Source organism: Cognataquiflexum nitidum, assembly GCF_022538055.1.
GTDB classification, from domain to species: Bacteria; Bacteroidota; Bacteroidia; order Cytophagales; family Cyclobacteriaceae; genus Cognataquiflexum; species Cognataquiflexum nitidum.
The window spans coordinates 115343-173013 of sequence record NZ_JAKZAM010000004.1; the positions used below are offsets into that span (position 1 = coordinate 115343).

The following is a 57671-nucleotide window of genomic DNA, read 5'->3' on the forward strand; positions in this document are numbered from 1 at the left end:
CAAAATCGAAGAGCTAATTAGAAATTATGGAAAAGTCAAAACCAATCTCGATAAGCATGCTGCCGGATTTCCGACGATGGAATACCTGCTTGGTGTCACCTCTCAACACCTACCATTGTATAGCATGGATGGGGTGGGCGAGGGCAAGGATTCTCCGGGTTCGGAAATGCTGATCAAAGCTGTGGACAAAGCCGATGATAGGCCACTATGGGTTTCTGTATGGGGTGGGGCAAATTGTCTGGCACAGTCACTTTGGAAAGTTAAAAACACCAGGTCAGAAGCTGAGGTCGCAAAATTTGTTTCCAAACTCAGGGTTTATGCCATCTCCGATCAGGACTTTGCTGGTCCTTGGGTCCGACATAATTTTCCTGGAATCTTTTATATCGTGGATGCAAGTGCGGGAGACAATTGGAGGGAATATTACAAAGCAACATGGACAGGAATAGCAGGAGACCGTTGGTACAAAAATGCCCCGATGGTGGATTTTGAGTTGGTGGATAATCCATGGTTGAATGCCAATATCAAGGAAAACCATGGTCCATTGGGAGCCAATTACCTTGATGTGATTTATATCATGGAAGGGGATACGCCTTCTTTTTTTGGTTTGATCAATAACGGCTTGGGTTGGTACAAAAGCCCCACTTATGGCGGATGGGCCGGGCGATATGAATGGTGGCAGTCTTATGGAGAAAAGGATAAAATCTGGACATCATCGATTGACACCCAAGATGAAATCACCCTGGCCGATAGCCGAAAGGAAGCCTCCAATCAGGCGACAATCTGGAGATGGAGAAAAGCCTATCAGCATGATTTTGCGGCAAGGATGGACTGGAATATCGCTGATGATTTCAAAAAAGCCAACCACAATCCTGTCGTAGTAATGAATGGAAACAAAGGAAAAGCTTTGGCATTTGGCAAAGTTGAATCTGGAAAAACAGTCAAACTTTCCGCGAAAGGAACCACAGATCCCGACGGAGACCAAATCAGGTACAAGTGGTGGATCTACAAGGAAGCCGGCGCTTATGCCGGAGACCTGGAATTATTCGATCCGCATGCCATGGACATTGAATTTGTCATGCCTGAATTGGGTGAAAATCAAACATTGCATATTATCCTCGAAGTAGAGGATTCAGGAAGTCCGTCTTTGGTTTCTTATAGGAGAGTGGTGTTGGGGAATTGAAATATGATTATCCGCTGGGACGTATGTAGGTTAAATTTATATTTTCCCTAGCGGATAATCGTCCATAGCAATTGGTCCATAGACCATAGGAGCTTTTATTGTACTTCAAACCAATTGGGCTATAGTGACTTGCAATTAAAAAATAAATAAAAAACTATCGGTTACGCTTCCGTAATTCATCCAGAGAAATGTCCAAATCGACTTTCCCCTTGAAGGTAATTAGTGCTTTTCTTTTGTTCGATTTAACTAACTCCTTTAATGATTCAATGATGAGACCATTCAAATCCTCATTGACAGAGATTTTTTTTGCTTCTTCGATGAGGTCTTTAGGGAGGTTAACAGTGATTTTCATTTGTTTCAAAATTGAACAATAAAAATAAACTTAAATTTTCGGATTGAAAAATTTGGATTTCGATTGATCGAATTATTTCCCTTTGTAAAAATCCGCTTAGGGTATTTAAATTTTCAGAGTAAATTGTAAGTCTTCAAAATTATCCCAAATCATGAAATACCTTTTTCTTTTTTGCTTTTGTCTCATGTCACCTTTGCTTTTCTCCCAAACCGAAATGCCTTTATATGATGGACCGATTCCCAATTCCAAGGATGTGCCCAATGTAGAAACTTCTGAGGTGAGGGATGATGGGATTTTGATCATCAGCAAAGTCACCGTCCCCACACTGACTGCCTATCTTCCGTCCAAAGAAACGGCAACAGGCAAAGCCATCATCATTTGTCCCGGTGGCGGATATTGGTTGTTGGCGGCGGGGCATGAAGGCCATGATGTGGCAAAGGAATTTGCCAAAAGGGGAGTGGCTGCTTTTGTATTGAAATACAGGTTGCCAAATGGATTGGCGATGGAGGACAAAAGCATCGGGCCGCTTCAGGATGCACAGCGCGCTATCCAAATGGTCCGGGAAAATGCAGCCAAATGGAATGTCAAACCGGATAAGATCGGAATCATGGGCTTCTCGGCAGGTGGACATTTGGCTTCTACTGCTGGCACGCATTTCAAAAGGGAAGTCATCGAAAACCCGAAGAAAACCAGTCTGAGGCCGGATTTTATGGTATTGGTGTATCCTGTGATCACTTTTGACAAAGAAGTGGGTCACAGCGGTTCCTCCAAAAACCTGATCGGGGAAAGACCTCCTCAAGGTATGATTGACCTGTATTCCAATGACAAGCAAGTCACCGCCGATACGCCTCCCACCTACCTTGTCCATGCGAAAGATGATCCCGTCAGGATCGAGAACTCTTACCTTTTTGAAGCGGCGTTGAAGCAAAATAATGTTCCCGTCTCCCATACCTACTTCGAAAAAGGGGGACACGGTTATGGTATGATCAATCCCACTTCCGAAGTACGATGGATGGATGACGTAGAAAAATGGATGAAGGCTCTTTGAGAGCTTTGTTTTTTCTACTCCGGAATTCCCCTATTTCAAATCCCTCAAAACTATTCCTGGAATGATTCAGATATTGGTGATATTAAGGTATAACATTCTGATTGGTAAGGATTTTTGGATTATTGGCAAATAATCATTTAACCCTAATTTTTTTCCAATAAATTCAAATCAATAATCCAAAAATTGATTTTAATATGTTGTCAGAAGAAGAAAAAGAACTTATCAGATTAAGGGAAACTTGCCGGTTTGAAGTCAGGGAAAAACTTCAAAATGAAGCTGACAAAAAGATAGGATGGGTGAAAGTGATTTATTTTTTCAACAGCAAACTCGGCCTTTGGATATTGTCTGCTGTTTTTCTCTCCGGTGGGGTGGTGGCCTATGATGATTATAAAGAGAAAAAAGAAGACAAAAAATCCCGAACCGAATTGGTGGAAAAACTGGATTTGGAAATCAGCTACAAATTCAATCGGGTGATATATTTTATCGATGAACTTAGCGATAAAAAAGGTGAAAATTCCCAAATTCTAGTCACGGCGAGTATAGACAATGTACGTGAAATCGCTCTTGGTTTGGACAAATCTTATGGAAAGAGTGGCGATTACCTCAATGGGGATTTTCAGAATTGGAGCCTTTTGGCTCTGATGGTCGAGATCAGGAGGCAACTGATGAAATCGGGGATTAAGGATGCAGAATTGGATCAGGTGATTACCCACATGACTGATCTCCCCGCGTTTTTTGAAGGCAAGAACGTTGACTATGCCAATATTCCTGCAATCAAAAAACTGATCAGGGAAAATCTTATTTTATCGAGATGGGAAAATCAGGGTTTTGATTTATAGTGGTCTTAACTTTTCCAAAGTTTCGAACTTTGGAAAAGTTCTATAATACGGGTTTAAGTCCTGACATCGTCGTGTTGGATGATCCAAACTACGACTTGTGTGTAATTTGTAATTCCACCCTTTTTTCCTTTCCATTCACTACAATTACGGGATCAAAATTGAAATAAGGCGCAGTTTCAAACCTACTACGATTAGCATCAACACTAAACTCGCTCAAGTGAAGAAATAAAAACGATTAAATATTGGAAACGGATTCGGTCCACATATCACCCAAATGCCAATGTTAATCAGTGTATTTTTTCGTAAATTAGCTTGGTGAAATACAAGAAAAGTAAAGGACTCGGTTTTGAAATCGACAAATTGACCAACTCTATTGAGAATGTAATTACGGGAGACAGTTTTGCCACTGATATTTCGGTATTGACAAATTAAGACTTGAAAACTATCAGCAAGAAAAAAGGTTGGCTTTTCGACTGGAAAAAAGAATTTATAAATCCCAAACGAGAGACATACAAACTGACAATTGTCCACAATCCGGAAATTATCCAAGGACTTATCAGTGTGGAGGTAAAGAGCGACCACGTTTACATGCATTTGGTCGAAAATGCTCCATTCAACAAAGGAAAATCAAAAGTATATGCAGGTGTCGCAGGAAATTTGGTAGCCTTTGTTTGCAGACTGTCGTTCCAAAGAGGACATGAAGGCAACGTTTCGTTCATATCCAAGACCCAACTTATCGACCATTATGAAAAGACACTTGGCGCATTCCACTTTGGAGGAAGAGTGATGATTATCGAAACAAAATCCGCATTGAAACTTATCGACAAATACTTTAAAAACTGACCATTATGAAGACCCGAAAGGAAGCATTGGAAGTTGATTTTATTGGTGTGCAAGACGCTTCTCTGACAAATGAAGAAGAGGCAGCGCTTCATGATTTTTTTGCCAAAAAGAAACAGGCAGCCACCAATACGAGCGAAAAGAAAAGAAAAAGTGCAGAGAAGCGGACAAAATCATTGGCATAGCGATCAAGGCAAAAAAATCCGGCGGAAAATCTGATTTTGTCAAGATGGCAAAATCAGGGTTTTGATTTATAGTGGTCTTAACTTTTCCAAAGTTTCGAACTTTGGAAAAGTTCTATAATACGGGTTTAAGTCCTAACATCGTCGTGTAGGATGATCCAAACTACGGCTTTTGTGTAATTTGTAATTCCATCCTTTTATTTTTACCATCCACGATAGCCATCGGGATGTAATTGGAATCATTTACCATCCCTCAGTATTCAATTGAATAAAGAATTACAAATTCATGTTAATAGGAAGGCGTAGTTACAAACTACGCCTAGAGGTTACTTCTCCTTATAATGGTCAAACCAATTCAGAATCGCTGCCACACCTGGGAGTAGTCAAACGGTGAATAGTGGACTGGGAGGGATTTGTAATTCCACCCTTTTATCCTTCCAATTTGTAATTGGATTCAACCAAACACCCAAATGAAAAGTAATTTTTGGTAAAGAGAATTTCAAATTCATTTCATACAAAGGCGGAATTTGTAATTCCGCCTAGTGCCATCGCCTTTATACGCCCAGACGGGGCAAACAATATTTCCCCCATAATTTTAAAAAATTGACTTCGTATGCTATTGTTTTGAAAATTGAATGAAAAAAGAAAATTATTACTTTTAACCTTGCGTTAGTCAAAATAACTAGACAGACTATGAAAAAAGATAAAGCCGATAAAATCATGTTTCGACTTAAACTTAATTTTCCTTGGATAGAGATTGCCGTTTTGATATTCTTTACATTTATAATTTACATTTCAATTTACAAACTCAAGTCGACTGCCGACAACTCATACTATTACTCTTCAATTGCAGGGATAATTTCACTTATAGTCTTTGGACTTTTATATGATTTCACTAGAAAGACTGTACTGGTAAAGGACAATGATATAACCATTATACACTGGTTAACTAGGAGAAAGAGGATAATAAAGAAAGAAGAATTAAAAGGGTTTGAATTAAGGGAAACTTACGATAGAACTGGGGTTATTAAGCAAATACGACTATTGACCAAGTCGGACGAAAAAATTGAATTCGTCAAAGACAATTATATAAATTATAACCGTTTGCCTAACGGATTAAAGAAAGCTGGGATTTCTTATTTAGGGACAACAGAGCTAAATCCAAAGAATAAATATTTGATTGGACTAATTACTAAAATTTCGTTCTCCTTGATGATTATTCTATTCTTTTTACTTCAACTATTAAAGGCCTTCAAATAAATCTTAAGGCAGTAAATAGGAGTTTGGCAAAAAAGAGGGTTCAGTGATTATTTGAGCATTCTACTATCTTAATCCCCACCTGGGTGTAGTCAAACGCCTGATACTAGGACTTGGTGGGATTTGTAATCCCCCAGACTGGGTGTGGTTTATTTCCCAATTTGATATATGAGGGTTAATGTTTATGAGGTTATGATAATTACTTCCTGCAGTTCTGTAGCCAGATGATGCAGTGTTTTTTCTATTTTTTTAGCCTGCTCGATAGAAGGGCTTTTTACTCCTGAGACATATTGTCTTAGCAGACCAGGATTCATCCCGGCATGTTCAGCTACGGTAGATATTTTCAGAAAGTCAAACTTCTGGAACAAAGCATAGATATCATATTGGTGAGTGAATTCCACATGTTCAGGAGGAATTTCTTCAAAGTCCCACAAAAGTGATTTGATTTTAGCTTCCAGTTCTGGTATCGTTTCAGCAAAGTCAGTGATAAGATTATCATTGTACACGACTCGTCCCCAAAGTTCCTTGCCACCTTGTCTTTCGATAGTCAGCGGGATTTTTACAATTTCCATTTTTCCTGATTGTTGATAGTCCTGTTGTTGTATTGAGTTTTCCAAATCTAGAAGGGCTATTTAAGTCCTGCTTGTTTTAGAATAGAATTTAAAGTTCCAAGTGGTACATCCCCTCCATGGATAGGGACTGTTACTTTTCCCGGCTTAGTTGGGTGGACAAGCTGGAGATGGCTTCCCTTTTGTGTTTTTTCTAACCAGCCATCTTGTTTGAGTAACTTCAGCAAGTCTTTAATCTTCATACGTTTAAGGTAGCAAATAAGTTACTTATTTTCAAAATAAAAAGTAGCATTTTAGATACTTTTTTGATTAAATGAATTCAGCAGATAAGGAATTTTTCGTGTGGGGAAGCCAAACTCCATTCTAGTCCTCTGGTAAGGAAAATTCTTACCTTTTAAAAAGATCCAAAAATGAAGTATAAACCTGCCAAAAGAGACACAATTCCTGCATAGTAAATGTTGACATTTCCACTATTAAAATCGCCTTTTTTATATGCTTTGTCTTTAAATTGAATAATAAAAATAATTATTGAAATGAGAAAAAGTGAAACTCCTATAAGAAAGTTGAATACATTCATGAAATTATTTGTTTTCTTTTTTTTACTATTGTTTAACTCCCCACCTGGGTGTAATCAAACGCTTGATGCTAGGACTGGGTGGGATTTGTAATTCCACCCTTTTATCCTTCCAATTTGTAATTGGATTCAACCAAACACCCAAATGAAAAGTAATTTTTGGTAAAGTGAATTGCAAATTCATTTCATACAAAGGCGTAATTTCAAATTACGCCTAGCGTTCACGCCCATCTACACCCAGAAAACGAAAATCAAGGCTTCTCTTTATAATGGTCAAACCAACTCAGAATCGCTGCCACTTTGCTCATCAGCATACTTGGCTTGTCCACCAAACCATGCGATGCATTGGGGATTCTGACCAGGGCGGTTTCTACTTCTTCTAACTTCAATGCCGCATAATATTGCTCAGATTCACCGATGGGCGTTCTGAAATCTGATTCTCCTGTTAGCAACATGGTCGGGGTTCTGACATTGCCGACCAAGGAAATCGGAGAGCGCTTCATATAATTTTCAGTTTCTTCCCAAGGTTTTCCCGGGAACCAATACTTGGTAAAGAACGCCGGATTATCAGCATAGAGGGAATGGCTATACCAATTGATAACGGGCTTGGCAACAACTGCAGCTTTGAAGCGGTCTGTCTTCCCGATAATCCAAGCGGTCAAAACACCCCCACCGCTTCCTCCGGTGACGAACAGATTTTTGGTATCGATGTAGCCTTTGGCAATTAACGCATCTACGCCCGACATCAAGTCATCATAGTCGTTGCTTGGGTAATTGTGGTGGATGAGGTTTCCAAATTCTTCTCCATATCCGGTGCTTCCTCTTGGATTGGTATAGAGCACGACATAGCCTGCGGCAGCCATTGATTGCAATTCATAAGTGAATGATTTGCCATACATGGTGAATGGACCGCCGTGGATTTCGAGGATCATCGGGTATTTTTTGTTTGGGTCAAAATCCGGTGGCGAGATGATCCATCCTTGTACTTTCCTTTTGTCAAAAGACGATTCCCACCAGATTTCTTCAACATTTCCTATTTTTCTTGAATTGAATAAATCCTCATTTACCCTTGTAAGCCTGTTGGTATTTCCATCTCCCCAAGTACCCAAATCCGCCGGATGCTCTGTTCCGCCCAAGGTATAAGCAAATCTGTTGTTGGCAGATACTGTAAACTGTCCCACAACATATGGCCTTCCTAGATCCAAGCCCCCAAGTCCCTCCGTGATGGTCCGTACTTTTCCTGTCAAGGCAACATGGCCTATTTTGATATCTCCATGTTCGCCATATTGGAAATAGATTCCCCTACTGTTTCCTTCCCAAATGATATTTTCAATATCTCGGTCGAGATCCCCACCGAGCATTTTGGAATCTGTTCCGTCGGCGTTCATAACATAGAGTTTGGTCACTTGATATCCCTGAAACCTATCATCAAATCCCAAATAGGCGATTTTGCTCCCATCAGGAGACAATACTGGATTAGAATCCGGACCAAATCTTTTGGTCAAAGGAGTGATTTTTCCATCAGAAAGGGTGAGTTGGTAAACTTCGGAATTCAATGGTTCGAGCTCGTGCTTTTCGTGGAGGTTTGCAGAAAAGATGAGCGATTTTCCGTCTTTAGACCAAATTGGATTGCCATGGTTCAATTCAGAAAAAGTGAGTTGGGTAGGTTTTCCGCCGTCGATTCCCAAAATGAAAATCTGCGTATTGCCGCTTTTTAAATAACCCGCACCATCACTTTTGTAATTCATCTGATCGATGTAAATCGGCGTATCGTTCCATTTTGCTCCCTCAGGTTTGGTGGGGATTTTGAGTAATGATGCCTTGTTTTGTTTTGGGACAAACATGGAAAAGGCCAAATGTTTGTCATCTGCTGACCACGATACCTCTCCGGGCGCAATCGCCGAGTTTGTCAAAGCGACAGTTTCTTTGGTGTCCAGGTACATCATAAAAAGCTTCATTTTGTCATCCTGCATATTGGATTTGAATACAATCTTGCTGCCGTCATGTGACCATCTCGGCATAAAATCCCGCTGATTGCCTTGGGTCAGCGGCCTGTTTTGACTCCCATCAAAATTGACCATCCAGAGATTGGAGAGATCACTGTCAGTCATGATATCCTTGAAATTGCGGACATAAATGATCTTGCTGCCATCCGGTGATATCTGCGGATCGGAGACATATTCCAGATCAAATAGATCCAAAAGTGTCAGGTTAGATTTTGTCTGTCCAAAAGTCTCAAAGGAAAAAAGGAGTAATAAAATGGGTAAGTGGCTTATTATGCGTTTCATGAGGGGGAGTTTGGCTGGTGAATGATGATGTTTTATTGAAATTGAATATAAGGTAAGGCATTCCTTTTTAATAGCCTAAAATGAAATATCACAACAATTGTTGAAAAAAAGAATTATAAGGTTCCTTTCAAATTCTTTGAGATAATTAAAAGAAGTACAAAATAAGCTTAATTAGGGACCATAAATGTTAAAGAAAAAATTGAGAGCTAGAGCAATATCAAAAAATATCTCAATATCAATGAGTATCTAATTGCCTTATTATTGACAAAGGTTAAGAATTGCAAGCAACCATATTTCAAAGTATATTACTTCGACAAACCAAAATGACATGAATCAAAAATCAACTTTCAAACTAAACCTGCATTTCCAATTTGGAATGCTGCTTCTGCTTTGCTTTAGCATTTCTTTTGAATCTTTTTCCCAGATCCCAAGGCAGTTTCTCGAAATCTCTGTCGTCCCAGACAGGGAAGATTGGACTTATAAAACAGGTCAAAATGTGGAATTTTCTGTTTCTGTCACCCAATCAGGCCGACCGGTAGCTGTAGAAAATGTCCGCTATGTAGTCAAAGAAGAAAAAATGGATCCGATCAAAGAGGGCTCTTTGAAACTGAAAGATGGAAAGGCAACCATCGAAAAATTCACTATGAAAAATCCCGGATTTCTCAGATGTGAAGTATTTGCAACCATAGATGGAAAGGAATACAGAGGAATCGGAACCGCAGGATTTGAACCTGAAAAAATCAAACCAACCGTCAAAATGCCAAAGGATTTTGAGGATTTTTGGAATACAGGAAAAGCTGAACTTGCCAAAATCCCGATGGATGCCAAGATAATCCACCAACCTGAAAGAAGCACAGACCAAGTGGATGTCTATCATGTCAATTTTCAAAATGTGCGAAACAGCCGAATTTATGGCGTCTTGACAGTACCCAAAGGTGGCGCTAAGTATCCTGCTATTTTGTTGGTCCCCGGTGCAGGTATCAGGCCTTACTTCGGTGATGCCAACAAATCCGTCCGTGGCGCGATTACCTTGCAGATTGGAATCCATGGAATTCCGATTGACATGAATCAGGAAGTATACAACAACCTTGGTTCTGCGGCTCTGAACGGTTATCCGACTTTTAATATTTGGGACAAAGACCTTTACTATTACAAGAGGGTTTATTTGGGATGTATCCGTGCGGTTGACTTTTTGGTTTCTCTACCTGAATATGACGGCAAAAATCTAGGTATCCAAGGCGGAAGTCAGGGTGGCGCGTTGTCAATCATTACAGCGGCGTTGGATCCCCGGATCAAATACCTCACTGCCATGTATCCGGCGATGAGTGACATGACAGGTTATCTCGAAGGCAGGGCAGGAGGTTGGCCCCATGTTTTTGCCGGTAATAATTTACAGAAATTCAACAAGCCCGAAGTCATCGAAACCATAGGTTATTATGATGTGGTCAATTTTGCAAGGATTCTCAAAACCCCCGGATTTTACACTTGGGGATACAATGATGACACCTGTCCACCGACTTCTTACTATTCCGCTTTCAATGAAATCAAGGCTTCAAAGGTTGTGTTTGTCGTACCTGAGACAGGACATTGGACTTATCCAGAGCAAGGTAAAAAAGCAGACGACTGGATTTTTGGGAAATTCAAATAGGTCTTGTGGTTTTGGACTGTCATTTTGAGATTTAATTGTATTTTTAGTCTTTAATTTGAACAAAAATTTTGAATGGCCGATAACGATTACAGTAACCTTTCCAAAGAACAACTTCTTGAGATGATCCACCACTTGGACAGAAGCAGGAAGTATGGATTGGTATGGGAGGAAGAAAAGGAACCCGAAAAAGTGGTTGCTGAAATTCAGGATAAAATTCCGGTATTGCAGGAAATCCAAGACAGGGAGATTTTCAACAGTGTCGATCAGCCCACCCATATGCTGATAGAAGGCGACAATTTTCACTCACTCACAGTTTTAAATCAGACCCATCAAGGCAAGATTGACCTCATTTACATAGATCCACCATACAATACCGGGAAAGAAAACGAGTTTCTATACAATGACCGCTATGTGGACATCAATGACGGTTACCGCCACAGCAAGTGGTTGTCTTTTATGTGGAAGCGGCTGAATCTTGCTAAAAGCCTTTTGAAAAACACAGGTGCGATTTTTATTTCCATCGATGACAATGAGATTGCGCAACTGAAGTTGCTCTGTCAGGAGATTTTTGGGGAGGAAAATTTTGTAGCCCAATTTGTCAGAAAAAATAAAGCAGGTTCCGGACATGACAGCGGTCAGGTCGCAGTGGAGTTTGACTACATGCTTTGCTTCGCAAAAGACAAAGCCGAATTGAAGTTTGCGAAGGAGAAGCTCGATGTGGAAAGTGACAAGAAATACAGGCTTTCGGACGCACATGTGGAGTTTAGGGGGAAATATTACCTGCGTGATTTGGATTACCGTGGGTCGTATAGTGAAAGCATGGATTATGTCATCACAGCACCGGACGGCACAGTGATGTTTTCGGGAGGAAAATTTGGGAAGCCCAATACCTGGAGGTGGAATCAGGACAAATTGAAATGGGGAATTGAAAACGATTTTATCGTATTCAAAAAAACCAACAAGCAATGGAAAGTCTATATCAAACAGTACCAATTTGTCGACAACCTAAATAGGCGGCGAGAGCGGCAGCTTCCCTACCGTGCTTTGATCCAGTTTTTGAATTCGGAAGGAAGTCAGGAACTGAATGAAGTGGTGGCGCAGAGTATTTTCAAATTTCCAAAACCGATAGGCTTGATCAGGTTTTGTATCGATTTGTTTGAATCCAAAGAAATCACCGTGCTGGACTTTTTTGCCGGATCGGGTACGACCGGGCATGCCGTTTTAAAAGCCAATGAAGCGGATAATGGCAAGAGGCAATTTATCCTCTGTACCAACAACGAGAACAATATTTGCGAAGAAGTGACCTATACCCGCGTTTCCAAAGTCATCCAAGGCTATCAGGGACCCAAAAAACTTCATCCGCCGATTGCCCAAAATCTGAAATACTTCAAGGCGGCATTTGAGGAAAAGGACCCAAAGACCGAAAAGAAAGACAATCTCATTTTTTCATCAAAATGATAACCAATGGTCAGTATCGAGCATATCCTTCATCTTCCTCTGACCGAACCCGAAATCCTCGAATCGATCCAAAAAGCAATTGAAAATACCAGTATTTCCGAATTGGATAACCTCCGTTTCCGTCATCCAAACATCCAATTTGATTGCATGATCAGAGGGTATTTGGGGGAATTTGCGATCCGAAAATGGCTCAAAGAAAATGGGATAGAAGTTGAAAGGACGAATCTGATATTGGAGGACGATCAGGTAGACATAGACTTTGTATACAAAGGCCAAAATATTGAGCTCAAGACTTCCCTGGTTCCTGATGCAGACCTGACAATTCAAAATGCTGTTTTAAACCGAGATATCAAGCTGATCAAAAGGGAGGAAAAAATCGAAAATCTCAGAGGGGATATTCACTTGCAGGTTTTTTTCAACCAAAGGAGAAAAGCAAAAGACGACTGGCTAAAGGCTTTAAAGCTTGATTTGGGTAATAAAGATCCCAAATACCTGTACGATGCTTTTTCTGCCAAGCGGTACAGGACAGACATGTATTTTGTGGGTTGGATTGATAAAATTACTTTGGTGACAAGGATATATCTAATGGGAGAAAGAGAAAGGACTTGGACTTTTCAGAAGTCAAAGCGGGAGTTTTGGTCCTGCAGGATTCTGGAATCAAACAAACCTGTTGAACTGATCTATTTCTTGAAATCTATTTGATTCGGATCCTCCAAATTTCTTTGTAAACGCACTTTATTTTCTCCAACTTTAAGCAAAATCTTTAATCATGAACAGGTTTATTTTCGGCTTTATTGCGGCTCTTTTGGTTCTTGGTAGCATCTGGTATTTTGTAGGAAAAAGGGAAAACAAAGACGAGACCCGCGCCAATTCCGCCATGATTCAGCAACAAATCCAAAATGTCGGGAAGCTCATTGTGACAGAGGGTTACTTTTCACAGGTATTTACCTTCAAAAATTCACAGAATCTTTTTTTGGATATCGTCACTTCGGACAAAAAAGCCTTGGTTGTGGCAAACGCCAAAGCGACAGTGGAATATGACCTGAGGCAGTTGGAAACGAGGATAGATGAAGAAAACAAAACTGTGGTCATCACAAAAATCCCGGAACCTGTCATCAATATCTATCCTGAAATCGAATATTATGATGTGACGCAGGATTACTTCAATAAATTTGAAGCCAAGGATTACAATAAAATCAAGAATAGCGTGACCGCCCAGTTCCGCAAAAAAATAGAATCTTCAAGCCTAAAAGACAATGCACAGGAGAGATTGATGAGCGAGCTCGTGAATATTTATATCCTTACCAAATCCATGGGCTGGACACTGAAGTATAATGAACTCATTATTGACAATCCTGAGCAGATGAAAAATCTGGAGCGTTAAGAAGTTACGACTTTATTTCCATAATATTTATTTTCCTGAACTAAAACTGAATTATGAAACTCCAATTCTTCCTTTTCTTTTTTCTGGTCATTGGTTTGATTTCCTGTGGACAAAGCAAAGAAAAATCCATAGAGGAAATAGAATCCGCGAAACCCAACATCATTTTTATTCTTGCCGATGACCTTGGCTATGGAGACTTGGGGGTGACAGGTCAAACTAAGATAGAAACTCCCAATATCGATAAACTTGCAGGAGAAGGGATGTTGTTTACCAATCATTATACGGGAACTACCGTTTGCGCACCGTCGCGGTCAGCTTTGATGACTGGATTGCATACGGGGCATACGCCGATCAGGGGGAATTTTGAAGTACAACCTGAAGGGCAATATCCTATGCCCGATACGGTTTTGACGATTCCAAAGATGATGAAGCGGGTAGGCTATGCCACCGGAGCTTTTGGCAAGTGGGGATTGGGTTTTATCGGGACTTCAGGCGATCCCAACAATCAAGGTTTCGATAAGTTCTTTGGGTACAATTGTCAACGCTATGCGCACCGTTATTATCCTGAATACCTTTGGGACAATAATCAAAAGGTGATGCTAGAAGGGAATGACTGGACCAACAAAACCACCTATGCGCCGGAAGTCATCCATCAAGAATCCTTACAATTTATCGAAAACAATAAAGACAAACCATTCTTTATGTTCGTGCCTATGGTGACACCACATGCCGAGTTGGCGACATCCGACACTGTATTATTGAAAAAGTATAGAGAGAAGTTTGGGGATGAAAAACCGTATCTAGCCCCTAAAGGGCATGACTACGGTCCTGATATCATTATTCCCGGCTATCAGTCAGTGGAATATCCCCGAGCGGTATATGCTGCCATAGTGGGGCAATTGGACAGGCAAGTCGGAGAGATTATCCAAAAACTCGAAGAACTTGGACTTACTGAGAATACCATCATCTTTTTTGCTTCAGACAACGGACCACATCAGGAAGGTGGTAACGACCCGGATTTTTTCCAAAGTAATGCTGACAGAAGAGGTTACAAAAGGGATTTGTATGAAGGAGGAATCCGGACTTCCCTGATTGTAAAGTGGCCGGGAAAAACCAAGCCCGCTACGCAAACAGACCATATTTCAGCTTTTTGGGATTTCTTACCCACTTTTGCTGAGATCATAGGCCAAAAAATCGAAAGCAAAATTGACGGGATCTCATTTGTCCCCACTTTAAAAGGCGAGTCAAGCCAAATGCAGCATGAATACCTCTATTGGGAATTTGTAGAATTGGGAGGCAGGCAGGCGATAAGAAAAGGCGATTGGAAAGCAGTCAGGCTGAATGTCAAAAAAGACAGAAATGCTCCCATAGAACTGTACAACCTTAAAGATGATCCCTCAGAGTCCCGAAATGTGGCAACTTCTAATCCTGAATTGGTCAATGAAATGGCCAAGCTTTTCGATGCAGCACATGTTCCAAATCCTGTCTTTAAATTATTTGAATAAAAAAACCTCCGGCTTTTGACCGAAGGTTCTTATTATTTAATAACCAATCAACCATCCCGATCTATCGGGACCAATTAACCAATTGTAATTCTCTTGAAAGCAGATACAGTCAAACCTTTGCTCACACCGTCAAGGTATTGTGCAATGGTCTTGGAATTGTCTTTCACAAATGCCTGGCTTAGCAAAGTACTTTCTTTGTAGAACTTCTGCAGTTTACCCAAAGCGATTTTTTCCAACATTTCTTCAGGCTTGCCTTCTTGTCTTGCTTGGTCTTTACCGATTTCGATTTCTCTTTCGACAGTAGAGGCGTCTACACCGTCTTTGTCTACTGCCACAGGATTCATGGCTGCAATCTGCATGGCTACGTCTTTTCCTGCTTCTTCTACGTCAGCACCTTTGGTGTTTACCAAAGATACCAAAACGCCCAATTTGCCATTGGAGTGGATGTAAGGAACTACTGTTTCACCTTTGATGACTTCGTAGTGAGAGATTTCGATTTTCTCTCCGATTTTACCTGTCATTTCGATGATCTTGTCCTGAACGGAAATTGATTCATATGGAAGGGCAAGGATTTCTTCTGTTGATGCACAATGATTGCTTGTTGCGATATTTAGCAATTCATTTGCGAAGCTTACGAATCCTTCGTTTTTGGCCACAAAGTCAGTTTCGCAAGTCAATGAAAGCAAAGTACCGACAGTTCCGTCAGCACTTACGTGAGTGACGATAGTACCTTCTTTGGTTTCTCTGTCAGCTCTGGAAGCCGAAACTTTCTGACCTTTTTTTCTAAGGATGTCAATCGCTTTTTCGAAATCACCTTCTGCTTCGGTAAGGGCTTTTTTGCAGTCCATCATACCGGCACCTGTCATTTGTCTCAGTTTGTTTACTTCTTGTGCAGTAATAGCCATTGTTATTGTCTTTTTTTATTTAAGAATTTGTATGTACGCTTTGTTGCCACAAACCATATTAAAACTCGGATTGAAGTTCCATTGTAGTGTTTATGGACTTTCGAACGTGGACTATGGACAGATTATCCGCACTTTAAATCTTTATTTTGAGCAAGTGGCAAAGTAGCGGATAATCATTTTTAAGAATTTCATATTAAACAAAAAATTGAACACAGGGCGAAACCTTATGTTCAATTTTTATAATCAGTATATCAAAGTGGATTACTCTTGTGTCTCTGCGTCGACAGCTTTTTTTGCTTCTTCCTCTTCGGTAAGTTTAGCATCTTCTTTGTCTCTTTTCCTCTCGGAAAGTCCTTCTTCGATAGCTGTACCAAACGCTTTGATCAACAAAGAGATGGATTTGTATGCATCGTCATTGGCAGGGATTGGAAACTCCACCTCATTTGGGTTGGAGTTGGTATCTACCAAAGCGAATACAGGGATACCAAGCTTTTGTGCTTCTGCGATCGCAATGTGTTCTCTTTTGATGTCTACTACAAAAAGAGCCGCAGGAAGTCTGGTCAGGTCAGCTATACCTCCCAAAACACTTTCCATTTTCTCTCTCTGTCTTGTGATCATCAAACGCTCTTTTTTCGCAAGGTTGGTGTAAGCGTCTTCTTTCATCATTTTGTCGATGGTAGACATTTTTTTCAACGACTTGCGGATAGTAGCGAAGTTGGTCAACATACCGCCCAACCACCTTTCAGTGACGTAAGGCATGTTAAGTCTGCGTGCTTCTTCAGCTACCAAGTCTTTCGCCTGCTTTTTAGTAGCGACGAACATTACTTTTTTTCCTGAGCGTACGATCTGCTTGATTGCGTTGGATGCTTCTTCGAGGCAAACAAGCGTTTTGTTTAGGTCAATGATATGGATACCGTTCTTCTCCATGAAGATATACGGGGCCATTCTTGGATCCCACTTTCTCGTCAAGTGTCCGAAATGAACACCAGCATCCAGTAAGTCTTTATATTCTATTTGTGCCATTAATAAATATAGTTACGATATAAAATTCAAAGAATTCCTGATTAACGTTTGGAGAACTGGAATCTCCTTCTTGCTTTTCTACGTCCCGGCTTCTTACGCTCGACCATTCTTGGATCTCTTGTAAGGAAACCTTCTTTTTTCAAAGCTGATCTGTGTTCGGCATCGAATTCGCAAAGCGCTCTCGATATTGCCATCCTTGCTGCTTCTGCTTGTCCTTTGATACCACCGCCGTCAACGTTGATTTTGATGTCGTAAGATCCATCTACACCCACTAGTGCCAAAGGTTGTCTCACAACAATCTGATGTAGATCAAAAGGGAAATAAGTTTCGATCGATCTGTCGTTAACAGTGATCTCTCCTTTTCCTGGTTTCATGTAGATTCTGGCGACTGATGTCTTCCTTCTACCTATTGTGTTGATAATTTCCATGTATCCGAGGATTAGAATTTGAGTTCTTTTGGTTGCTGGGCAGCATGTGGATGCTCAGGACCATTGTAAACGAACAGATTTCTGTACAATTGGCTTCCAAGTCTGGTCTTTGGAAGCATACCTCTGACAGCTTTTTCTACGAGGATTGAGGAAGACTTAGCCTTCAACAATTTTGGGGTAGAAATACGCTGCCCACCTGGGTAGCCTGTATGGCGAACATAGACTTTTTCGTCCATTTTTCTGCCGGTCAGCCTTACCTTGTCTGCATTGATGACAATCACGTTGTCTCCGCAGTCTACATGAGGGGTGTAGTAAGGCTTGTGCTTACCCCTCAAGATTTTTGCAACCTCACTCGCAAATCTACCTAATACTGCAGCCTGGGCATCCACTACCACCCAGTTCTTCTCTACAGTAGCAGCATTCGCTGATTTGGTCTTGTAGCTTAATGTATCCACTGTGTAAATGTTTAATTATTAGCTTGTTAAATATACTTCACCCTCAAAAAGGGACACAAAGATAGAAGTAATTTCTTTTTATTGCAAAAGAAACAAATTTATTGCCCACATTTTCTTTGAGTTAGGCGTTTTTCTCCAATTGTTTGACCAAAACGTCAAAGTCTTTTGGGTAAGGAGCGACCACTTCGATCTTTTCTTCTTTGGTTCCTTTGAATCCAATTGAATAGGCATGGAGCGATACACGCTGCATAATGGGCAATTCGTCAGTCCCTTTTTTGAGATTGAATCGTCGCTTAAGTGCGGACAGATAAACCGGCTTGCCTCCATAAGTTTCATCGCCACATATCGGGGATCTCAGATAGGCAAGGTGAATCCTGATTTGATGAAGTCTTCCGGTTATCGGTTTGCACTCGATCAGGGAGTGGGCGTAATAGGTTTTGACTGTATTGAAAATGGTCTGGGCAGGTTTGCCATCCTTGGTCAATTTGGCGATACCTTTATTGTTTGCGTGGATTTTCTTGTCCACCAATACTTCTTTGTATTCGTGGATGCCTTCCACCACAGCGTGGTAGACTTTATTTACTTTCCGGTCTTCAAACTGAATCGCAATATTCCGGTAAGCTTCAGGATTTTTGGCGATGACCAGGCAACCTGAGGTTTCCTTGTCGAGTCTGTGGCACACCTGCGCATCCGAGATATATTGTTTGGCAAGATCGAGGATATTTTGCGCCTCGTGCCTGTCGTCCAAAGTCGATAGATGCGGAAGCTTATTGATGACAAGGTAATCCTCGCTTTCAAACAGAATAAGGTCCTTAAAATCAATTTTTTTCATGCTTATCTAATCCAATAAAGGCGCAAAAGTAGAGAAATGATTGGTCAAAAAAAATCCTTCCCAGAGGAAGGATCTTAAACGATATTTATAAAAGGCTCTTTTTTACTTGATAATTGTAATTTCTCGATCAATCAAATCGGCAGCATCCCATTTTTTTTCACCATTAAAGTAAACCTTGGTTACTCGGATATGCGGATCGTCTGTTTTGTAAAGTTCAGCTTGAATGGCATCACTTTCATCCTCATTCCATCGGATAACCGTTTTTTCTGAGTCTAAAACCAAAGCCATTCTATAATCCCTTCCAAACTCTGGGGAATCTATCCGGAAGTTCCTCGGCATATCAAGATGGCTTTCATAAAATTCCTCCAACTTTCCATTCCTTTCGTAAAAGATTTTGATTTTGCTCGGATCGTAATATCCTTCCTGATTAGGATCAAGTAAGTTATTGCCTTGACTGTCTAATATCGTGATAAATAACATCATATCAAATACTACCGCCGAACCGGGTACTTCATCTTTTGAACAAGAGGTGGACATGAGAACAAGAGCCATTATGATGGCAAAAATTAAGTTTTTCATAACATTGAATTTAAGGAGCTACATTATAAATCATGTATTTGCAATATGACTTATTAAAACTACAAAATAAATTTAAAAAAAAACACTTCGTTGAAAAATTTTATCAAAATCTAATTATTCAATCTCAGGAAAGATATTACCATTTACTAGTTAAGATAATTATTATAGATTATCCGAATTCTACTCATTTAGAATTGGTTTGATCTAATAACTTTACAAGCTGAAATCATCCTATTGAATGAATCATGGATACAACTTTTCAAAATCTCAACCTTCGTACGGTCAATGTCATGCGCTATGTGATGCCGCTGCGTGAAGGAGGTTCATTGCCTGCATTGGCTGAAGCGGATGATGGGTTTGATTACGTACTCAAGTTCCGTGGGGCAGGTCAGCGGGAAAAGGCCCTGATATCAGAGTTGTTGGGAGGGGAAATCGCAAGGATGCTTGGGCTGAAAGTTCCGGAACTGGTGTTTGCTTACCTTGATGAAGCATTTGGCAGGTCTGAGGGGGATGAAGAAATACAGGATTTGCTCAAGGGCAGTCAGGGTCTGAATCTTGGCCTTCACTTTTTATCCAAAGCACTGACTTTTGATCCCGGTGCTTCCAAAGTCGATGGATTTCTGGCTTCTAAGATTGTGTGGCTTGATGCCTTGATTACCAATGTGGACAGGACTTTCCGCAATACCAATATGCTGATCTGGAAGCGTGAACTTTGGCTGATTGACCATGGGGCGGCATTTTTATTCCACCATTCTTGGGACAATTGGGAAAGACATGCAACCGGACCGTTTCCTTCGATCAAAGACCATGTGCTTTTACCCTATGCGGACAGGCTAGAGGAAGTGAATAGGGAATTCCGCGAGAAACTTAAAATGGATCAGGTTAACAACTTGATTGAAGCTCTTCCTGATGATTGGCTTTTGGCCTCCAGGGATGTGGAGACAGCTGCAGAGGCTAGGAATGTGTATAAACAATTCCTTTCACTGAGATTGGAATATTCGGATGTATTTGTAAAAGAAGCGCAAGATGCAAGGCAAACACTTATATGAGTATGCGGTCATCCGTGTAGTTCCACGGGTGGAGCGTGAGGAATTTGTCAATGTGGGCGTAATTCTCTGTTCTAAAAAAGAAAATTTCTTAGAAAGCAGGATTCAACTAGAAGAAGGAAAGTTATTGGCTTTGGATCCTGAGGTTGATTTGGCATTGCTATGCGATTATTTGGACTCATTTACAAAAATTTGTGAGGGAACAAAATCCGGTAGTCCGATAGCTGAGATGGATCCTGCTTCAAGATTCAGGTGGCTGACAGCGCAGCGGAGTTCCATGATACAGACCTCCAGGCCGCATGGCGGGCTTTCGGATGATTTGAAAAATACGTTGGATGAACTTTTTGCCCAATTTGTAGCCTGACCAATTGGTCAGGTATTTAGACAAACAAGGAATTCAGGGTTTTTAGGACAGTATTTGCCGGAGCTTTTTCTAGAGGCAATTCAAAACTGAATATGGAGCCTTTGCCCAAAGTACTGCTGACAGATATCTTGCTTTTATGCCCTTCCAGGATATGTTTGACGATTGCGAGTCCGAGTCCGGTGCCGCCTCGTTCGCGGGACCTGCTTTTTTCCACCCTGTAAAATCTTTCAAAAATTCGTTTCAGGTCTTCGGGAGGAATTCCTTTTCCATTGTCTTTGACTTCAACAGTAATTTGGCTTTTGTGGGTTTTGAGGTGGACTTCCACCTCGCCGCCGTCATTATTGTACTTAAGGGCATTGGAAATGAGGTTTTGGCAAACCCTGAAAATTTTCTCTTTGTCCGCGATTGTGTTGAAGGTTTTTTCTTTGTCATAAAAGAAACGGATCAGCATATCCCGCTTTGCTGCTTTATGCTCCAGATCTTCGATGACTTCATGGATCAAATCCTTTAAATCAAAAGTTTCGAAATGGAATTTGACCACACCGCTTTCCATTTGGTTGAGAGTGAGAAGATCCTGAACAAGCTTATCCAATGCATTGAGGCTTTTTGCAGCCCGCTTGAGAAACTTCAGCCTGACGGATTTGTCATCCACAGCGCCATCGAGGAGTGTATGAATATATCCCTGTGCTGCAAAAATCGGCGTTTTCAATTCATGGGAGATGTCAGCAATAAATTCCCTTCGGAATTCTGCATTTTTTTGTAATGCTTCGATTTCTTTATTTTTGGTCTGTGCATAGATATTGATCGAGGTATTGATTCTCCTCAAGGGAGAGATAGAGAGTTTGTCAGATTTTTCAGGAATGTTGGAATAGTCTTTTTTCTGGATTTTTTCCAAGACGCTGTAGATGTCACTGATCTCTTTGAATACCAAAAATTCAAGTGTGATATTGGTTAATATATAAGAAACTGAAAATGAAATACCACCCGCCACAATCAATAAGGTAGGGGTGGCTTCATCCAATAACAATAAAAAAGCAACTGTCAAGGCAGAAATCGCCAATGCCAAAATCAATGAAATACCCCTAGATGTGGTGAGCATATTTAATTCAATTCGAATTTATAACCGACACCTTTTACGGTAGTGATATAATCCTCTCCGATTTTTTCCCGGACTTTTCTGATATGGACGTCGACAGTCCTTGCCAAAACAAAAACATCCGTTCCCCAGATATTCTGCAATAAATCGTCTCTGCTGAAGACTATATTAGGGTTTTTGGCAAGGAAGTACAGTAATTCAAATTCTTTTTTGGGAAGGGTGATGGTCTTGCCGTTTTTATCTATGGTATAACTTGTCCGGTCAATGATAAGGTCTTTGATTTTGATTTGTGCTACCTCATTTTCTTTTTTGGATTCCCTTCTGAAGAGTGCCGCAATCCTACTCATAAGTGCTCTTGGTTTGATCGGCTTGGTGATGTAATCATCAGCACCGACATCAAAAGCGGCCACTTCAGAATATTCTTCCGCTCTTGCGGTAAGAAATATGATAAATGTTCCTTTGAGTTCCGGAATTTCCCTGATTTGTCTGCAGGTTTCCACGCCATCCTGATTAGGCATCATGATGTCCAAAAGTATGACATCAGGTTGGAATTTTGCCGCAATTTTTACTGCCTTTATTCCATCTTCTGCCGATTCTACCTCGTAACCTTCTTTTTTAAGGTTATAGGTTAGAATATCTATGATATCAGGTTCGTCGTCAACGACCAGTATTTTGACTTTTTGTTTGTCACTCATGGGAAAATAGCGGGTTATTTCTGCGCTAATGTGATGCTAATTTATAAAAAGGCGTCACAAAAAAATGTTTTAATAATGTCAAAGGTGTCAAATACAACATAAAATTTTTTTTCAGCTGCCCAATGTTAATTCAATATTAACTGACTGTAAATTAATTATTACGCAAATTTTTGGCTTCCATGATTTCCATATCCAATGAGCCAATCATCAACTTTGCCTTTATCCTTAACGGGATTTTATTTTTGTCATCAGACACCCATACTGTGACCGGCTGGTCTCCCCTGAATAATTTGTTTTTTGGAATTTCAGGCACTAAGACATAAGATTGAAATTTCCCAATACTTGTTTCTATCCATTCCTTTTTCTTGAATATTAATTTTACGTTATATATCTCCTTGTCAAAAAAACCTACAAGGTGAATGGTATCTCCAGGTTTGTATTTTTTAAAATCAATCGTTCTCAAATAGTAAAAGCCACTTACTATATCCTGAACTTGTGCGGGTATTTTATAATCTTTTGTATCAATTACATTCTGGTTATCCCTGTCATATAACTTTACATGTGCATTTTTCTTTTTGTGGTCAAATGTCACGCGCTCATGTTTTCTGTATTTCCCTTCCTCTATATGTCTGTAAGAATGATGGGGTATCATCCTTGCAGTATCGAGGTAACTTCCCCAATTGTCCTTCACATAAAATAGCTTGAAGACGCCGAGGGTTTGACCATATACATCAATTTTGTAGGTAGGGATTTCATTTATAGTTGAAATTTCTGGGTTGACTACCATTTTGGCCTCGGCAGCATCAAAAAAACCATAGCTTACCTTAAAAAGTAATTCCTCTCCTTTTTGAAAAGCAGTGTTTTTCTGTGCAAAACCAGAATAACATCCCAAGAGAAAAAAAATTGAGACAATTACTGACTTTTTAAACCGTTTTTTCATTAATTTTTCTGTTCTACCAAAAGGTTTTCAAATCTTATTTCAATATTAGCGATATATTTAATAATACGGATTTTTGGTTGCTCAAAGTATAAATACGCAATCCTTTTGGGAAGTGTTCGGGTCTCAATTATCCAATAATAATTTAACAAATTCAAATCAAAGTTTTGATAATATTCAATTATGAGCGTTAACACTGAGAAATTAAAAGCACTTCAGCTGACCATAGACAAGCTGGAAAAGACTTATGGAAAAGGTACTGTCATGAAACTTAGTGACAATAAGGTTCAGGACATTCCTGCTATTTCCACAGGTTCCTTGGGCTTGGACATGGCCTTGGGTATCGGAGGAATTCCGCGTGGAAGGGTAACAGAGATCTACGGTCCTGAATCTTCCGGTAAAACCACACTGACGCTTCATTGCATCGCAGAAGCCCAAAAAGCTGGGGGGCTTGCTGCTTTCATTGATGCCGAACACGCATTTGATAAAAGTTATGCCGAAAAACTCGGAATAGATACAGAGAACCTGCTGATTTCCCAACCGGATAATGGGGAACAGGCATTGGAGATTGCAGAACATTTGATCCGCTCTGGAGCCATTGATATCATCGTGATTGACTCCGTTGCTGCTTTGGTGCCAAAGGGTGAACTGGAAGGTGAAATGGGTGACAGCAAAATGGGTCTTCAGGCAAGATTGATGTCACAGGCGTTGAGGAAATTGACAGGAGCAATCAATAAAACAGGTTGTGCCTGTATTTTCATCAACCAACTGAGGGACAAAATCGGGGTGATGTTTGGCAATCCTGAAACCACTACCGGTGGTAACGCCCTTAAATTCTATGCTTCTGTTAGACTTGACATTCGGAGAATCGGACAGATCAAGGAAGGTGCAGACAATATTTTAGGTAATAGAACAAAAGTGAAAGTCGTAAAAAACAAAGTTGCACCGCCGTTCAAAGTGGTAGAATTTGACATCATGTATGGTCAGGGTATTTCCAAAGTCGGCGAAATCATTGATATCGGTGTTGAATTTGAAATCATCAAGAAAGCAGGTTCTTGGTTCTCTTACGAAGGAAACAAATTGGGACAGGGAAGAGATTCGGTAAAAGCGATTTTGCTGGATAATCCAGAGCTGATGGAAGAACTTGAAAAGAAAATCAAAGAGAAAGCCGGTTTGGGAGTTGTCACTTTGAAAGAAGAAAAAGAAGAGGAATAAAAAAACCTATAAAATAGTTTTGGATTGCAAAAAATAACCCCATAAAACAGTAGATTTTATGGGGTTATTTTTTGCCTTTTCTTTGGTTAAGCTGCTCTGATAGCCTCCACCGGGTCGAGCCTTGCAGCAAGTGTCGCAGGAACTATTCCTGAAACAACCCCTATAATGGAAGAAATGCCAAGCCCAAGGATTATATTTTTGAATGACAATACCAATTCCAATGAACCTAATTGTAGGAAAGTAAGGCCGTAAACAATGACAATACCGGCAAGGCCGCCTATCAAACTTAGGAATATGGCTTCAAATAAAAATTGGAATAAGATAAAGTAATTTTTTGCACCCAATGACTTTTGGATCCCAATGATATTGGTTCTCTCTTTTACCGATACAAACATGATATTGGCAATCCCAAATCCCCCAACCAAGATAGAAAAGCCTCCAATTACCCATCCCGCTGCACTGATTACATCGAAAATGGATCCAATGGTATTCATGATAAACTCTGACTTATTGAGTGAGAAATTATCTTCCTCTGTAGGCTTTAGCCCTCTTTTTGCTCTCAGTGAACCAATGATCTCATTTTCCAATGCTACCATGCCGATGTCACTATCCATCCCTTTTATGGCGATACTTGGTTCTATTCCGTTTTTTCCGACAAAGAATAGCTTAGTAAAGCTTCCGTAAGGAATCATGACGGCTTCGTCTTTGGAAGCTATTTCGAATAAACCTTCCCCTTCTAGTTCAAAGATGCCAATTACAACAAATTTTGCTCCTTTGATTTTGATTTCTTTACCTAGGGGTTCTGAGTTGGGGAATAAAGTATTCGCTACTTTCTCGCCGATTATCGCAACATTTCTTGAGCCATTAATCTCTGATTCGGTAAAATACCTGCCTTTTTGGATAGGAACTTCATATACGTCCTTATAGGTGTAGGTCACCCCGTTTAGGTTAGAGCCTTTGTATGAATTACTTCCTTGTTGTACAATAGTATTAGCTCCTGCAAAAAAAGCTAGGGCTTCGGCATTCTGTAATTTATCTTTGAGATAAACATACTCAGAATAAGTGTTGTAGGGCCTTCTAAAATATTTCCACCAAGGATAGTCCGGACCGCCGACAAACTGAAATCTGTTTACAGTAACCACATTGCTTCCTAAAAAGCTAAAGCTGGATTTGATGTTTTTTTCCAGGGAATCCACCAATGTAAATACAGCAATGATTGCGAAAATCCCCACTGTTACCCCCAAAAGAGAAAGAATGGTTCTTGTCAGGTTCGATTTTAGGGCCTGCATGGCAAACCGAACACTTTCCCAGATTAGTTTTAGAAATATCACGTCTTAGAAGTTGTTTTAAAAGTAATTGGCAATATAAGTAGAATTCGGGATTTTTATTTTTAACTTTGCGGTTTTTAAATCTTAAATTAAGATCAAGAAATAGAATATCATATTCATAACCTATGAAGTTATCCGACTTTAAATTCGACGTCCCCAAAAAATTAATTTCTTTATATCCCACTCCAAATAGAGACGAATCCCGACTCATGGTGGTTCATAGAAAAACCGGTGAGATTGAACACCGTATTTTCAAAGACATCATAGAATATTTTGGAGATGGTGACGTATTTGTCATGAACGATACCAAGGTATTCCCTGCAAGGTTGTACGGAAACAAAGAAAAAACAGGTGCAAAAATCGAGGTTTTTCTTTTAAGAGAATTGAATCAAGACCTGAGACTATGGGATGTATTGGTAGATCCTGCCAGAAAAATCAGAGTTGGCAACAAGCTTTATTTTGGAGACAGTGACCTTGTAGCTGAGGTTATTGACAACACCACATCCCGAGGAAGGACCATTAGATTTTTGTTTGATGGCTCCGATGAGGAATTTTACAAAACGATAGACACTTTGGGCGAAACACCGATCTTGAAGGAATTTATTGAACGTAAAGTGGAGACCGAAGACAGAGAAAGATACCAGACCATTTTTGCAAAGCATGTGGGTGCTGTAGCTGCACCTACGGCAGGACTTCACTTCACTCCTCATTTGTTAAAAAGACTGGAGCTGAAAGGTGTGGAAGTCTGTCCTATCACCCTCCATGTGGGGTTGGGTACTTTCAGGCAAGTAGATGTAGAAGACCTGACCAAGCATAAAATGGATTCTGAAAATTATGATATTCCACAAAAGACTGTTGATTTGGTCAATGAAGCCTTGGATAACAAAAAGAGAGTTGTTGCCGTCGGAACCACTACTTTAAAGACGGTCGAATCTTCTGTCACTGCAAATGGCAGATTGAAAGTCAGCAGCGGATGGACAGACAAGTTCATCATTCCTCCTTACGATTTCAAAATTGCCAATGCGCTCATAACCAATTTCCATTTGCCTGAATCTACCCTGTTGATGACAGCATCGGCATTTGGTGGGTATGATTTGGTAATGAAAGCATACAAAGAAGCAGTCAAAGAAAAATATAGGTTTTTCTCCTACGGAGATGCCATGTTAATACTCTAAAATAAAAGAGGCTCGGAAGAGCCTTTTTTTATTTTTTATATTTTTTGATCTTGGATTAAAAATGGGGTAAAAAGCAAAATGCGTTTTTGAACATCTAATCTGAAAATGAATAAGTTTGCCATCATCGTAGCAGGAGGAAGCGGAACCAGGATGGGAGCTTCTATTTCCAAGCAGTATTTAGAAATAGGAGGGAAGCCAATCCTGATGCATACCCTTGAAGTTTTTTTCAAAACTCTCCCTGACATCCGTTTGATTTTAGTAATTCCTGAAAAGGACTTTGGTTTTTGGGGAGATCTTTGCAGTCAATACCAATTTGATATTCCCCATGCAGTAATTAATGGGGGTAACAGCAGGTTTCAATCTGTCAAGAATGGACTTGACACTATACTTTCAGAAGATGGTCTTGTTGCTATTCATGATGGCGTGAGGCCATTTGTAAATCCCCAAGTGATCATTGACAGTTTTGAGGTCGCCGAAAAATCCGGTTCTGCCATCGCTGTCGTTGCATTAAAGGATTCCCTTCGCAAATTAACAGATGATGGAAAGTCATTTTTTCAGGAAAGACAAAATTTCAGATTGGTACAGACCCCCCAGACATTCATGCTTTCCAAAATCAAAAAAGCATTTGATGTCACCGAACTATACCACTTTACAGACGATGCCACCGTGTATGAACATCAGGGATGGCAGGTGGAGTTGATTTCTGGAAATCCCGAAAACATCAAAATCACCAGTCCTGATGACATGGTTTACGCCGACTTTTTGATCAGCAGGCGGAATAGTTAGCATCCGTTTACCTACCGATTTGCTTCATTCACCGAGAAACAGGCGGTGATAGCCTATTTGATTTGCCATATTTTTTTCTCATGTTATAGCTTTGTCATCATCAAGTCAAACCAAAAATTTTACACAACATGGCAAAGAATAAATTTTCCTCCAAAAACAATGACCTCACAGCAGGTATTATCATTCTCGCGATCGGCGGGGTATTGTTGCTCAAAGCAATGGGATTCTGGTTTCCTGGCTGGGTTTTTTCATGGCCGATGATTTTCATCGCTATTGGGATTGTCAGTCTGATCAAGCATAACTTCCAAAGCGGCTTTGGGGTGTTTATGTTATTGTTCGGATCATTCTTTTTAGTCAAAAAAGAACTTGGAATTCCCGGCGAAATACAGCCCTTCCTAATTCCGGTGGGATTGATTGTTCTCGGAATTTTCTTGATATTAAAAAGGAATAATGACCGAAACCGATTCATAGATGAGTTTTTTAAGACCTATAATAAATCCGACAAGCCAATAGGGACATCTACCGAACATGGAAATGCTACTTTTGCAAAACCGCAGAATATTCCCTTTACAGATAATGGAGACACGATCAATGCCCAGGCTTTATTTACAGGAATCCAAAAAAGAGTTTTATCCAAAAACTTCCAAGGAGGCAAAGTTTCTGCGATTTTCGGAGGAACAGATATTGATCTTTCCCAGGCAGACCTCGCCGATGGGGCGATCATCAATGTGGAAGTGGCATTTGGCGGAGTCAAATTGGTGGTGCCGCCACATTGGGACCTTCAGATCAATGTTACCAATATCTTTGCAGGGATTGAGGATAAAAGGATGTATCCGCAAACTCCCAATGATGGAACCAAAGTTTTGAGGATTTATGGATCCATCATTTTTGGAGGTTTGGAAATCAAATCTTTCTAATCAGGATAGCAAATGCTAAGAAATCTGATTTCTCGCAATAATTTTGACTGGTTAAAAGCCTTGGCCGCTGTCCTTCTTTGGATGGTGGCTTTGGCTTATCTGATTAGCTTTTATGGATATCCATTCCAATCTGCCCTTATTGATTCCGCTATTCATTCTGTATTAATCCTATTCGGGTTTTGGTTATTGGAAAATGTATTTAAATACTACCTGCCAAAGCGGTCTCAAGCCTTGATGGTGATAAACTTCGGATGGGTACTTGCGGTAGCTTTGGTATTTGCCGGGGATTATTTGCTTGGAATTTTTATTGATTCCGAGATTGAATACCTTGATTTTAAGAGCATAGTGATGCCTATCAAAGGATTGATAGCATTCATTTTATTTGTTTCTTGGGCTGCCCTTTTGGTATTCAATGCCAAAATTGAGGACCAGATTAAAAGCAAAGAGAGGCAAGAAAAAATAGATCAAATGGCAAAAGATGCCGAACTCTATCATTTGCGTCAGCAGTTACAGCCACATTTTTTATTCAATAGCCTCAATTCAATTAGTGCATTGATCAAAAGCCAACCTGAAAAAGCCAGAGAAATGGTGCTCCAGTTGGCCGAATTTCTCAGAGGAACCATCAAAAAGGATGACCAAAACTGGCTAACTGTGTCGGAGGAAAAGGAATACCTTAATCTTTATCTTGACATTGAAAAAGTGAGATTTGGTCATAGGCTAAAGGTTGAATTCCAAATTGATGAGTCTGCATTGGAAGCAAAAGTTCCGCCTTTGATGATCCAGCCGCTTCTGGAAAACTCCATTAAACATGGTTTATATGGAGTGACCGGAGAGGTCGTTATAAATATCAAGTTTGAACTCCATAATAAATACCTGATAGTGAGTTTGTCAAATCCCTTTGATCTGTCAACAGGTCAGGCAAAAGGCACAGGATTTGGTCTCGATGCCGTCAAAAGGAGATTATATTTGCTATTTGGCAGAAATGACCTGTTGCAAACCAATGCCATTGAAAAAATATTTACTGTCAACATAAAGATCCCTCAAAGGAATGATTAAAGTTTTGATTATTGATGATGAGCCTTTGGCGACCGAATTGGTAAAAGAATATTTGGCGGATTTTCCCCAGTTTGAAATTCAAAAAATCTGTCATGATGGATTTGAGGGTTTGAAGGCTATACAGGAATTCAATCCTGACCTTATATTTTTGGATATCCAAATGCCCAAACTCACAGGATTGGAATTATTGGAGCTGTTAGACCGGCCGCCTGCCGTGATATTTACGACAGCTTTTGATGCTTTTGCACTCAAAGCTTTTGATGCCAATGCTGTTGATTATTTGTTAAAGCCTTTTTCCAAGTCCAGGTTTTCCAAGTCTCTAGAAAAATACCTACAACTTGGAAACAATATGGAGGCCATTGAAGCTTTGAAAAATGGGAATATATCAAATCAGGAATCCGCCCAAAGGGTGGTGTTGAAGGTGAGAAATGAGATTAAGATCATTCCGGTCCAAGACATCAAATACCTTGAAGCCAATGATGACTATGTTAATATTTACACAAAGGAGGGCAAATTTCTGAAAAATAAGACCTTGACTTTCTATGAAAAAACTTTAGAATCCTCCCAGTTTGTAAGGGTTCACAGGTCATATTTGGTCAACATCTCCGAAATCACTAAGATTGAACCTTATGAAAAAGAAGGGTATTTGTTGAGATTAAAAGGGGGAGAAAGTATTCCGGTAAGCAAATCAGGATTCCCTAAACTTAAAACAGTATTGGGGATATAAAAAAAAGCCCAATAGGGCTTTTTTAATATTCGTCTTCATTAAAGAAGAAATCGTCTTTTGTCGGATAGTCGGGCCATATCTCTTCGATATTTTCGTAAGGCTCGCCGTCATCCTCTAATTCTTGGAGGTTTTCAACAACTTCCAAAGGAGCACCTGAACGGATTGCATAATCAATCAATTCGTCTTTAGTTGCAGGCCATGGTGCGTCTTCAAGATATGACGCAAGTTCTAGTGTCCAATACATAGTGTGAGTTTTAAATGTTTACAGCCTTAGCGGTCTGCAAAAATAGAAATTGTTTTAAATTTTCAATGTTAACTTATTATTTATTTGAAAGTTCTTTGAGAATGAAAGTTTTTACATCAATTTTTCTTTTAAATGTTCCTATTTTTCTTCTCATCATTACTTCAAAATCTTCTTCATTGGTCCTGAAATTTTCAGCATTGTCCTTTACTGTAGCCAATTCGCTTTCATCACGGTGGATCAAATCTCTAATTATTCCAATTTTTATCTTTTTCTGTTCTATCTTTTCCTTTTGGTAAAAGTCCTCATACTTTGACAAGGCTAACCTTTCCAAAAACAGTTTTTCAAAAACTATCTCTGAAAAGAAGGTAAAAGAACGCATGATCAGATTGGCTTCTTTTGGCTTGCGTTGTGGAAGTTTTTTCCATTCCGCCTGTAATCTTTTTGCAGAAGACACTCCCTCGGGATTTGTTTCAGAGTAAGCCAGTTTTTTCATTTCATCCGTCATAGACTCCATTTTCTTCATCAGTTCCCATGGCTTCATCTGTGGGCCTGTTTCCATGGTTCTACGGAACCTGCTGAAAATCCTGTTGTTCAATTTTGAAAATTCATCCCAAAGTGGCTGCCTTTTCTCTGCGGGTACTCTTCCCGCTGCTTTCCATTCTTTTTGTATCCTTTTAGAGATTTCAAAAGCTCGTTTTGCGTCCGGATTGTCAAATGCCGCCCTGGCCTCAATGACGAGTTTTTCATAAATTTTAATGTTGACTTCGGCCTGCGCAGCCATGTCTTCAAAAAAGTTTTTTCTATTTTCAAAGAAAGTGTCGATGGCCTCATTAAAGGCATCTTCCATTTCGTCTTCAAATTCCTTTTCGACAGGACCTATTTTAATCCATCGCATTTTGAGGTTTTTGAATTCCTCAGCAGTTTCTTTCCAGTCGGTGCTGTTTTTTAAGGCTTCTGCTTCCAAAATCAAACCCCTTTTGATTTCAAGGTTTTTTTCCCGGTTTTTCTTGATGATGTCTTCTAGATAGACCTGAAGCTTTTCGAGGTCATCTATTAATGGGATAAAATCACCCAATGCATCATATTCCAACAAGGAATCTTTTAGATGGATCAATTTCATCAAAAAAGAACCCTTATTTTGATTCTCTTCAATGTCTTTTTTGAGTTGTGCTATTTTTTCTTTGAGGGTAATAAACCTATCCTCAAAGTATTTGATAGTAGACGCCTCGTCTTCTTTTACTTCGCCAATCACCCTGTCCGGCTGATTCAAAAACTCCCTGAGATAAACCTTGTTATCTTTAATGTACCCGTACGGATGCTCCATTGCGATTTAATAGGTTGGTTTGTGGTGTGGTTATTCTAAGTTTCTGCAAATTAATTAATTCAAAAGCATTTATCCTAAGAAAGGTCTTTTTTTGCCATCTTTGTCCATCATCGTTTTCAAATCAATCAAATAATTAATATGAGTGGAGAAAAAATCATATTTTCTATGGCGGGTGTGTCTAAAATTTACCCCCCACAGAAAAAAGTCTTAAAGGACATTTACCTTTCTTTTTTTTATGGAGCAAAAATCGGTGTCTTGGGTCTGAACGGATCCGGGAAAAGCTCCTTGTTGAAAATCATTGCCGGCGTTGACAAAGAATTTTTAGGAGAGGTAGTTTGGTCTCCAGGTTATACAGTGGGAATGCTCGAACAAGAACCCAAACTCGATCCTGCCAAAACAGTCAAAGATATTGTGGAAGAAGCAGTGGCCTCTACTGTCGCTCTGCTTAAAGAATTTGAAGAAATCAACGAAAAATTCATGGATCCTGCTCTCATGGACGATCCGGATGCCATGGACAAGCTGATCACCAAGCAAGGTGAAGTGCAGGAAAAGCTCGATGCTGCTAACGCTTGGGAACTAGATACCATGTTGGAAAAAGCCATGGATGCTCTGCGCCTTCCGCCGAGTGATGCCATCATTGGGAACCTTTCAGGAGGAGAAAAAAGAAGGGTTGCGCTTTGTAGGCTCTTACTTATGGAACCGGATGTGTTGCTTCTCGATGAACCTACCAACCACCTCGATGCTGAATCGGTACTCTGGCTCGAGCAGCATTTACAGCAATATAAAGGAACTGTTATCGCCGTCACGCACGACAGGTATTTCTTGGACAATGTGGCAGGTTGGATTTTGGAACTCGACAGGGGAGAAGGGATTCCGTGGAAAGGCAACTATTCCTCTTGGTTGGACCAAAAACAAAACCGACTGAAACAAGAAGAAAAGACCGAGTCAAAAAGACAGAAGACTTTGGAGCGTGAACTTGAGTGGATCCGCATGACACCAAAAGCCCGTCAGGCAAAAGGAAAAGCCAGGCTTAGCGCTTATGACAAACTCATCAGCGAAGAAGGGAAAGAAAAAGAAGCCAAACTTGAATTGTATATCCCGCCAGGACCTAGACTTGGAGCAAAAGTCATAGAAGTCAATGGTGTTTCAAAAGCTTATGGAGACAAATTGCTGTTTGATGACTTGTCATTTAACCTACCACAAGGTGGGATTGTCGGTATCATCGGACCAAACGGTGCAGGTAAGTCCACACTATTCAAACTCATCACCGGACAGGAAAAAGCCGATGCTGGTTATTTTGAAGTTGGGGAGACAGTAAAACTCGCTTATGTCGATCAGGAACACGACAGGCTCGATCCAAATAAGTCGGTATATGAGACCATATCAGGAGGAAATGAAATCATCAAGCTTGGCAACAAAGAAATGAATGCCCGGGCCTATGTGGGCAAGTTCAACTTTGCCGGATCTGATCAGGAGAAGAAAGTGGGAATCCTCTCAGGGGGTGAAAGAAACCGTGTTCACTTGGCCATTACACTCAAGGAAGGCGGCAATTTGCTTTTGCTTGATGAACCGACCAATGACTTGGATGTGAATACCCTTAGGGCACTTGAAGAGGCTTTGGAAAATTTCGGGGGCTGCGCCGTAGTCATTTCCCACGACAGGTGGTTTTTGGACAGGATATGTACTCATATTCTTGCTTTTGAAGGGGATTCACAAGTGTATTGGTTTGAAGGAAACTTCTCCGATTATGAGGAAAACAAGAAAAAGCGTCTAGGCGATGTGGCTCCGAAGAGGATTAAGTATAAGAAGTTGAAGTAAAATTTATGCTTAAATAAATTGAAACCTCCAACCTGTAATAGCGGGTTGGAGGTTTTTTTCAATTGGACTTTGCAAAATAGGGTAATGTCTTTTTTAGCTTATTTTTTTTGAAATTTTAGACATCCTTAGTCAATCAGCCATTGCCAAGCGGGAATAAGATCAATGCCATTTATTCGGTCCTTTTGGTTGTAGGTAATTACAATACCTTTTTCTGCTCCGGTTTCATCAATTGCCGTTTTGATTCCCTGAATTTCCCGTTCAAGATTTTCTGAAGTAACCTCCCAACAAACCTGAATGGCTAAGATTATTAAGTCTTGGTCTTTGATTAGAAAGTCACATTCTGATTTTTGGTTTCTATAGTAGTATATAGTTTTATGATTTCTTCGCAGTTGGATAAAGACAAAATTTTCAAGTCTTCTGCCCAAGTCTTTACTAAAGGATAATGAATTTCCTTTGGCAAATGCTGGATCTATGCAATATACCTTTTTGGGATTTGCTATTTGTTTTTTGATAGAGGAGGAGTACAAAGCAACGAATTCCAGCAAATAGCTTTCCTGCATAAAATCACAATAATCGATTACTGTCCGAACAGACTTGAATTCCAGTAGGTTTGATATTTTATTGTAACTCAATTCTTTGCCGACATTGCTCATCAAAAAAACAGCTAGTCGGATCAGCTGCTGTTCATTGTTGATATTTTTCCTGACTGCAATATCTCTAGTTAGGATATCTCTCAATAAAGTCCCGAAATAATCCCCCGCTTTTTCCGCGATATATTCCGGGAAGCCCCCGGTTTCAAAATATTGGTCGAAACTTTCTTTTTCTTGTTTCAAACCTAAAAAATCCAAAAACTCAGAATAGCTAAAGGGGAATAACTCAAATTGGCTATATCGGCCGGTAAGTTTTGTTCCTAATTCCCTACTCAACATGCTTGCATTTGAACCTGTTATATACAATGCTGTACCTTTCTCATTGGCCATTCGGGCATAAATTTCCCAATTTGAGATAATTTGCACTTCATCCAAAAGTAGATTTGTCTTCCCTTTTTCAACCATGAGTTCTTCCAATTTGGGGAAGTCTTCCAAATCAAAATTTATTAATCGGGGATCTTCAAAATTTAGGTATATGGCATTATCGGATTCCAAAAATTGTTGTCGGATCAAAACGCTTTTTCCACATCTTCTCACACCTGAAACAATTATTATTCTACTGGAGCCTACAGGAATTTTCAATTTCCTCTTTACCAATGTTTTTTTTGATAGAAATTGGGATTGGTCATCAATTATCCTTTCCAGTTCTAATTTTGAAAGCATGATCCTGTTGATTATGAATCAAATATACAAAGCTTGTATTTGAAATACAAGATATCTTGTATTCAAAATACAAGCTTTTGACTCATTTAGCAGTTAGATTTTTCCTTTTCTGAATGTTTGAGAATTTTAATAGATTCTTTCTATCAAAATTCACCCTTGCTAAGGTGCTTTTACGACAATTTCTTGTAACAGAATAAGGGTAATTTCACCAATTCATGTAACAGAATAAGGGTAATTTTACCAATTCATGTAACAGAATAAGGGCAATTTTTCCAATTTCTTGTAACAAAGTAAGGTCAATTTTCATTTTTTATGTAACAGAATAAGGGTAAATTATTTCATTTCTTGTAACAGAGTAAGGGTAAGTTAATCTAATAACACCTTTTGTCTTAATAATTTGATTTAACTGACAGTATAAATTCAAGATGGATTTTTTTGCAATACTCCAATCAGGTTGTATCTTTTTTAATGAATCCGCAATCATTCATTTCGTTTTTTGTTTATTTGTTTTCGATTTCCAAACACCAGCATGATGAGGACATTGTTATTGAGGCCGGGAGCCGAAGAATTGAATTATGAGATCAGGGGCATTGTCAAAAAAGCCCGTCAGGTAGAAGCTTTGGGTTATGAGATCACATGGGAAAATATCGGTGATCCCATCCAAAAGCACAATATTGTCCCCTCTTGGATGAAGGAAATTGTGTCTGACCTCGTAAGCCAAGACAGCACGTATGGGTATGCAGATTCTAAAGGTGTTCTAGAAACGAGGAAGTTTTTGGCAGGATTAAACAACCAAAAAGGAGGATCTCAGATCACATCCGAGGACATACTATTTTTCAACGGACTTGGAGATGCAATAGCTAAGGTCTACCAGTTTCTCATTCCAACGGCAAGAATCATCGGGCCTTCACCAGCCTACAGCACACATAGTTCGGCGGAAGCAGCGCATGCCAATACAGCACCCATAACGTATACTTTGGATCCCAATAACCAATGGCTTCCGGACATGGAGGACTTGTATAACAAGGTCAAATACAATCCTTCCATCGTTGGGATTTTGATCATCAATCCTGACAATCCTACAGGAATGGTTTATCCTAAGGAGGTTTTGGAAGGTTTTGTCAAGATTGCGAAGGAATTCAAATTGCTGTTGATAGCAGATGAAATTTATCAGAATATCACCTACAACGGTGTGAAAGCCGTGGCACTTTCTGAAGTTATCGGAGATTTGCCGGGGATTTCTTTGAAAGGTATTTCCAAAGAATTTCCGTGGCCCGGTTCGAGATGTGGTTGGATGGAATTTTACAATAGAAATGCTTCCAAAGAATTTACAAAGTTTTGTCAGACCTTGGAAAATGCAAAGATGATAGAAGTGTGTTCGACAATACTTCCACAGCTTTCTATTCCCAAGATCATGAGCCATCCTGCATACGGTGAATACAGGCAGGAAGCCAATGAAAAAATCGGCAGAAGAAGCAGGATTATGGAAGAGATATTGGGGCAAATTCCCGGAATCAAATTCAATCCTACAAAAGGCGCATTTTACAATACTGTGGTATTTGATGAGACTTTTTTGGATGCTCAGCAGTTTTTGCCGATCAATAATCCAAAGTTACAGGAGTTGTTGGATGGCTGGCTAAAGGAAGAAAATATGCCTTTGGATAAGCGATTTGTATACTATCTTTTGGCATCTGCCAATATCTGTGTGGTTCCTATCAGTTCATTCTGTTCTGACCTGAGAGGTTTTAGGGTAACTTTATTGGAGGAAGATGAATCTGTTTTTCGCCAGACTTTCGAAAGATTGGGGGAAGCTATCCGCTTTTATCTCAATTCTTCCAAAAAGGAATTGGTTTAAATACTCAATGTACAAGAGCTGCCTTTATCTCCCATACCTCTAGTAACTCAAGTTTTTACACTACCAAAATAATATCCATCATATCTAATATCTATCAATATCAATTTTTTAAGGCCTCCACATACTTCTGAAAAAGGATTTTCTCAATTCTTCAGGATTTTCACTGCTTGCCATACCTTCGTGGTCACGGACTTTAAGTGATTTTGGGTTTTCAATTTTCTCTTCCTCTAAGTCGATTGGATTTTTCATCAAGGAATTGAGATCAGGCTGACCGGCATCAATCCAAGATGTGTACCAAAAATCAGAGATCATCTTAACAGACCGACGCATCTGTCTTTCCACTTGTCCTGAAAGCATGTTGTTATAGGCGATGGTAAAATCCCTTGAATAAACTTTGGTGCTGATGCCGCCTCTTTCGTCGTAGCTGTATTTTTTGTCCTCCGAAAAGCTTTCGGTCAGGGTTTTCTCAAAATTCAATACAGAATCCAACGCCTGATGGGCTACGATAATAGCATCCCAAGCTTCAAGTTGTGGTTTTTCCAAATATTGGGCTTTTCCTACAAAAAAATCAAAATCATCAGAGAGCAACTCAGGAACCCTGCTTTCCCAAAATGCATGGATTCCATATTGGTTTGTCAACTGCCCATTATAATTTTTGGTCGTATGCAAAGGGACATTGATGTCCGCGATGTAGTGGCCAAGATCGGCAGAAAGCCGGAGAATGGCTTTGGCGTCTTTTCTTTTGAAAGCCTCTGTCAGTTGGATTTTGGTATGGTAGGCATTCCAAGGACCGATTCCATGTGCCCTTAATTCTTCTTCGGTGTAAATTTCTAAAGCCTGGTTCCAATATCTCGGAAGTGTGTAAACTGCACTGTCACCATAAGCGTCCGCATCCAAAAAGTGTTTTTCTGCTTCCCCTAATACCGCGTATCGCCTTCTATCCGGGTTGATAGCATTTTCGGTAATGAAATCTATGTTGCTTTTGAAAAAACCAACCATCTCAGGAGGAAGAGAAAATACTGCCAATCTATTGATCCTTCGATGGGCAAAAAATCCCCAAGCCCCAAGTTCGGGGATGGAAGAAATCAAAATCAAGCCCAGAATCAAAAATTTACGCATTCCTAAAAATAATCATAATTTCCATTTCTGTAAAATGAAATTGTATTACCTTTGTAAGCTAACGGCGGAATCTGATAAATCTAACAGATTTCTGGGCTTTACGAGGTTTAGTTCGGAAATCCTTTTGTGTTTCAAAATTAATCAATTACATTTGCACTCCGTTTAGGGTAGGGTTTATTAACAGAAATTAAGTAAAATAAGGATATGGCAAATCACAAATCGGCATTAAAAAGAATCCGTGCAAACGAAGCCAAGCGTTTGAGAAACAGATATCAGCACAAGACTACAAGAACTTTCATCAAGAGATTGAAGTCTGTGACTGACAAAGTGGAAGCGCAAGAGCTTTTGAAAACAGTAACCTCTATGATCGATAAACTTGCAAAAAAGAATATCATTCATAAAAACAACGCTGCCAACAGAAAGTCAAAATTGACTAAGTTTGTCAACGCACTAGCCTAATAAAAGAAATTTTTGATGAAATCAGCCTCGGTAACACCACCGAGGCTTTTTTTGTTTCAATTTTTTTTTGAAGATAAAATTAAACGTTTATTATGCCCCTCCTAAGCCTCTTTGGCTTTCATAATTTTTAGGCATTACGTACTTTTAAAACAGGACAATTTTCGGACAAAGGATAAATTTCTTTTTAAACACTGTTTATGAAAGACTACCAATACTCTATAAAAATTTCTGCTTTGGCAGAGGAGGACAGGCCTAGAGAAAAACTCCTTCTCAAAGGTAAATCAGCACTTTCTGATGCGGAATTGATCGCAATATTGATCGGTTCGGGTACTAGATCTGTAAGTGCCGTAGACTTATCCAAACATATTCTTTCTGCAGTCAACAATGACTTGGGGGAACTTGCCAAGATGAGTATTGCCGATCTTAAGAAATTTAAGGGAATAGGAGAGGCCAAGGCAATATCAATTGTAAGCGCATTGGAATTAGGAAGGAGAAGAAAACTAGGAAGCGATCAACCAAAAAAATTAAAGATAAACGGTTCCAAGGATGTCTTTAATTTGATGGGACCAGAACTTATGGATGAAAAAGTGGAGCACTTTTACGTGTTGCTACTCAATAGGAGCAACCATTTGATCAAGAAACAATTGATAAGTTCTGGCGGTACAAACGGTACTGTGGCAGATCCAAAAATCATCTTCAAATATGCGTTGGATTCAATGGCCTGTTCCATTATTTTGGTACATAACCATCCTTCAGGGAACCTTAAACCCTCTGAACAGGATAGAAATTTAACAAACAAACTCAAGCATGTAGGCGAAAATCTCGAAGTGCAGGTGATTGACCATGTGATTTTCACAGATGTTGCCTATTTTAGCTTCGCCGATGAAGGCATTTTGTAGTTTATGAAATCAAAAAATATTTTAATTATTGGCGTATTGACAGTTGTCGCACTTGCTGTAATCTATACCATGACCGGCACGGAAAGCCCTGAGGTGTATTTTGAAAAAATAGAAAAAGAACGCGATAGGCAATACAAATTTATTAAGTTCAATATCGACTCACCTTTGACTGAAGAGCAGAAAAAAGCCTTCAAAGAACTTGATTTTTATACCATTGATCCAAGCTATAAGGTAAGGGCTAAGGTAGTTCCTTTAGAAGAAAAAAAGATGGTCGAGCTTCCCATGACAGACGGATCGGTGGAGAAGTACCTCAAACATTCTTTTGCCGAATTTGACTTAAATGGCAAACCTCAAAAATTGCTTTTGCTCCAATCAATCAAAGAAGCGGACAAGCGCAACTTTTTTCTTGCCTTTGCTGACGAAACAAGTGGAGAAGAAACCTACGGAGGTGGAAGATATATCAATCTCCGCCAGGATGGCAAAAACAGCATTACCATTGACTTCAATTTGGCCTACAACCCATATTGTGCCTATAATCCTGATTTTGCCTGTCCATTGCCTCCCAAGGAGAATATTATGCAAATTACGATTCCTGTAGGTGAAAAAGATTATAAGAAAGAATGAAGTATAATAGGATGTAAAGTTCATAAGTCAATTTTCTGATAAGGCTTAATTAATTTATCATTTGACATTTTTCATTCATTACCTTCCCACCTCGACCAATTCTCTTAAATTTGTGCCTTGTTCTGAAATAACCGTGCATTCATGAAAATTTCCATCAATAGATTAAAGGATTTTATTGCTTTAGACCATTCGCCCAAAGAAATCGCATCTCTCCTGACAGGGTCAGGGCTGGAGGTCGAAGGAATCGGACATTTTGAGTCCATCCGGGGAGGATTGGAAGGTGTGGTGATAGGGGAAGTGTTGACCTGTGAGAGGCATCCTAATGCAGACAAACTGAGCGTAACCACTGTTGATGTGGGAGGAGAGATTGTCCCCATTGTATGCGGAGCACCCAATGTCGCCAAAGGACAGAAGGTAGTGGTGGCAAAGGAAGGTTCAATATTGTATCCTGGATCAGGGGAACCTTTGGAAATCAAAAAAGCAAAAATCCGAGGGGAGGTTTCTCAGGGAATGATCTGTGCAGAAGATGAGATCGGCCTCGGTCACAGCCATGCCGGAATTATGGTGTTGGACACGGATTTGCCAAACGGAACTCCTGCTTCACAATATTTTGAAGTAGTCAGTGACCATGTTTTGGAGATTGGACTCACGCCAAACCGTGCTGATGCTGCTTCCCACCTTGGGGTGGCGAGGGATTTGAAAGCTTTGTTGAAAAGAGAAATCTGCCTTCCCTCTGTTGACGGTTTCCAAATTGACAATACTTCAAGGACCATTCCGGTGGAAGTAGAAAGCGCCATAGATTGCCCCAGATATTCCGGATTGACGATTTCCAATATCCACGTGGGACCTTCTCCCAATTGGCTTCAAAATTACCTTAGGGCTTTGGACCTCGAGCCTATCAATAATATCGTGGATATTACCAATTTTATCCTTCATGATTTGGGTCAGCCGCTTCATGCCTTTGATGCAGAAAAAATCGAAGGTGGAAAAATCATTGTAAAAAAATTGACTAAAGAGACTTCTTTTGTCACCTTGGATGACAAGGAAAGAAAGCTTTCTGGCGAAGAATTGATGATCTGTGATCAAAAGGGAGGTCTTTGCATCGCCGGGGTTTTTGGAGGAAAAGGATCGGGTGTATCTGATGCTACCGCTTCCATTTTCTTAGAATCCGCGTATTTCTCTCCTGACATTATCCGCAAAGGAAGTCAGTTTCATGGATTGAAGACAGACGCTTCTTTCCGTTTTGAAAGAGGGACAGATCCGAATATGCCCGTTTATGCATTGAAAAGAGCAGCAATGCTCATCAAAGAAATAGCAGGAGGTGAAATCTCTTCGGATATCCTAGATCTTTATCCCAATCCTGTTTCTGACCTTTCTATTGAAGTGACTTATGCCAATATCAAGAGATTGATAGGAAAAGAACTCGCAAAGGAGGAGATCAAAACCACATTGGAAAATCTTGACATCAAGATACTTTTGGAGTCAGAGACCGGATTCACAGTTTCGGTAAAGCCATATAGGGTAGATGTGACGAGAGAGGCGGATATCATAGAAGAGATCTTGCGAATCCATGGATTTGACAATGTCCCTTTGTCCGATAATCTGAAAGCGGATTACCTTGCCGAACATCCTGCAAAGGACCTCAATAAGCTGCAATACAGGCTCAGAGAAATTTTATCCGGATTGGGGTATTTTGAGATCATCACCAATTCGCTGACCAAACCTGTTTACGCTGAAAAATCCGGCTTTTTGGAAGTAAACAAAAATGTTGAAATCCTAAACAAACTCAGTGAGGATCTAGGCGTGTTGAGACAATCTTTGTTGTTTTCCGGATTGGAAGTGTTGTCACATAATATCAACCGCAGGCAGAAAGACCTCAAATTATTTGAATTCGGCACTGTTTATTTCAAAGAAGAATCAGGTTACCGCGAAGAAAAGAGATTGGCATTATACCTGACCGGAGACAGGGCTTCTGAAAGTTGGCTGGAACCTTCCAAATCTGTTTCCTTCGCAGATATCTATGCTGTTGTTGAATTGGTTTTGGAAAAAATGGGTATCGACAATTCGGAGGTTCAGATTGTCAACGAAGCGCCTTTTGACTACGCCCTCCAGATCAATCTTGGGACCAAAGAATTGGGTAAAATCGGGTTGGTTAAGGAGGAAATCGGCAAGTTGGCTGAGGTGAGGCAGGAGGTCTTTTTTGCCGACCTGAATTGGGACCTTTTAACAAAAAAATCGAAAGGCTTGAAAAAGTACGGCGAAATTTCCAAATTCCCGGAAGTTAGAAGGGACTTGTCCTTGGTGATTGATAAGAAAGTCACTTTTGATCAGATCAAAAAAGTAGCCAACAAAGCCGGAGGAAGTCTTTTACAAAAAGTGGGTGTCTTTGATGTCTATCAGGGAGATAAAATCGAGTCTGGGAAAAAAGCCTATGCCTTGAGTTTTTACCTTCAGGACAATGAACAGACCCTTACAGACAAAGTGATTGACAAAGCGATGTCCAGACTTATTGAAAGTTTTGAAAAAGAAGTGGGGGCATTTATCAGGAAATAAAATATGATTCACGAAGAACTTCAGCGCACGGAGAAGCTTGCTGCACAGGTCAGCCGCAAACTTCAGCAACTTGAACAAGACAATAAGGCTTTGGTAGAAGAAACGTTTTTGCTTCGGTCCAGACTCGAAGAGAAAGAGAGTGCCTTGGAGGATTTTAAAAATCAAATAAAAATAGCTAAACTTGTAAACAGCATACCGGTAGAGGAAATGGAATCTGCTGAATTGAGAGAAAAAATCAATAATTACATAAAGGAAATCGATAATATAATTGCCTATTTGTCTGAGTGATATGGAGACACTTTCTATAAGGTTAAAAATCGGGGATCGAGAATATCCCATGAAGGTGAAGACAGAAGACGAAGCCAAAATCAGACATGCAGGAAAATTGATTAATGATAAAATAAAAAGATACAGGGAAGAATTTGGGTTGGATGACCGTCAAGACCTGTTGGCTATGGTGGCTTTTGATTCAATGGTGGAATCCATGGAACAGAATATGATCAATACTGATGACAGCGAATTGATTAAATCCAGTATCAACAGAATCAATGAACAACTGAATTCCCTTTTGTAATACCAATTCCACTCTCATTTTTGAAGGTTTTTCTTTTTTTCCGGTAGGTATTATTATATATATCTATCTAAAATTCTTATGGAATCATCATTATACATCATTATTGCAGGCATTCTAGGCCTGGGGCTAGGTGCAGTTGCAGCCGGTCTTTTTGTAAAAAATAACAGTAAAAAACTTGAAGAACAAGCCAAAGAAAAGGCCAAAAGTCTGATCCGAGAGGCCGAAATCAATGCAGAAGCCATAAAGAAGGAACGAATGCTTGAGGCCAAAGAAAAGTACTTGAAATTGAAATCGGAGTTTGAAGAAGATGCGAATAAGAAAAAAGCCATCATCATCACTAATGAAAACAAGATCAAACAAAGGGAGCAGGTTTTAGCCAAAGAACTGGAGCAAATCAAAAGAAAAGAAGCAGAACTCGACAGCAAGAAAGAAAACCTTTCTGCCCAGCTTCACTCCGTTCAGGTAAAGAAGGATGAACTTGACAAAGTGACAAGTCAGCGGATCTCCGATTTAGAAAAAATCGCCGGCCTTACCAGAGATGAAGCCAAAGACCAATTGGTCGAAATGCTCAAGGATGAGGCCAATACCAAAGCATCTTCCCATATCAAGGATATCCTTGACCAGGCCAAATTGACAGCTACCAAGCAAGCAAAAAAAATCGTCCTTGACACCATCCAAAGAACAGCTACAGAGCATGCGATCGAAAACTGCGTCTCTGTATTCAACATTGAATCAGACGATGTCAAAGGAAAAATCATCGGCAGAGAAGGAAGAAACATCCGAGCCTTAGAAGCCGCTACAGGCGTGGAAATCATCGTGGATGATACGCCTGAAGCAATCATCATATCGGGGTTTGATCCGGTGAGAAGAGAAGTGGCGAGGTTGTCTCTTCACAGACTTGTACAGGATGGTAGAATCCACCCTGCAAGGATCGAGGAAGTTGTCGCGAAGACAGAGAAGAACATTGAGGAAGAAATCGTCGAGATCGGCGAAAGAACCTGTATCGATCTCGGTATCCATGGACTTCATCCGGAGCTGATCAGAATGGTCGGTAGGATGAGATTCCGTTCTTCTTATGGACAGAACTTATTGCAGCACTCAAGGGAAGTAGCCAAACTATGCGCCACCATGGCTGCAGAAATGGGACTGAATGCCAAGCTTGCAAAAAGGGCAGGTCTGCTTCATGATATCGGAAAAGTATATCCTGAAGAAGCGGAATTGCCACATGCTATCCTAGGTATGGAGCTTGCTAAAAAGTACAAGGAGCATCCTGAAGTCATCAATGCCATCGGTGCACACCATGACGAGATTGAGATGACCTCGATGATCTCTCCCATAGTGCAGGCCTCTGATGCGATATCAGGTTCTAGACCGGGTGCAAGAAGGGAAATCATGGACAGCTACATCAAGCGTCTGAAGGAATTGGAAGAACTTGCACTGGCTTTTGATGGGGTCAACAAATGCTTTGCCATGCAGGCAGGACGGGAACTCCGCGTATTGGTGGATGCAGACAATGTGGACGATCAGACTGCAAGCAAGCTTTCCTTTGACATTTCCCAAAAAATCGAAAAAGAAATGCAATATCCCGGTCAGATCAAAATCACGGTGATACGTGAAATGAGGGCTGTGAACTACGCAAAATAAATTCAGCATGTAAGAGAAGTAAGAAAACCGAAGTTCGTTAAGTTGAACTTCGGTTTTCTTTTTATATTTTTATCGAGATAGACAATCTGCATTTAATAAATAATGCCTACAAATTGTTATCAGAGTTAAAATCATGGTAGGAGATCAATACTTCCGTTGCAACGGACTTCCGACTTCTGTCTTCCAACCCTTTTGCTAAAGAATATGGGTTACTAGCAAAGAAGCGAATAAAGTATAAGGTAAATTAAATTTCACCCACCCAAATGCGATACAGTCTGTTTTTTTACCTCTTCCAAAAAGCCAAAATCCGGCTTGGAATACTCAAATTGACGAAAGAAGATGTTGGTATTTTGGAAAGTTTTTTCGCCTATTATCGCCAACTTAACCCAAATCATAAACTAGACTTTGAGAAGCGGCTTGTTTATTTTCTAGCCATCAAAAAATTTGTCCCAAGAGGAATAGAAATGGTAACCCGGGAAATGGAACTGTTGATCAGTGCCACGGCAGTCATGATTTCTTTTGGCTTTCGGGATGTCAATTTGAAGCATTTCAAAAAGATCCTAATCTACAATGACAATTATTATTCCACCATCAACAAGCAATATCACCAAGGTGAGGTGAATCCAAGGCTTGGAATCATTGTGATTTCATGGAAGAATTTTGTCAAGGGAATGGCAGATGGGGCAGACGGCGTCAACCTTGGGATACATGAAATGGCACATGCGCTTAAGCTAGAAAATCAAATCCATTACAACGGGCAAAGTAATTTTTTTAACCCCAAGAGATGGATGGATTTTTCGGTTTTAGCCAAAAATGAAATCCAGAGAATTATGGACGGTGAAGACTCCATATTTAGGGATTCGGCAGCCAACAATCCCCATGAGTTTTTTGCAGTGGCGTTGGAATCGTTTTTTGAAAATCCACAAAGGCTAAAGGATTATGATAGCGGCCTGTACCAATCTTTGGTCTTTTTATTGAAGCAAGATCCGATCGTTTTGAGTAATGGAAGATCGTGATTCGAGGAAAAGAATTATTTTCACTCAAATTCAATTATTTGTATATTGTTGAAAACTTATCAGATTATGGGAAAAATTGTCCTTGAAGTAGATAAAAAAACTGCTGAAAAATGGGATGGAATTTCCTTGGATCAGAAAAAATTGCTTTCAAAAAAAATTGATCAATTGCTTCAGGCAAGCCTAGAAAAAGGGAATAATGATTTTTGGGTATTTGTTGATGAAATTCGAAATGAAGCTAAAACAAATGGACTCACTGAGGCAGAGCTTAATGAAATTTTGAATGAAGGCTGATTTCAGATTTGTGGTGGACACCAATGTTTTGGTAAGTGTGATTTTATCTCCATCAAATAAAAGTCGATTAGCGGTTGAAAAAGCATTCAAACTCAGAACCCAAATTTTAAATTAAAGTCATTTAGATCTGGGATCTTATTTTTTTGATGAACAGAATGTTGGAAAATGGTTATTATGTCCGGAACTTCCGTCTTCCGTCTTCGGTCTTCCGTCCAGTTTGAAGTAGATTTTAGAATTACTGGCAAAGAAGCAGGTTTCCACTTATACTTTTAGAAATTTACAGACGGTATTGTCCCTTTTCCTGAATTTATTCTAATTCGCTTGATCAAATCCCATCAAAAATGAAACTGAATCTGACCTTCCTTCTTGTATTTTCCCTGGTAATTGGAAACCATGTCTTTGCACAGACTATCCAACCCAAATACCAAAAAGAAGTACAGGAACTGGCCAAGAAACCTGCCATACAAAAGGCATTTGATTACATCATCGAGATCGATCCGGTGACCATTCAGGATATGGTTACACTCACAGAAATCCCTACGCCGACTTTCCACGAAAAGGAGAAAGGTATTGTCTTTGCAGACATGCTGCGCAAAGCCGGGGCCGACTCTGTTTGGACAGATGAGGTAGGTAATGTCATTGCGCTGCGAAAAGGAACCAAATCGGACAAGACTATCGTGGTCGACGCGCATTTGGATACTGTTTTTCCTTTTGGCACTGATGTGAAAGTCAAGCAAAAAGGCGATACCTTATTTGCGCCGGGAATCACGGATGCCAACAGGGCATTGGCAGTAGTAGTGGCTTTGGTCAAAACCATGAACAGTCAAAACATCAGGACTGAAAGCGATATCTGGTTTACAGGTTCGGTCGGCGAGGAAGGTCTCGGAGACCTGAAAGGCATGAAACATCTTTTCCGCGAAGGCGGGCAACCTATCGCTTCTTTTATTGCCATTGACGGTGGAGGATTGGAAGATATTGTCAATGGTGGAATTGGCTCGCTCCGATACAGAGTAACTTTCAAAGGCCCGGGGGGACATTCCTATGGGGCTTTTGGGATTGGAAATCCACACAATGCACTCGCACAGGCAGTTGCTTCTTTTGTGCCAAAAGCCGATGAATTTACCAAAGAAGGTTTGAAAACAACATATAGCATTTCTGTTTTGGGCGGAGGAACTTCGGTCAATTCCATTCCCTTTGAATCTTGGATGCTCGTGGACATGCGCTCCGAAAGTCAGGACAAGCTGAAGGGGATCAACCAAATATTCTTGGAATCCATGCAGGAAGGTTTGGCCAAGGAAAACAAAATCATCCGAAGAGGTGAAGCCCTGACTGTCGACATCGAAAAAGTAGGAGACCGTCCAAGTGGAATAGCATCACCGGAATCAACCCTGATCCAACAAACCATGGCCATCGCTGATTACCTTACAGGAGGAAAAAAACCAGAGCTAAGCTCAAGCTCTACCAACAGCAATGTGGGATTTTCCAAAGGAATCCCTGCAGTGACCATCGGCCGCGGTGGCATCGGATATGGTGCACACAGCCTAGGAGAATACTTCATCAACAAAGAGGGTCACTTGGCTATTCAGCAAGCTTTGTTGCTTGTGTTGATGCAGGGAGGATGGAAATAATAACCCATTTGTGGTTTTTCATATCAGAATCCTGAAATCTGATATTTATGGATATTGGGATATTTTTAGATATTATTTGTATAGCCCCGATTCTAGCATCAAGGTCAAGATCTCAGCAATTATATCGCCGAAGGCAGTATATCCACCTTATCACAAACTGAAATCATTTAATTTTCCAGAATAAACCTTAGCCATAAATTATGATCCAATTTTTGGTAAAGGTTAAGATCTTAGAATTTATATCGCCGAAGGCAATATATCCACCTATATCACGAAGTATATATCTCTCAATATCACGAAGTATATATCATTTCTATTCCGAATTACTTCATTCTCGGAATCTTCGCTTCGCTACGATTTCCTCTCCACTTCTCTCAGATTCTCCAATTTCTTATTTCTCAAAAATCCATTGATATCCTCAAAGTGTTCTTTCACCCGTTTGTTTCCGAATTCAAATACCTTGGTCACCAAACCATCCAAGAAATCCCTGTCGTGGGACACGATGATCAAAGTGCCGTCAAAAGCCTTCAATGCATCTTTGATGATGTCCTTGGTTTTCATATCCAGGTGATTGGTAGGTTCATCGAGGATCAAAAGGTTGACGGGTTCAAGAAGCAGTTTGATCATCGCCAACCTCGTCTTTTCCCCGCCGGATAGGACTTTCACTTTTTTGTTGATATCATCTCCTTTGAACATAAATGCTCCCAACAAATCTTTGATCTTACCCCTTACTTCTCCGACTGCGATCTGATCAATGGTTTCGAATATGGTGAGACTTTCATCCAATAAGGAAGCCTGATTTTGAGCAAAGTAGCCGATCATGGCATTGTGGCCCAATTCGCATTTGCCCTGAAAATCAATTTCACCCATGATGGCTTTGATCATGGTGGATTTCCCTTCACCATTTTTACCTACAAAAGAGATTTTCTGACCGCTTTCAATGATCATGCTAGCATCCTTGAACACAACATGGTCACCATAGGATTTGGTAAGTTCTTCGACGATCACGGGGTATTTTCCCGATCTTGGTGAAGGAGGAAAGCGTAACTTCAAGGCTGAAGTATCCACTTCGTCTACCTCAATGATTTCCATTTTTTCCAGCATTTTTACCCGTGACTGCACCTGAAGGGTTTTGGAATAAGTCCCTTTGAATCGGTCGATGAATTCCTGAATATCGGCAATAGTCCGCTGCTGCTCTTCGAAATGTTTCTGCTGCTGCTCCCGGCGCTCTTTTCTCAATTCAAGGTAATGGCTGTATTTGGCTTTGTAGTCATAGATCCGGCCCATCGTTACTTCAATAGTCCGGGTAGTGATGTTGTCCACAAATGCCCGGTCGTGGGAGATGACCACTACGGCTTTTGCTTTTTGGGTCAAAAAATCTTCCAGCCATTGGATGGATTCTATGTCAAGGTGGTTGGTCGGTTCATCCAATAGGATCAAATCAGGTTTTAGCAAAAGAATCTTGGCAAGTTCGATCCGCATCCTCCATCCACCGGAGAATTCAGACGTTGATCTTTTGAAATCTTTTCTTTCAAATCCCAATCCCAAAAGTACTTTCTCCACTTCTGCTTCGTAATTGACTTCCTCGATGGCGTAGAACTTTTCACTGAGTTCGGAAACCTGCTCGATGATTTTATAATAATCTTCGGAGTCATAGTCAGTCCTGACGGTCAGTTCCTCGTTGAGCCTTTCGATCTCGGTTTTCATATCGAGGTAGGAAGCAAATGCCTTGGAAGTTTCCTCAAAAACCGTACAGTCATCCGCTGTCAACAGATGCTGTGGCAGGTAAGCGATCACCGCTCCCTTTGGAGCGGAAACGCCCCCTGAGGAAGGTTTGGTTCCGCCGGCGATGATTTTGAGCATGGTGGATTTGCCAGCACCGTTTTTGCCCATCAGGGCTATTTTGTCATTTTCGTTGATGGAAAATGATACATCACTGAAGAGGGCTTTGCCGCCGTGGATGACGGAGATATTGTCTACTGAAATCATGGAAAAGAAATTGAAGCCGCAAAGGTAAGGAATTGAAAGAACTTGTCCGCCGTGGTGGATTGGAAGATTGGAAAATTTCAAAATAGGATGATAGAAGTTCTTAAAGTATTAAATGCTGCTAAAAACAAATTCCTTGACTTTGAAATCTGAAATTCTCTGCTTCTTTTCTTGTTCTCAACTTAGTTGATTTGTTGCCATGCTCCCAAAGAAGTACTTATCCTCATCTCATAATACTTTTAATAAGGTTTTTCCTCAAAATAGCGGATGAAGTAATCAGACCGCTCATAAGCGCGCCTCCGATCCCACAGGAAACAATATCTTGCCCGGTCAGGTATAGGTTTTTAAAAGGAGTATGTGAAGTAAGGTATTCATTTCGGAATCTTTCAGGACTGTGTTCGAGCCCATATATTTCACCTGATTGGTAGCCTGTAAAATTTTTAGTGGATAGAGGCGTGGAAAGCTCGTAATAATCTATCTGTCCCCTTAAATGGGGAAGTTGCCTGTAGAGGTTTTCCAATAACCGCAAGGACCATTTCTCTTTCATGGCATTGTAATCTTCCCCTCTTTTTCCCCAACGGGTATCTTCCCAGTTTTTAAACCACTCATACGGAGCCAGCGAGATTATCTCTATGGTGGAAGTCCCGGGGTAACGGTTTACCCAATCCGGATCTTTGGCCGAAGGAAAGGAAATATAGACTACGGGAAACGGCTTGTCATCCGGATTGGCGAGGTATTCCCGCACCGTTTTATCGTGGTCGTAGCCAGGGTAAATCCAGAAATTGGAAGTGGGCAATTGTAATTCTATGCTGTTTTTTTTCAATCCGATATACAGACATATATGTGCCACGGAAGCACGCAAGCCATCAAATTGACGTTCCAGTTTGGGATAAAGCGGATGCTGCTTGTCGATGAGCTTTTGAAAGGTATTAAATACTCCTGCATTGCTGATGATGCGGTCAGCTTTCAGCACATGGTCATCTGCCATGCGCACGCCTACTGCCTTATTTCCTTCGAAAATAATCTCCTTCACCTCAGCATTGGAATACACATCCCCACCTCCTGCTGTGATTTGGGGATAGATGTTTTCGGCAATTTTGGCCGATCCACCCACAGGGAAGTACCCTCCATTGAAATAGTGATTGACCAGGATGGCATGCATGGCAAAACTGCTTTGCGCAGGAGGAAGACCATAATCTCCGTATTGGCCACAAAGTACCCCGATTAGTTTTTCATTGTCCGTGAAAGTACGGAGCATTTCCAGGGTGCTGATATCCGAGAATTTATGGAATTTTTTTGAAGTCCATTTGCGAAGCCATTTCCCGACCAATCCGGGAACCACTTTCATGCTATAGAAATCTTTGCTGCTTACAATTACATTTTTCACTGCCTCCATGTAGCGGTCAATGGCAGCATGGTCTTCAGGAGTATCAAAATCTGATTTTAGTTTGGCAACAAGATTTTTTCGGCCTTTCACCAAATCATAGGTTTTATCCTCAAAAACGATCTTATCATACACTTCCCCCATGTCTTTCCACTGTAATTTCCCTTGAGTGATGTGCTGGAAAAGGCGCGGCATAAGTTTTTGGTTATTGTGCATATCGCCGACATAGTGAATGCCCACATCCCATTCATAATCTTTTCTTTTGAAAACATGGGTAAAACCTCCGATGGTGTAGTGTTTTTCAAGTACCAGCACTTTTTGGCCGTGTTGGGAAAGTAGGGCAGCCGCGGTAAGCCCGCCCAGTCCCGAACCAATGACAATGGCGTCATACTGACCGGAAGGTTTACTTTGTTTGTAGGAAGGGAAATTGCGCATGATCAGGCTTTTTACTTAAATATAGTGCAATAGAAAGATATAGCAGTAGAAATTTCTTTAAACTGTGTGAGAGGGAATGAGCAACGAAGAGAACTTATTCCACGAGCTACTCTTTTTACCTGCTACACATCATTCGGTTCAAATATCCTGTTATTCTACTTTTTATGAATGGTATTTCCTTCTTTGAGGCTTTCCAATACTAGGATGTCCATGATGGCGACTGGCTCGACTTTTTGGGAAATCTTCACCAATCGACCCGCTGTGGGCCATAGCCGGGACATTTGTTTTCTTTTTTGTACATCAGTTAAGTGATTGTACTTCCTGAGCCATTTGTACAAAAAAAAGCCTCCAATATCAAAACTTGACTTTGGAGGCTGGTTTTTAGGTTTGCAACTTTTCAGCTTATTTTTTCAGGAACTTAAATGTATGAGGGTATCCGTTGGTATTTAACATGAGGATAAACATTCCCGGTTTCAATCCTAAATTAGAAATATCCAAGACCAGTTTACCATTTTCTGATTCAAACTCCTGGTTAAACAACCGGACACCTTTCAGATCGAAAATGCTGACTTCTACTTGCTCTTCTACTTGTCCCGAAAGCTCAAGATTGATAATGTCTGAGACAGGATTTGGATACATTCTTGTAACCCTTGGGAGATCCCTCGCCTGAGGATCTTTCTCCATCACATCAGCATTCTCTTGAGGATTCTCAGATTCGTCCGATTCCGAATGCGTTCCATTCGTTCTGAAAGCCTCCGAGGTAATGGAGAATTTAATGGTCAAAGTAGAGCCTTTGGTCCCTCTTCTTTTGGATTGAGAATAGGGAGTAGCCGTCAGGATATAGTTGCCAACAGGCAGAATCCTTCCGTTATAATTTCCATTTCTATCTCCGAACAGCGCGTATGGTTCCACATTTTCAGTTATTGTACGGTTTACAGGGCCGGAGATCCTAAGGAAAACACTACCCACTACTGATGGATTGGTGTTCGCCCTGATGTTCAGACTCAGTCCCTGAACCTGGTTTTGGCTGATCTGAATACCGTCTGTCAGCTCCATGATAGCCCCATTGGTACCTGCATTGATCAGTGTAAAGCCTGAGATGGTCAACGGCGGGGCACTTTGGGTTACATTCACTTGGGAAGTTGCAGAGAAATTCCCATCCTGTGTCGTGGCAGTTATTGTTGCCTCTCCCGGGCTTATTGCAGTTACCAGACCGGATGAATTTACCGTTGCCACCAATTGGTCGGAAGTAGACCATACCACCGCTTTATTGGTCGCATTGGAAGGCGTTACTGTTGCATTCACCTGAATGGTGGTTCCAACTTGGAGTGAAGAGGTCGAAGGTGTAACCGTTATTCCTGTCACTGGGGCAGGTGTAGGGACAATGGAGAACCTGATGGTAGTGGTCGAACCTGCAGTTCCTCTTCTTTTGGATTGAGAATAGGGAGTAGCCGTCAGGATATAGTTGCCAACAGGCAAAATCCTTCCGTTATAATTTCCATTTCTATCTCCGAACAGCGCGTATGGTTCCACATTTTCAGTTATTGTTCGGTTCACAGGACCGGAGATGGTGATGAAAACACTTCCCACCACTGTTGGATTGGTATTCGCTCTGACATTCAGACTCAGTCCCTGAACCTGGTTTTGGCTGATCTGAAGACCGTCTGTCAGCTCCATGATAACCGAATTCGTTCCTGCATTGATGAGGGAGAAACTGATCAAGTCATTATCGGGATCCACACAATCTGCTACACCATTGTTGTTGCTATCGGGGAAGCCTTCGTCTGTCTGACCGTTGCAATTGTTATCGACTCCATCACATACTTCGGTTGCATCAGGGTTGATAGCAGAATTGTCATCATTGCAGTCTCCGGTTGTAGCGGTTAGTTCATATGAGAGTTTGTAGCCTTGAGGGCGGGTACACTGCGTCAAGGTGTTTCCGTTGCTGTAGCCGTCATTGTCTGCATCTTGAAACCAGGTGCGGGTCACCGTTATGGTCGCATCGGTATCATCACAATCGGAACCAAGTGTGGTGTCTTTATACCCATCAGGTATTTCTTCGCCATAACATATTTCAGCTCGGCCGTTATCATAACCATCATTGTCTATATCAATGAAGAAAGTTCCGTTACGATACTTTGTGGCCTCGTTTGGTGCGCAGTCTTCCCCGTCAGGTACCCCATCTTCATCTGTATCTGGCAGTATACATACATCGCTTGTAGCTAGGTTGCAGTCGTCATCATTTCCGTTGCCGCAGACTTCGGTTGCGCCGGGGTTGATAGCGGCATCATTATCATTGCAATCTCCACTAGTGGCAGTTAACTCCCCTACAAGTTTGTAGCCCTGCGGCTGTGTACACTGTGTAAGGATTGTACCATCGCTGTAGCCATCGTCATCGTCATCCTTGTACCATATTGTGGAAGGATTGATTTCGCTGTTTCCATCATTACAATCAGTAGCTAGATTGGTTAATTCGGATTGCAGCTTATAATTTTCCGGCCTTGAACACTGCCTTATGGTTTGACCATTGGTATAATCATCGCCATCTTGGTCTTTAAACCACAAGGTATTCGGATTTAGAGCTGCATTGTTATCATTACAATCCCCAACAATGGCTATTAATTCATTCTGTAGTTTATGGTTTTCAGGTCGTTCGCATTGTACAATATAATTACCTGTACTATAGTCATCATTATCAAAGTCCGGATACCATCTGGTATTTGGGTTAATTGTTTCATCACTATCATCACAATCCCCGCCCGTCGCTACTGTTCCTACGCGTTTATATCCCGAAGGCTGGAAGCAACTTTGCTGACTTGTGCCATCACTGAATCCATCATTGTCGGCATCCTTATACCAAACTGTACCCGGGCTAACCGATGCATTGTTGTCATCACAATCCAGCGTCAATCCTGCCAACTCTGAAGCGAGCTTTCCTGGGGTAAAGGTTGTGGAGAAGATACCGCCATAAGAAAACAGTGGTAGGTTACAACCGGTTGATGTTCGGTTACTAGGGTATCCATCACCATCCCTGTCTTCGTACCACACAGTGTTTGGATTAATATCTGATCTGCTGTCATCACAATCGGTATTGTTGGCTACATGTCCTTCAGGCATTGAGCAGGCTTGTATTGTTACAAAAGGGTCGCCAAAACCATCTCCATCCGCATCGCGGTAAAAGGTGGTTGATCCCCCTTCATCAATTTGTGCGTTACAGTTATTATCAATTCCATCACATAGTTCTGTTGCCCCTGGATTGATGGCAGGATTGTTATCATCGCAATCTCCAGGTTGCTGATTGGTTTTTCGAACATACCCTGGTTGAAAAATAAAGAAACATCCAATAAATGGTTCACCTATATAATATCCATCACCGTCAGCATCTTGTACCCAAACAGTTTCAGGATTGTTTGTTGGATCATTGTCGTTGCAGTCAGTACCCTTTGGGTTGAAAATATAGTTCCTGCCATCCTGTGGAGGCAAGCAAGACCCTTCAGGTGATGGTATGAATATGGAAGATGAATAACCATCACCATCGGTGTCGAGAAACCATAATGTCTTCGGGTTGATTTCTGGGTTGTTGTCATCACAATCCAGCGTCAATCCTGCCAACTCTGAAGCGAGCTTTCCTGGGGTAAAGGTTGTGGAGAAGATACCGCCATAAGAAAACAGTGGTAGGTTACAACCGGTTGATGTTCGGTTACTAGGGTATCCATCACCATCCCTGTCTTCGTACCACACAGTGTTGGGATTAATATCTGATCTGTTGTCATCACAATCGGTATTGTTGGTCACATAATTCTCAGGTGCTAAACAGGCTTGTATGCTAACAGAAGGGTTACCAAAACCATCTCCGTCTGCATCGAGATAAAAAGTATTTATTGGACAAGTACCGGGATTGGTTACACCCACCTGAGAAGACCCACTGCGGCATCCGGTTGATGAAAGTACGCTTGCCAATATGGTTTGAGCTGTTTGATTGTAGGTAGGCAGGGTACTGTTCCAAGTTGTGCCATTGTCTGTAGAAAATTGCAGCGTGCCGCCCGAGCCGCTTACACTGCCAAGTGAAATACTTCCGACGGTTAATGCACAATTGGCTCCACAGGTGCTGTTGGTAATCGCAAGGGTTCCGGTTGGAGCATCAGGTGTTATGCAGGTTCCGGGATTGGTTACACCCACCTGAGAAGACCCACTGCGGCATCCGGTTGATGAAAGTACGCTTGCCAATATGGTTTGAGCTGTTTGATTGTAGGTAGGCAGGGTACTGTTCCAAGTTGTGCCATTGTCTGTAGAAAATTGCAGCGTGCCGCCTGAGCCGCTTACATTGCCAAGTGAAATACTTCCGATGGTTAATGCACAATTGGCTCCACAGGTGCTGTTGGTAATCGCAAGGGTGCCGGTTGGGAGAGAAGGTGCAGTACAAGGTACAGTACCACCTCCACCGCCTCCAAATCCAGGATCAACTATAACAAAATAATTAATTCCACCTTCCTCTGGTATTTCCTCCAACGTAACAGCGTTTTGGCCTTCGGTCGGATTAGAGCTATTTGATATATTTTGATTTTCCCATTGGCCACTACAAGCCTCAAATATCACCTTGGCTTTTCTAGGGGAAGCCAATTGGGCGAAAGAAGTTGAGGGGATATTAAAATTAAACCGTTCCCAACGAACAGTGGCACCTGTCGCTACCTTCATAATGGGCGAAAAATTAGCCCTCAAGGTGGTGCCGTTTCCTTGGATGGTCACACTCTCATTGATGGCAAGGAAAAAAAAAAGAGTCACCTCATCAACGCCGGAAAACTCAATTACATCTCCCTGCTGTGCCTGTTCCAAGGCATTTCTAAAACTTCCCGGGCCTGCATCATTCCCATTGGTAACTGTAATAGTCTTGGCCGAAAGTGATTGGCCAATAAGACATAAGAAAAAGAGTAAAATTGTTTTCATACTTTCTGGTTTTTATGTTCGGCTGTAAACCGAAATGTTTATCATTAAAATTATTTATCTAAATGCTTGTCAATTTTTTTAAAAAAGGCACTTAATATGACCTGTCCTTTTTATTTAACCCTTCATCCTAAAAAAGCACTAAGCCTCTAAAACAACCCGGCTTTTTCGGCCGACAAAGCGATGACAATTTGGATATCGGCATCTATCACTTGATATGATCCGGTATCGCTTCAATTCGCTTTTCGAAAATGAAATACACAAAAAGGATAAGGACCAGGACTGCGATAATCCATACTAAGAGTATCCAATCTTTCTTTTCCATACTTCCATCCAATAAATTGTCATGCAACAAGAAGAAAGTAATTTCAGGACGAACAAAGTTTTTAAGGCGACAAAATACTGACATGTGTATGTGAAAAGCTTAAAAGTACCGGACAAGTACCGGACAGAAAAAAGTATAAAAAATTTATAATCAATGACTTATAAGTGAATACACCAGTCGTAAGATCGGCTTATTTGCCTTATAAAGCTTGGAAGGCATCAGATCCCCGAAATGTATTCCTCGAGATTCGTGTCAGAACTGAATTGAAGGCGCTGCCGTAAGCGTTGCCGGGTTTTATGTACACTGTCAACTGAGATTCCCAGCATGGCAGCCATTTGTTTGCTGGTCAATTGCATGCGTGTAAGTGCAGCCATCCGCTGTTCCGCTACGGTGATATCGGGTGCGGTTTTTTTGAGCTTCTGAAAAAAGGAAGGATATATTTTATCGAAAAGTGATTTGAATTTCAACCAGTCCCCCTCTGTGAGTATGGTTTGCCGGCTTAATTCGGCAACCAGCATTTGCTGTTTGGAGGTCACGTTATTACCACTCAA

General features: G+C 40.7%; 54 protein-coding genes (2 of these 54 running past the window's edge). 31 read left to right on the forward strand and 23 right to left on the reverse strand.

The window, feature by feature from the left end:
- Positions 1-1180, forward strand: the 3' portion of a protein-coding gene (locus tag MMU07_RS03820; RefSeq protein WP_241124514.1) for a DUF1593 domain-containing protein. The gene continues 248 nt to the left of window position 1, outside the view; only the last 1180 of its 1428 coding nucleotides appear in the window; its start codon lies beyond the left edge, outside the window; the stop codon is at positions 1178-1180.
- A 154-nt stretch (positions 1181-1334) separates the two neighbouring features.
- Here the strand turns inward: MMU07_RS03820 and MMU07_RS03825 are convergent, their stop codons facing one another.
- Entirely contained in the window at positions 1335-1532 is a 198-nt protein-coding gene (locus MMU07_RS03825; protein ID WP_241124515.1) for a type II toxin-antitoxin system VapB family antitoxin, read from the reverse strand.
- 151 nt (positions 1533-1683) lie between these two features.
- Here MMU07_RS03825 and MMU07_RS03830 point away from each other — a divergent pair, with 151 nt between their 5' ends.
- The 5 genes from MMU07_RS03830 (at position 1684) to MMU07_RS03850 (ending at position 5701) form a co-directional block, all read left to right on the forward strand.
- Positions 1684-2580 carry an alpha/beta hydrolase gene (locus tag MMU07_RS03830; protein WP_241124516.1) on the forward strand — a complete coding sequence of 299 codons (897 nt, stop codon included), beginning with the start codon at positions 1684-1686 and terminating at the stop codon, positions 2578-2580.
- 194 nt (positions 2581-2774) lie between these two features.
- Positions 2775-3419 carry a hypothetical protein gene (locus tag MMU07_RS03835; RefSeq protein WP_241124517.1) on the forward strand — a complete coding sequence of 215 codons (645 nt, stop codon included), beginning with the start codon at positions 2775-2777 and terminating at the stop codon, positions 3417-3419.
- Between the two features lie 435 nt (positions 3420-3854).
- Positions 3855-4262 (forward strand): hypothetical protein, encoded by a 408-nt coding sequence (locus MMU07_RS03840; RefSeq protein ID WP_241124518.1) that lies wholly within the window; start codon positions 3855-3857, stop codon positions 4260-4262.
- A gap of 5 nt (positions 4263-4267) precedes the next feature.
- Positions 4268-4444, forward strand: coding sequence for a hypothetical protein (locus MMU07_RS03845; protein WP_241124519.1), 177 nt, complete (start codon positions 4268-4270; stop codon positions 4442-4444).
- A 690-nt stretch (positions 4445-5134) separates the two neighbouring features.
- Entirely contained in the window at positions 5135-5701 is a 567-nt protein-coding gene (locus tag MMU07_RS03850; protein WP_241124520.1) for a hypothetical protein, read from the forward strand.
- A 179-nt stretch (positions 5702-5880) separates the two neighbouring features.
- Here MMU07_RS03850 and MMU07_RS03855 read toward each other — a convergent pair whose 3' ends face one another.
- From MMU07_RS03855 to MMU07_RS03865, 3 genes are all read right to left on the reverse strand, one after another.
- Positions 5881-6270 carry a helix-turn-helix domain-containing protein gene (locus MMU07_RS03855; RefSeq protein ID WP_241124521.1) on the reverse strand — a complete coding sequence of 130 codons (390 nt, stop codon included), beginning with the start codon at positions 6268-6270 and terminating at the stop codon, positions 5881-5883.
- A gap of 56 nt (positions 6271-6326) precedes the next feature.
- Positions 6327-6509 carry a type II toxin-antitoxin system HicA family toxin gene (locus tag MMU07_RS03860; RefSeq protein WP_241124522.1) on the reverse strand — a complete coding sequence of 61 codons (183 nt, stop codon included), beginning with the start codon at positions 6507-6509 and terminating at the stop codon, positions 6327-6329.
- Between the two features lie 583 nt (positions 6510-7092).
- On the reverse strand, positions 7093-9129 hold the full coding sequence (locus MMU07_RS03865; protein WP_241124523.1) for a S9 family peptidase: 2037 nt from the start codon (positions 9127-9129) through the stop codon (positions 7093-7095).
- A 328-nt stretch (positions 9130-9457) separates the two neighbouring features.
- Between MMU07_RS03865 and MMU07_RS03870 the strand changes: the two genes are divergently transcribed.
- From MMU07_RS03870 to MMU07_RS03890, 5 genes are all read left to right on the forward strand, one after another.
- A complete protein-coding gene (locus MMU07_RS03870; RefSeq protein WP_241124524.1) occupies positions 9458-10777 on the forward strand; it encodes an acetylxylan esterase in 1320 nt (439 codons plus the stop codon).
- A gap of 72 nt (positions 10778-10849) precedes the next feature.
- Positions 10850-12235 carry a site-specific DNA-methyltransferase gene (locus MMU07_RS03875; RefSeq protein WP_241124525.1) on the forward strand — a complete coding sequence of 462 codons (1386 nt, stop codon included), beginning with the start codon at positions 10850-10852 and terminating at the stop codon, positions 12233-12235.
- Positions 12236-12241: 6 nt separating this feature from the next.
- Positions 12242-12937 (forward strand): hypothetical protein, encoded by a 696-nt coding sequence (locus tag MMU07_RS03880; RefSeq protein WP_241124526.1) that lies wholly within the window; start codon positions 12242-12244, stop codon positions 12935-12937.
- 67 nt (positions 12938-13004) lie between these two features.
- A complete protein-coding gene (locus tag MMU07_RS03885) occupies positions 13005-13619 on the forward strand; it encodes a DUF4230 domain-containing protein (protein WP_241124527.1) in 615 nt (204 codons plus the stop codon).
- 53 nt (positions 13620-13672) lie between these two features.
- Positions 13673-15124, forward strand: a complete 1452-nt coding sequence (locus MMU07_RS03890; RefSeq protein ID WP_241124528.1) for an arylsulfatase — start codon at positions 13673-13675, stop codon at positions 15122-15124.
- A 74-nt stretch (positions 15125-15198) separates the two neighbouring features.
- Here MMU07_RS03890 and tsf read toward each other — a convergent pair whose 3' ends face one another.
- The 6 genes from tsf to MMU07_RS03920 all read right to left on the reverse strand — a co-directional run bounded on the left by tsf (position 15199) and on the right by MMU07_RS03920 (position 19346).
- Positions 15199-16029 carry a translation elongation factor Ts gene (gene tsf, locus MMU07_RS03895; protein WP_241124529.1) on the reverse strand — a complete coding sequence of 277 codons (831 nt, stop codon included), beginning with the start codon at positions 16027-16029 and terminating at the stop codon, positions 15199-15201.
- A 261-nt stretch (positions 16030-16290) separates the two neighbouring features.
- Positions 16291-17052 (reverse strand): 30S ribosomal protein S2, encoded by a 762-nt coding sequence (gene rpsB, locus MMU07_RS03900; protein WP_241124530.1) that lies wholly within the window; start codon positions 17050-17052, stop codon positions 16291-16293.
- Positions 17053-17093: 41 nt separating this feature from the next.
- Positions 17094-17480, reverse strand: coding sequence for a 30S ribosomal protein S9 (gene rpsI, locus MMU07_RS03905; protein WP_241124531.1), 387 nt, complete (start codon positions 17478-17480; stop codon positions 17094-17096).
- 11 nt (positions 17481-17491) lie between these two features.
- Positions 17492-17935, reverse strand: coding sequence for a 50S ribosomal protein L13 (gene rplM, locus MMU07_RS03910; protein WP_113925655.1), 444 nt, complete (start codon positions 17933-17935; stop codon positions 17492-17494).
- Positions 17936-18056: 121 nt separating this feature from the next.
- The gene (locus MMU07_RS03915; RefSeq protein ID WP_241124532.1) at positions 18057-18767 is read right to left on the reverse strand and encodes an RluA family pseudouridine synthase; all 711 of its coding nucleotides are present in this window, start codon (positions 18765-18767) and stop codon (positions 18057-18059) included.
- Between the two features lie 102 nt (positions 18768-18869).
- The gene (locus MMU07_RS03920) at positions 18870-19346 is read right to left on the reverse strand and encodes a hypothetical protein (RefSeq protein ID WP_241124533.1); all 477 of its coding nucleotides are present in this window, start codon (positions 19344-19346) and stop codon (positions 18870-18872) included.
- Between the two features lie 245 nt (positions 19347-19591).
- On the opposite strand from MMU07_RS03920, the gene MMU07_RS03925 reads away from it, so the two are divergent.
- Together MMU07_RS03925 and MMU07_RS03930 are read left to right on the forward strand one after the other, a co-directional pair.
- Positions 19592-20395, forward strand: coding sequence for a HipA family kinase (locus tag MMU07_RS03925; RefSeq protein WP_241124534.1), 804 nt, complete (start codon positions 19592-19594; stop codon positions 20393-20395).
- Positions 20373-20756: a DUF3037 domain-containing protein gene (locus MMU07_RS03930; protein ID WP_241124535.1), complete on the forward strand. Its 384-nt coding sequence runs from the start codon at positions 20373-20375 to the stop codon at positions 20754-20756. Before MMU07_RS03925 ends, MMU07_RS03930 begins: the two co-directional genes overlap by 23 nt.
- Positions 20757-20772: 16 nt before the next feature.
- On the opposite strand, the gene MMU07_RS03935 is transcribed toward MMU07_RS03930, so the two are convergent.
- The 3 genes from MMU07_RS03935 to MMU07_RS03945 all read right to left on the reverse strand — a co-directional run bounded on the left by MMU07_RS03935 (position 20773) and on the right by MMU07_RS03945 (position 23487).
- A complete protein-coding gene (locus MMU07_RS03935; protein ID WP_241124536.1) occupies positions 20773-21855 on the reverse strand; it encodes a sensor histidine kinase in 1083 nt (360 codons plus the stop codon).
- Positions 21856-21857: 2 nt separating this feature from the next.
- Entirely contained in the window at positions 21858-22547 is a 690-nt protein-coding gene (locus tag MMU07_RS03940; protein ID WP_241124537.1) for a response regulator transcription factor, read from the reverse strand.
- Between the two features lie 151 nt (positions 22548-22698).
- Positions 22699-23487 carry a DUF3108 domain-containing protein gene (locus tag MMU07_RS03945; protein WP_241124538.1) on the reverse strand — a complete coding sequence of 263 codons (789 nt, stop codon included), beginning with the start codon at positions 23485-23487 and terminating at the stop codon, positions 22699-22701.
- A 180-nt stretch (positions 23488-23667) separates the two neighbouring features.
- Between MMU07_RS03945 and recA the strand changes: the two genes are divergently transcribed.
- A complete protein-coding gene (recA, locus tag MMU07_RS03950) occupies positions 23668-24699 on the forward strand; it encodes a recombinase RecA (protein ID WP_241124539.1) in 1032 nt (343 codons plus the stop codon).
- A gap of 86 nt (positions 24700-24785) precedes the next feature.
- Here the strand turns inward: recA and MMU07_RS03955 are convergent, their stop codons facing one another.
- Positions 24786-26030, reverse strand: coding sequence for an ABC transporter permease (locus MMU07_RS03955; protein ID WP_241124540.1), 1245 nt, complete (start codon positions 26028-26030; stop codon positions 24786-24788).
- A gap of 122 nt (positions 26031-26152) precedes the next feature.
- On the opposite strand from MMU07_RS03955, the gene queA reads away from it, so the two are divergent.
- From queA to MMU07_RS03980, 5 genes are all read left to right on the forward strand, one after another.
- Entirely contained in the window at positions 26153-27202 is a 1050-nt protein-coding gene (queA, locus tag MMU07_RS03960; protein ID WP_241124541.1) for a tRNA preQ1(34) S-adenosylmethionine ribosyltransferase-isomerase QueA, read from the forward strand.
- A 105-nt stretch (positions 27203-27307) separates the two neighbouring features.
- Positions 27308-27988 (forward strand): 2-C-methyl-D-erythritol 4-phosphate cytidylyltransferase, encoded by a 681-nt coding sequence (locus tag MMU07_RS03965; protein WP_241124542.1) that lies wholly within the window; start codon positions 27308-27310, stop codon positions 27986-27988.
- A 128-nt stretch (positions 27989-28116) separates the two neighbouring features.
- Positions 28117-28905, forward strand: coding sequence for a LiaF transmembrane domain-containing protein (locus tag MMU07_RS03970; protein ID WP_241124543.1), 789 nt, complete (start codon positions 28117-28119; stop codon positions 28903-28905).
- Between the two features lie 12 nt (positions 28906-28917).
- Positions 28918-29961 (forward strand): sensor histidine kinase, encoded by a 1044-nt coding sequence (locus MMU07_RS03975; RefSeq protein WP_241124544.1) that lies wholly within the window; start codon positions 28918-28920, stop codon positions 29959-29961.
- Complete coding sequence (locus MMU07_RS03980; protein WP_241124545.1) at positions 29954-30688, forward strand: LytR/AlgR family response regulator transcription factor; 735 nt, start codon at positions 29954-29956, stop codon at positions 30686-30688. The genes MMU07_RS03975 and MMU07_RS03980 overlap by 8 nt, the downstream gene beginning before the upstream one ends.
- A 22-nt stretch (positions 30689-30710) precedes the next feature.
- Here the strand turns inward: MMU07_RS03980 and MMU07_RS03985 are convergent, their stop codons facing one another.
- Both MMU07_RS03985 and MMU07_RS03990 read right to left on the reverse strand, forming a co-directional pair.
- A complete protein-coding gene (locus tag MMU07_RS03985; RefSeq protein ID WP_008625540.1) occupies positions 30711-30932 on the reverse strand; it encodes a DUF2795 domain-containing protein in 222 nt (73 codons plus the stop codon).
- A 76-nt stretch (positions 30933-31008) separates the two neighbouring features.
- Positions 31009-32256, reverse strand: coding sequence for a DUF349 domain-containing protein (locus MMU07_RS03990; protein WP_241124546.1), 1248 nt, complete (start codon positions 32254-32256; stop codon positions 31009-31011).
- Positions 32257-32394: 138 nt separating this feature from the next.
- On the opposite strand from MMU07_RS03990, the gene ettA reads away from it, so the two are divergent.
- Entirely contained in the window at positions 32395-34074 is a 1680-nt protein-coding gene (ettA, locus tag MMU07_RS03995) for an energy-dependent translational throttle protein EttA (protein ID WP_241124547.1), read from the forward strand.
- Positions 34075-34199: 125 nt separating this feature from the next.
- Here the strand turns inward: ettA and MMU07_RS04000 are convergent, their stop codons facing one another.
- Complete coding sequence (locus tag MMU07_RS04000) at positions 34200-35387, reverse strand: ATP-binding protein (protein ID WP_241124548.1); 1188 nt, start codon at positions 35385-35387, stop codon at positions 34200-34202.
- Positions 35388-35919: 532 nt separating this feature from the next.
- On the opposite strand from MMU07_RS04000, the gene MMU07_RS04005 reads away from it, so the two are divergent.
- Positions 35920-37242: a pyridoxal phosphate-dependent aminotransferase gene (locus MMU07_RS04005; protein WP_241124623.1), complete on the forward strand. Its 1323-nt coding sequence runs from the start codon at positions 35920-35922 to the stop codon at positions 37240-37242.
- A 108-nt stretch (positions 37243-37350) separates the two neighbouring features.
- Here the strand turns inward: MMU07_RS04005 and MMU07_RS04010 are convergent, their stop codons facing one another.
- Positions 37351-38361: a zinc dependent phospholipase C family protein gene (locus MMU07_RS04010; protein ID WP_241124549.1), complete on the reverse strand. Its 1011-nt coding sequence runs from the start codon at positions 38359-38361 to the stop codon at positions 37351-37353.
- 204 nt (positions 38362-38565) lie between these two features.
- Here MMU07_RS04010 and rpsT point away from each other — a divergent pair, with 204 nt between their 5' ends.
- The 10 genes from rpsT to MMU07_RS04060 all read left to right on the forward strand — a co-directional run bounded on the left by rpsT (position 38566) and on the right by MMU07_RS04060 (position 48049).
- Positions 38566-38820, forward strand: coding sequence for a 30S ribosomal protein S20 (gene rpsT, locus MMU07_RS04015; RefSeq protein WP_241124550.1), 255 nt, complete (start codon positions 38566-38568; stop codon positions 38818-38820).
- A gap of 197 nt (positions 38821-39017) precedes the next feature.
- On the forward strand, positions 39018-39719 hold the full coding sequence (radC, locus tag MMU07_RS04020; RefSeq protein WP_241124551.1) for a RadC family protein: 702 nt from the start codon (positions 39018-39020) through the stop codon (positions 39717-39719).
- A gap of 3 nt (positions 39720-39722) precedes the next feature.
- Positions 39723-40343 carry a DUF1684 domain-containing protein gene (locus MMU07_RS04025; protein WP_241124552.1) on the forward strand — a complete coding sequence of 207 codons (621 nt, stop codon included), beginning with the start codon at positions 39723-39725 and terminating at the stop codon, positions 40341-40343.
- A gap of 141 nt (positions 40344-40484) precedes the next feature.
- Positions 40485-42896: a phenylalanine--tRNA ligase subunit beta gene (pheT, locus tag MMU07_RS04030; protein WP_241124553.1), complete on the forward strand. Its 2412-nt coding sequence runs from the start codon at positions 40485-40487 to the stop codon at positions 42894-42896.
- A gap of 3 nt (positions 42897-42899) precedes the next feature.
- Positions 42900-43184: a hypothetical protein gene (locus tag MMU07_RS04035; protein ID WP_241124554.1), complete on the forward strand. Its 285-nt coding sequence runs from the start codon at positions 42900-42902 to the stop codon at positions 43182-43184.
- Position 43185: 1 nt separating this feature from the next.
- Entirely contained in the window at positions 43186-43470 is a 285-nt protein-coding gene (locus tag MMU07_RS04040; RefSeq protein WP_241124555.1) for a cell division protein ZapA, read from the forward strand.
- Positions 43471-43548: 78 nt separating this feature from the next.
- Positions 43549-45114: a ribonuclease Y gene (gene rny / locus MMU07_RS04045; protein WP_241124556.1), complete on the forward strand. Its 1566-nt coding sequence runs from the start codon at positions 43549-43551 to the stop codon at positions 45112-45114.
- Positions 45115-45377: 263 nt separating this feature from the next.
- Positions 45378-46130 carry a zinc-dependent peptidase gene (locus tag MMU07_RS04050; RefSeq protein ID WP_241124557.1) on the forward strand — a complete coding sequence of 251 codons (753 nt, stop codon included), beginning with the start codon at positions 45378-45380 and terminating at the stop codon, positions 46128-46130.
- A gap of 66 nt (positions 46131-46196) precedes the next feature.
- Positions 46197-46421 carry a hypothetical protein gene (locus MMU07_RS04055; RefSeq protein ID WP_241124558.1) on the forward strand — a complete coding sequence of 75 codons (225 nt, stop codon included), beginning with the start codon at positions 46197-46199 and terminating at the stop codon, positions 46419-46421.
- A gap of 341 nt (positions 46422-46762) precedes the next feature.
- A complete protein-coding gene (locus MMU07_RS04060) occupies positions 46763-48049 on the forward strand; it encodes a M20/M25/M40 family metallo-hydrolase (protein ID WP_241124559.1) in 1287 nt (428 codons plus the stop codon).
- A gap of 351 nt (positions 48050-48400) precedes the next feature.
- Here the strand turns inward: MMU07_RS04060 and MMU07_RS04065 are convergent, their stop codons facing one another.
- The 5 genes from MMU07_RS04065 to MMU07_RS04080 form a co-directional block, all read right to left on the reverse strand.
- Complete coding sequence (locus MMU07_RS04065; RefSeq protein ID WP_241124560.1) at positions 48401-50038, reverse strand: ABC-F family ATP-binding cassette domain-containing protein; 1638 nt, start codon at positions 50036-50038, stop codon at positions 48401-48403.
- A gap of 220 nt (positions 50039-50258) precedes the next feature.
- Complete coding sequence (locus MMU07_RS04070) at positions 50259-51854, reverse strand: phytoene desaturase family protein (protein ID WP_241124561.1); 1596 nt, start codon at positions 51852-51854, stop codon at positions 50259-50261.
- 155 nt (positions 51855-52009) lie between these two features.
- A complete protein-coding gene (locus MMU07_RS21695; protein ID WP_255737230.1) occupies positions 52010-52135 on the reverse strand; it encodes a hypothetical protein in 126 nt (41 codons plus the stop codon).
- A gap of 121 nt (positions 52136-52256) precedes the next feature.
- Positions 52257-56798, reverse strand: coding sequence for a MopE-related protein (locus tag MMU07_RS04075; RefSeq protein ID WP_241124562.1), 4542 nt, complete (start codon positions 56796-56798; stop codon positions 52257-52259).
- A gap of 540 nt (positions 56799-57338) precedes the next feature.
- Positions 57339-57671: the final stretch of a tetratricopeptide repeat protein gene (locus MMU07_RS04080; protein ID WP_241124563.1), read on the reverse strand. It continues 1338 nt past the right edge of the window; the window shows 333 of its 1671 coding nt (coding positions 1339-1671); its start codon lies off the right edge, out of view; its stop codon occupies positions 57339-57341.

Coding starts and splice junctions, on each gene's coding strand:
- MMU07_RS04050 (WP_241124557.1), top strand. CDS start 45,378: ATGCGATACAGTCTGTTTTTTTACCTCTTCCAAAAAGCCAAAATCCGG.
- MMU07_RS03930 (WP_241124535.1), top strand. CDS start 20,373: ATGCAAGGCAAACACTTATATGAGTATGCGGTCATCCGTGTAGTTCCA.
- MMU07_RS04055 (WP_241124558.1), top strand. CDS start 46,197: ATGGGAAAAATTGTCCTTGAAGTAGATAAAAAAACTGCTGAAAAATGG.
- MMU07_RS03990 (WP_241124546.1), bottom strand. CDS start 32,256: ATGGAGCATCCGTACGGGTACATTAAAGATAACAAGGTTTATCTCAGG.
- rpsT (WP_241124550.1), top strand. CDS start 38,566: ATGGCAAATCACAAATCGGCATTAAAAAGAATCCGTGCAAACGAAGCC.
- MMU07_RS03850 (WP_241124520.1), top strand. CDS start 5,135: ATGAAAAAAGATAAAGCCGATAAAATCATGTTTCGACTTAAACTTAAT.
- pheT (WP_241124553.1), top strand. CDS start 40,485: ATGAAAATTTCCATCAATAGATTAAAGGATTTTATTGCTTTAGACCAT.
- recA (WP_241124539.1), top strand. CDS start 23,668: ATGAGCGTTAACACTGAGAAATTAAAAGCACTTCAGCTGACCATAGAC.
- MMU07_RS04065 (WP_241124560.1), bottom strand. CDS start 50,038: ATGATTTCAGTAGACAATATCTCCGTCATCCACGGCGGCAAAGCCCTC.
- MMU07_RS04005 (WP_241124623.1), top strand. CDS start 35,920: ATGAGGACATTGTTATTGAGGCCGGGAGCCGAAGAATTGAATTATGAG.
- MMU07_RS03890 (WP_241124528.1), top strand. CDS start 13,673: ATGAAACTCCAATTCTTCCTTTTCTTTTTTCTGGTCATTGGTTTGATT.
- MMU07_RS03865 (WP_241124523.1), bottom strand. CDS start 9,129: ATGAAACGCATAATAAGCCACTTACCCATTTTATTACTCCTTTTTTCC.
- MMU07_RS03880 (WP_241124526.1), top strand. CDS start 12,242: ATGGTCAGTATCGAGCATATCCTTCATCTTCCTCTGACCGAACCCGAA.
- MMU07_RS03835 (WP_241124517.1), top strand. CDS start 2,775: ATGTTGTCAGAAGAAGAAAAAGAACTTATCAGATTAAGGGAAACTTGC.
- ettA (WP_241124547.1), top strand. CDS start 32,395: ATGAGTGGAGAAAAAATCATATTTTCTATGGCGGGTGTGTCTAAAATT.
- tsf (WP_241124529.1), bottom strand. CDS start 16,029: ATGGCTATTACTGCACAAGAAGTAAACAAACTGAGACAAATGACAGGT.
- MMU07_RS03870 (WP_241124524.1), top strand. CDS start 9,458: ATGAATCAAAAATCAACTTTCAAACTAAACCTGCATTTCCAATTTGGA.
- MMU07_RS03970 (WP_241124543.1), top strand. CDS start 28,117: ATGGCAAAGAATAAATTTTCCTCCAAAAACAATGACCTCACAGCAGGT.
- MMU07_RS03855 (WP_241124521.1), bottom strand. CDS start 6,270: ATGGAAATTGTAAAAATCCCGCTGACTATCGAAAGACAAGGTGGCAAG.
- MMU07_RS04075 (WP_241124562.1), bottom strand. CDS start 56,798: ATGAAAACAATTTTACTCTTTTTCTTATGTCTTATTGGCCAATCACTT.
- radC (WP_241124551.1), top strand. CDS start 39,018: ATGAAAGACTACCAATACTCTATAAAAATTTCTGCTTTGGCAGAGGAG.
- MMU07_RS03935 (WP_241124536.1), bottom strand. CDS start 21,855: ATGCTCACCACATCTAGGGGTATTTCATTGATTTTGGCATTGGCGATT.
- MMU07_RS21695 (WP_255737230.1), bottom strand. CDS start 52,135: ATGTCCCGGCTATGGCCCACAGCGGGTCGATTGGTGAAGATTTCCCAA.
- MMU07_RS04010 (WP_241124549.1), bottom strand. CDS start 38,361: ATGCGTAAATTTTTGATTCTGGGCTTGATTTTGATTTCTTCCATCCCC.
- MMU07_RS04000 (WP_241124548.1), bottom strand. CDS start 35,387: ATGCTTTCAAAATTAGAACTGGAAAGGATAATTGATGACCAATCCCAA.
- MMU07_RS03915 (WP_241124532.1), bottom strand. CDS start 18,767: ATGAAAAAAATTGATTTTAAGGACCTTATTCTGTTTGAAAGCGAGGAT.
- MMU07_RS03845 (WP_241124519.1), top strand. CDS start 4,268: ATGAAGACCCGAAAGGAAGCATTGGAAGTTGATTTTATTGGTGTGCAA.
- queA (WP_241124541.1), top strand. CDS start 26,153: ATGAAGTTATCCGACTTTAAATTCGACGTCCCCAAAAAATTAATTTCT.
- MMU07_RS03875 (WP_241124525.1), top strand. CDS start 10,850: ATGGCCGATAACGATTACAGTAACCTTTCCAAAGAACAACTTCTTGAG.
- MMU07_RS03825 (WP_241124515.1), bottom strand. CDS start 1,532: ATGAAAATCACTGTTAACCTCCCTAAAGACCTCATCGAAGAAGCAAAA.
- MMU07_RS03885 (WP_241124527.1), top strand. CDS start 13,005: ATGAACAGGTTTATTTTCGGCTTTATTGCGGCTCTTTTGGTTCTTGGT.
- MMU07_RS03945 (WP_241124538.1), bottom strand. CDS start 23,487: ATGAAAAAACGGTTTAAAAAGTCAGTAATTGTCTCAATTTTTTTTCTC.
- MMU07_RS03975 (WP_241124544.1), top strand. CDS start 28,918: ATGCTAAGAAATCTGATTTCTCGCAATAATTTTGACTGGTTAAAAGCC.
- rny (WP_241124556.1), top strand. CDS start 43,549: ATGGAATCATCATTATACATCATTATTGCAGGCATTCTAGGCCTGGGG.
- MMU07_RS03920 (WP_241124533.1), bottom strand. CDS start 19,346: ATGAAAAACTTAATTTTTGCCATCATAATGGCTCTTGTTCTCATGTCC.
- MMU07_RS03940 (WP_241124537.1), bottom strand. CDS start 22,547: ATGAGTGACAAACAAAAAGTCAAAATACTGGTCGTTGACGACGAACCT.
- MMU07_RS04060 (WP_241124559.1), top strand. CDS start 46,763: ATGAAACTGAATCTGACCTTCCTTCTTGTATTTTCCCTGGTAATTGGA.
- rpsI (WP_241124531.1), bottom strand. CDS start 17,480: ATGGAAATTATCAACACAATAGGTAGAAGGAAGACATCAGTCGCCAGA.
- MMU07_RS03965 (WP_241124542.1), top strand. CDS start 27,308: ATGAATAAGTTTGCCATCATCGTAGCAGGAGGAAGCGGAACCAGGATG.
- MMU07_RS04025 (WP_241124552.1), top strand. CDS start 39,723: ATGAAATCAAAAAATATTTTAATTATTGGCGTATTGACAGTTGTCGCA.
- MMU07_RS03980 (WP_241124545.1), top strand. CDS start 29,954: ATGATTAAAGTTTTGATTATTGATGATGAGCCTTTGGCGACCGAATTG.
- MMU07_RS03985 (WP_008625540.1), bottom strand. CDS start 30,932: ATGTATTGGACACTAGAACTTGCGTCATATCTTGAAGACGCACCATGG.
- MMU07_RS03830 (WP_241124516.1), top strand. CDS start 1,684: ATGAAATACCTTTTTCTTTTTTGCTTTTGTCTCATGTCACCTTTGCTT.
- rpsB (WP_241124530.1), bottom strand. CDS start 17,052: ATGGCACAAATAGAATATAAAGACTTACTGGATGCTGGTGTTCATTTC.
- MMU07_RS04070 (WP_241124561.1), bottom strand. CDS start 51,854: ATGCGCAATTTCCCTTCCTACAAACAAAGTAAACCTTCCGGTCAGTAT.
- MMU07_RS03925 (WP_241124534.1), top strand. CDS start 19,592: ATGGATACAACTTTTCAAAATCTCAACCTTCGTACGGTCAATGTCATG.
- MMU07_RS03860 (WP_241124522.1), bottom strand. CDS start 6,509: ATGAAGATTAAAGACTTGCTGAAGTTACTCAAACAAGATGGCTGGTTA.
- MMU07_RS04035 (WP_241124554.1), top strand. CDS start 42,900: ATGATTCACGAAGAACTTCAGCGCACGGAGAAGCTTGCTGCACAGGTC.
- MMU07_RS04040 (WP_241124555.1), top strand. CDS start 43,186: ATGGAGACACTTTCTATAAGGTTAAAAATCGGGGATCGAGAATATCCC.